Here is a 57,671-nt window from a genome sequence, read left to right on the forward strand (position 1 = left end):
GACATCCTGCTCGGCCACCCGCGCGTGGCAGGCCAGTGCCGCGGTCACAACGGTTTTTCCCACCCCGGTCCCGGTGCCGGTGACGACCAGCACGCTCATCGGGGGTGCGCCGCCAATACCGAGGTCAAGACGTCGCGCGCGGTGTCCATCTCATCGTCGGTCAACGATGCCCGCGCGGTCAGTCGCAGCCGCGAGGTGCCGGCAGGAACCGTCGGCGGCCGGAAACAACCGACCCGCACCCCGGCCTCCAGGCATGCGCTCGCCGCGGCCACCGCGATCTCCGGGTCGCCGAGAATGACTGATACGACGGCAGATTCGGGATTGTCGGGGACGTCGCACATCTCGGCCAACTCCCGGGCACGGTCGATCACCGCCGTGGCCCGCTGCGGTTCGGCGGTCAGCACGGTGAGCGCGGCCAGTGCGGCGCCGACCGGCGCCGGAGCCAGCCCGGTGTCGAAGATCATCGTGCGCGCGGCGTCGATGAGGTGGTCGCGCACCGCGGCGGGGCCGAGCACCGCGCCGCCCTGGCTGCCCAGCGACTTCGACATCGTGGTCGTCATGATCACGTCGGGCGCCCCGGCCAATCCGGCCTCGTGGATCAGGCCCCGCCCGCCGGTGCCGCGGACCCCGAGACCATGGGCCTCGTCGACCAGCAGCAGCGCCGCGTGCTTGCGGCAGACCTCGTGCAGCCTGCGCAGCGGCGCCAGCCCGCCGTCGGTGCTGAACACCGATTCGGTGATGACCAGCGCCCGCTCCTCGTCGCGCCCGGCCAGCGCGGCCGCGACCGCGTCGACATCAAGGTGCGGCGCGACGACGACCCGCGCCCGCGACAGCCGGCAGGCGTCGACCAGCGAGGCGTGCGACAGCGCGTCGGACACGATCAGCGAACCGGGGCCGGACAGCGCCACGGTGGCGCCGATGTTGGCGGTGTAGCCCGAGGAGAACACCAGCGCGGCCTCGGCGCCGGCGAAATCGGCCAGCGCCCTCTCGAATTCTTCGTGCAGTTCGGTGTTTCCGGTGACCAGCCGCGAGCCGGTCGAGCCCGCACCCCAGGTGCGCAACGCAGCGACCCCACCGTCGATGACGGCGGGATGCTGGGACAGGCCCAGATAATCGTTGGAGGCCAGGTCCAGTTCGGTGGCCACCGCGGGCCGGGTGCGCAGCGATCGACGCAGGCCGGCGTTCCGGCGCTGCTGCTCGACGGTGTCGAGCCAGGCCAGTGGGGACAGACCGACGCGGGTCACAGGCACTCCTCCGACGCTACTTGAACACCGTTCAGGTTAGAGCACGGGCCACGGCGACCATCGCCGAGGTGATCTGATCCACCTCGGCCGGCGTGCAGATGAACGGCGGCATCGCGTAGATCAGGTTGCGGAAGGGCCGCAGCCAGACGCCGTTGTCCAGGGCGACCGGGGTGGCGACGGTCAGGTCGACCGGCTGCCGCGTCTCGATCACTCCGATCGCACCGAGCACCCGGACATCGGCCACCGACGACAGCGCGCGGGCCGGCTCGAGCCCTTCGGCCAGCCCGGCGCCGATCTCGGCCACCCGGCCGCGCCAGTCCTGCGCGAGCAACAGTTCGACCGCGGCCACCGACACCGCGCATGCCAGCGCATTGGCCATGAACGTGGGCCCGTGCATCAACGCACCGGCCTCGCTACCACTGATCGTCCGGGCAATCTCCAGCGTGCACAGGGTGGCCGCCAGCGTGACGTAACCGCCGGTCAACGCCTTGCCGACGCACATGATGTCCGGACTGACCCCGGCGTGGTCGGCGGCGAACAGCTCCCCGGTGCGCCCGAACCCGGTGGCGATCTCGTCGAAGATCAGCAGCACTCCGGCGCGGTCGCACAGCGCGCGCAGGTCGCTCAGGTAGCGCGGGTCGTGGAATCGCATCCCGCCCGCGCCCTGCACGACCGGCTCGACGATCACCGCGGCGAGTGAATCGGCATGCTCGAGCAACTGCTCCGCGAACGCCGCGACGTAGGCCGGGTCGTAGTCCCCCGGCACCGGGGGCGCGAACACCTGCGGGGACAGCACGTCGCTCCACAGCGAATGCATGCCGCCGTCCGGGTCGCAGACGCTCATCGGGGTGAAGGTGTCGCCGTGATATCCGCCACGCCACGTCATCAACTTGGACTTGCCGAAGCGGCCCGCGCTGCGCCAATACTGCAGCGCCATCTTGACTGCGACCTCCACGGCCACCGAGCCGGAGTCGGAGAAGAACACGGTTTCCAGCCCGGCCGGTGTGATGTCGACCAGCAGCTGCGCGAGACGCGCGGCGGGCTCGTGGGTCAACCCGCCGAACATGACGTGATTCATCGTCGACAACTGGCGGCTCAGGGCCGCGTCGAGCACCGGGTGGCCGTGACCGTGCACCGCCGTCCACCAGGACGCCATCGCATCGAGCACCCTGATCTCGGTGTCGTCGCGAACCAGGGTGAGCCACGCCCCCTGGGCGCGGGTGGCCACCACCGGCGCCATCGCCTCGGCGCCGATCGTGCTGTACGGGTGCCAGATATGCGCGGCGTCGATCTCACTGATCTGCTGGGGGGTCAACGCCGACACGCTGTGTGAGCCTAGCCGAGGTCGACATCAGCCCCCGAGCGCGTTTGCTCAACGGATTCCGTAGCTCCGACGCGCCCTTCGCTGCGGATGAGAAGACTACCGGGGTTGGGTAGATTGAGCCCCGATCATGTTCACCCTCAGCCCGCCCCGCCCGTCAGCAGTGACGCCGGCGGACTCCCCTCCCGGCGCGGCGATGGGTTCGCGAAAATCGGGCTTCTACCGTCACGATCTGGACGGTCTGCGCGGGTTGGCGATCGCCCTCGTCGCGGTGTTCCACGTGTGGTTCGGGCGCGTCTCGGGCGGGGTGGACGTCTTCCTGGTGCTCTCCGGGTTTTTCTTCGGCGGGTCCCTGTTGCGCACCGCGCTGGATCCCGACTCTTCGCTGTCGCCCTGGCCAGAGATTCGCCGACTTGTCCGCAGGCTGCTGCCTGCACTGGTTGTGGTGCTTGCCGCGGGCGCCGTGTTGACCGTCCTCATCCAGCCTCAGACCCGCTGGGAAACCTTTGCTGACCAGAGTCTGTCCAGCCTGGCGTACTACCAGAACTGGGAGCTCTCGGCGACCGAGTCCAACTACCTACGGGCCGGCGAAGCGGTCAGCCCGCTGCAGCACATCTGGTCGATGTCCGTTCAGGGCCAGTTCTACCTGTCGTTCCTTGTCCTTATTTTCGCGTTCGCCTATTTGCTGAGGCGCCCACTGGGCAGGCGATTGCGCCCGATGTTCGTTGCTTTGCTGGCCGGCCTCACCGTCGCGTCATTCAGCTTTGCCGTCGTGCTACACGTCAACGACCAGACGGCCGCGTACTACAACAGCTTCGCGCGCGCCTGGGAGCTGCTCCTGGGCGTCCTGGTGGGTGCGATGGTGCCGTACATCCGCTGGCCGATGTGGCTGCGCACGGTGGCGGCCACAGTCGGGCTGGCCGCGATCGTGTCGTGCGGTGCGTTGATCGACGGGGTCCGCGAGTTCCCCGGCCCGTGGGCGCTGGTGCCGGTCGGCGCGACGGTGCTGATGATTCTCGCGGCGGCGAACCGCCAGTCCCGGCCGTCGACCAGTGCCCGCCTGCCGCTACCCAACCGGCTGTTGTCGGCCGCCCCGCTGATGACCCTGGGCGCGATGGCCTACTCGCTGTATCTGTGGCACTGGCCGCTGTTGATCTTCTGGCTCGCCTACACCGACGGCAGCCGGGCCGGCTTCGTCGACGGCGCGGTCATCCTCGCGATCTCCGGCGTGCTGGCCTACCTCACCATGCGATTCGTCGAGGAGCCGCTGCGGTTCCGGCGCGGCGACGCGGCGCAGGTGACGCCACAGCCCACGATTCCGTGGCGCACCCGCCTGCGCCGGCCCACGATCGCGCTGGGCACCACCGTGGGGCTCCTCGGGGTGGCGCTGACGGCGACGTCGTTCACGTGGCGCGAGCACGTCATCGTGCAGCGCTCGCACGGCAAGGAACTGGTGACGCTTTCTTCCACGGGTTACCCGGGAGCGCGGGCCCTGACCGAAAACGCCCGGGTGCCGAAGCTGCCGATGCGGCCCACCGTGCTCGAGGCCAAGAACGACCTCCCCGAATCCACCAACGACGGCTGCATCAGTGACTTCGACAATGTCGGGATCATCAACTGCACTTACGGCGACCTGTCGGCGACCCGGACCATCGCGCTGGCGGGCGGATCGCATGCCGAGCACTGGATCACCGCCCTGGACGCGCTGGCCAAGATGCACCACTTCAAGATCGTCACGTACCTGAAGATGGGCTGCCCGCTGACCACCGAGCAGGAACCGCTGGTCATGGGCGACAACCGGCCATACCCGAACTGCCACGAGTGGAACGAACGGGTGATGGCCAAACTGATCAGTGACCGCCCGAGCTTCGTGTTCACCACATCGACCCGGCCGTGGAACATCAAACCCGGCGACGTGATGCCGGCGACCTACATCGGGATCTGGAAGACCTTGTCGGACAACAACATTCCGATCCTGGCAATGCGTGACACCCCGTGGCTGGTGCGTAACGGCGAACCGTTCTTCCCGACCGATTGCCTGGCCAAGGGCGGCGACGCGGAATCATGCGGGATCAAGCGCTCCGAGGTGCTCTCCGACCGCAATCAGACCCTGGATTTCCTGGCGCAGTTCCCGCAGATGCGGATCCTCGACCTCAGCGACGCGGTGTGCCGTCCGGACGTGTGCCGCGCCGTCGAGGGAAATGTCCTGATCTACCACGATTCTCATCACATCTCCGCGACGTATATGCGCACGTTGATCCCTGAGCTGGGCAGGCAACTGGGGGCTGCCACCCGGTGGTGGTGACAACTTGCGCATCACGCGCGCCACGTCGATAAGGTCTAACGATGGCATCGAGCGAACCCGCGCTGGTCACCAGGTGGCCGGGTACCCCGTACCCGCTCGGAGCCACCTATGACGGCGCCGGCACGAATTTTTCGGTGTTCTCCGAGGTCGCCGACTCCGTCGAACTCTGCCTGATCGCCAAAGACGGCACCGAGACCCGCATCAACCTCGACGAGGTCGACGGATTCGTCTGGCACACCTACCTGCCCACGGTCACTCCGGGACAGCGCTACGGCTTCCGGGTGCACGGTCCGTGGGATCCGGCGGCCGGCCACCGGTGCGATCCCAGCAAGCTTCTCCTCGACCCGTACGGCAAGTCGTTCCACGGCGACTTCGAATTCGGCCAGGCGCTGTACTCCTATGACCTCGACGCCGAGGACCTGGCGTCCGGCGGCACCCCGCCGATGGTCGACTCGTTGGGCCACACCATGACCAGCGTGGTGATCAACCCGTTCTTCCAGTGGGGCTCCGACCATCCGCCGCGCACGCCGTACCACGAGACGATCATCTACGAGGCGCACGTCAAGGGGATGACCCAAACCCATCCCGGGATCCCCGACGAGCTTCGCGGCACCTATGCCGGGCTGGGCCACCCGGCGGTCATCGACCATCTCAAGAGCCTGAACGTGACGGCGATCGAGTTGATGCCGGTGCACCAGTTCATGCACGACCACCGTCTGCTGGACCTGGGACTGCGAAACTATTGGGGCTACAACACTTTCGGGTTCTTCGCGCCGCACTACCAATACTCGTCGACGCAGCACGCCGGTGGCGCGGTGGCCGAATTCAAGACCATGGTCCGCTCGTTCCACGAGGCCGGGATCGAGGTGATCCTCGATGTGGTCTACAACCACACCGCCGAGGGCAACCATCTGGGCCCGACGATCAACTTCCGCGGTATCGACAATGCCGCCTACTACCGGCTGCTCGACGACGACAAACGGTTCTACAAGGATTTCACCGGCACCGGCAACAGCCTCAACGCCCGGCATCCGCACACGCTGCAGCTGATCATGGACTCGCTGCGGTACTGGGTGCTGGAGATGCACGTCGACGGATTCCGCTTCGACCTGGCCTCGACACTGGCGCGGGAGTTCTACGACGTCGACCGATTGAGCGCGTTCTTCGACCTGGTGCAACAGGATCCGGTGATCAGCCAGGTCAAGCTCATCGCCGAGCCGTGGGATGTCGGCGAGGGCGGCTATCAGGTCGGCAACTTCCCAGGTCTGTGGACCGAGTGGAACGGCAAGTACCGCGACACCGTCCGCGACTACTGGCGCGGCGAGCCGGCGACCCTTGGCGAGTTCGCCTCCCGGCTGACCGGCTCGTCGGACCTCTATGAGGCGACCGGCCGGCGGCCCAGCGCGAGCATCAACTTCGTCACCTGTCACGACGGCTTCACCCTCGCCGACCTGGTGTCCTACAACGAGAAGCACAACGAGGCCAACGGCGAGGACAACCGGGACGGCGAAAGCCACAACCGGTCGTGGAACTGCGGTGTGGAGGGTCCGACCGACGATCCGGCGATCATGGCGCTGCGCCATCAGCAGATGCGCAACATCCTGGCCACCCTGATTTTGTCGCAGGGCACCCCGATGATCGCCCACGGCGATGAGATCGGCCGCACCCAGCAGGGCAACAACAATGTCTACTGCCAGGACTCACCGCTGTCGTGGATGGACTGGACGTTCAAGGAAACCAACGCCGAGCTGCTGGAGTTCACCACCCGGGCGACCGCACTGCGCAAGGCGCACCCGGTCTTTCGGCGGCGCCGGTTCTTCGACGGCGAACCGCTGCGCACCGGCGATCAGGTGCGCGACATCGCCTGGCTCACCACCGCCGGCCAGGAGATGTCCCATGACGACTGGAACTCCGGCTTCAAGTTCGTGGGTGTCTTCCTCAACGGCGATGCGATCCCGGAGCCGAATTCCCGCGGCGAGCGGGTGGTCGACGATTCGTTCCTGCTGTGTTTCAACGCTCACAAGAAGCCGATCGAGTTCACCGTTCCCGAGGGCGAATACGCGCAGGAGTGGAGCGCAGTTCTGGACACCTCGGAGGCCACCGGCGCCACCGATGCTGTCGTGAAAGCGGGCGAAACGATAAGTGTTCCATCTCGCTCGGTATTGGTGCTTCAAAAGACTGCCTAGCGGGAACAGGCTCAGCTATGGCTTACCCGGTGCTGTCCACCTACCGTCTGCAACTGCGCGGCGCTTCGGCGGGCGACCCGTTCACCTTCGCCGACGCCGAGAAACTCATCTCCTATCTCGACGATCTCGGCGTCTCCCACCTCTACCTCTCCCCCATCCTGACCGCGGCGCCGGGTTCCACCCATGGCTACGACGTCACGGATCCGACCACGGTGTCCGAGGAACTGGGTGGCGCCGACGGCCTGGCGCGCCTTGCCAAGGCGGCCAAGGCGCGCGGCCTCGGTCTGGTCGTCGACATCGTCCCCAATCACGTCGGGGTCGATCAGCCGCAGCGCAACCCCTGGTGGTGGGACGTTCTGCAGCACGGCAGGCAGTCGCCGTACGCGACATACTTCGACATCGACTGGTCCGTCGACCCGGAGGGGCGAATCCTGTTGCCGGTCTTGGGATCTGACAGCGACGTCGCAGATCTGACGGTCGACGGTGACCTGTTGCGACTCGGCGACCTCGCGTTCCCCATCGCGCCCGGAACCGGCGACGGATCGGGCCCCGAGGTGCACGATCAGCAGCACTACAAGCTGATCGGGTGGCGCAACGGGGTGTGCGGCTATCGCCGATTTTTCTCGATCACCTCACTGGCGGGTCTGCGTCAGGAAGACCGGGAGGTCTTCGACAGCTCGCACGCCGAAGTGGCCCGCTGGTTCAGCGAGGGCCTGGTCGACGGGGTGCGCATCGACCATCCCGACGGCCTGACCGATCCGACCGGATACCTGGGGTGGTTGCGCGAGCTGACCGGCCCGCAGGCGTGGATCGTGATCGAGAAGATCCTCGGCGTGGACGAGGCACTGGACCCGACGCTGCCGATCGACGGCACCACGGGCTATGACGTACTGCGCGAGGTGGGCGGCATCTTCGTCGACCCCACCGGCGCCGAGGCACTGACCGAACTGGTCGATGCGGAAGGTTTCGACTACGCTGCCGCCCCGGAGATGTTGCGCGAGTTGAAAATTCGGGCCGCCACCGACACATTGTCGAGCGAACTGGCTCGCCTGCGCCGCGCGATCGTGGCGGCCGTCGGCGCCGATCATCCGCAGTTGCCCGATGCGGTGGCGGCGCTGCTGACCGAAGTCGGTGTGTACCGGTCGGATTACCTCACCTTGTCGGCGGTGCTGTCCACCGCCTTCGCACACACGGTGGCCGCCCGGCCCGAGCTGGCCGTCCCGCTGCAGCTGGTGTCGGCCGCGCTGGCCAGTGACTCCAGCGAGCCTGGCGCACGGCTGCAGCAGCTGTGCGGCGCGATGACGGCGAAGTCGGTGGAGGATTGCTACTTCTACCGCGACGCCCGGCTGGTGTCGCTGAACGAGGTCGGCGGCGAGCCACACCGATTCGGCGTCAGTGCCGCCGAATTCCATCGCAGCTCCGCGGTCCGGGGCCGCCTGTGGCCGAAGTCGATGACCACGCTGTCCACCCATGACACCAAGCGCGGCGAGGATGTGCGGGCGCGCATCGGCGTGCTGTCGCAGGTGCCGTCGCTGTGGGCCGAGTTCGTTGGCAGCTGGCAGACCACCACCCCCGCGCCGGACGCCGCGACCGGATTGTTCCTGTTGCAGAACATCTTCGGCGTATGGCCTGCCGACGGACAGGTCACCGACGAGCTGCGCGAGCGCCTGCACGCCTACACCGAGAAGGCCATCCGGGAAGCCATGTGGCACACGTCGTGGAATGACCCGGACACCGAGTTCGAGGACGCGGTGCACGCCTGGGTCGACGCGATCCTGGACGGCCCGGTTGCCACCGAACTCACCGGAGTGGTGGTGCAACTCGAACCGCATGCCCACAGCGACGCGCTCGGCCAGAAGCTGCTGGCGCTCACCGTCCCCGGCATCCCGGACGTCTATCAGGGCACCGAGGTGTGGGAGGACAGCCTCGTCGACCCGGACAATCGCAGGCCGGTCGACTATCCGGAGCGTCGCGTGGAGCTGGACCGGCTGTCGCACAGCAAGATTCGGGTGGTACGAGCGGCATTGCATGCCCGCCGCGACCATCCCGAGGCGTTCCTGTCCGGTGACTACCGTCCCGTGCTCGCCGAGGGTACGGCCGCACCTCACATCGTCGCGTTCCAGCGCGGCGTCGACGTGCTGGTCGCCGTCAGCCGCTGGACCGTGCGGCTACACCACGACGGCTGGGGCGACACGACCCTGCCGTTACCGGACGGCACGTGGACCGACCGTCTGACCGGCAACCGGTGGACCGGTCCGACTCGGGCCGATGACTTGTTCGCCGAGCTGCCCGTCGTCCTCTTGGAGAGATCTCATGCCTGAATTCGCCGTGTGGGCACCGCTGCCCAAGCAGGTGCGCCTCGACGTCGACGGGCAGCTCCATGACATGACCGTCGACGACGGCGGCTGGTGGCGCGCCGACGTCGACGCCGCCCCGGACGCCCGCTACGGCTTCGTCCTCGACGACGACCCGACGGTGCTGCCGGATCCGCGCTCCGCCCGCCAGCCCGACGGGGTGCACCAGCGATCCCAACTCTGGAACCCCTCCTCCGCGCAGTGGTCGGATGCGCAGTGGGCCGGCCGCTCCATCGAGGGGGCGGTGATCTACGAGCTGCACACCGGAACATTCACCCCGGAAGGCACGTTCGACGCCGCCATCGGGAAGCTGGATCATCTGGTGGACCTCGGCGTCGACTTCGTCCAGCTGATGCCCGTCAACGCCTTCAGCGGCGACCACGGGTGGGGCTACGACGGTGTGTTGTGGTACGCGGTGCACGAACCCTACGGCGGCCCAGACGGTTTGGTGCGCCTGATCGACGCCGCGCATGCTCGCGGACTCGGCGTCCTGATCGACGCGGTGTTCAACCACCTGGGCCCGTCCGGCAACTACCTGCCCAAGTACGGGCCGTACCTGTCGTCGGTGAGTAACCCATGGGGTGAAGGCGTCAACCTGACCGGACCCGACGCCGACGAGGTGCGCCGCTACATTCTGGACTGCGCGCTGCGCTGGATGCGCGACTTCCACGCCGACGGCCTGCGGCTCGACGCGGTGCACGCGCTGGTCGACAACACCGCGATCCACATCCTCGAAGAGATGACCGCGGAGACCGACGCGCTGTCAGCCGTTGCGGGCCGGCCGCTGTCGCTGATCGCCGAGAGCGACCTCAACGATCCGCGGCTGATCACGCCCCGCGATCGCGGCGGATACGGTCTGACCGCGCAGTGGGACGACGACATCCATCACGCCATCCACACCGCGGTGTCCGGCGAACGGCAGGGCTACTACGCCGATTTCGGCTCCATGTCGGCACTTGCCAGCACGCTGCAGAACGGCTACTTCCACGCCGGCACCTACTCGTCGTTCCGGCACCGCAGACACGGCAGGCCGCTGGACAAGAAGCTGATCCCGGCCACCCGGCTCACGGCCTACACCTGCACCCACGATCAGGTGGGCAACCGCGCGACCGGCGATCGGCCGTCACAGAACCTCGACTACGGCCAGCTCGCCATCAAGGCCGCGCTCGCACTCGGATCGCCCTACACCGCAATGCTTTTCATGGGCGAGGAATGGGCGGCGTCGACCCCGTTCCAGTTCTTCAGCTCGCACCCCGAGCCCGAGCTGGCCAAGGCGACGGCGGAGGGCCGCAAGGCGGAGTTCGCCGACCACGGCTGGGACGCCGACGACATCCCGGACCCGCAGGACCCGCAGACGTTTTTGCGTTCGAAGCTGAACTGGGACGAGGTCGACGAGGGCAGGCACGCCGAGCTGCTGGACTTCTACCGCGGCCTGATCGCGTTGCGCCGCACCGACCCCGACATGGCCGACGCGTGGCTGCAGCATCTGGTGGTCGATTTCGACGAGGACGAACGCTGGATCGTGATGCGGCGCGGGCACATTGCAATCGCCTGCAACCTCGGCGAGCAGTCGGTCAGCGTGCCAGTCGTCGGCGACATGGTGTTGGGGTGGGGTGAGCCCACGGTGGGCGCGCACAGCACCGAGTTGCCCGGCCACTCGGTGGCGGTGACGCGCTCCGGCTAGGTCAGGTACCGGTAGGCCGGCGAGCCGGGTTCCAGCGGCTCGACGTGCAGGCCGGAGGCATCCATCCGGGCCCGCAGCCCGTCCAGCCCGGCGGCCGAGCCGAGTTCGATACCCACCAGCGCCTCACCGGTTTCGCGGTTGTTGCGCTTGACGTACTCGAACAGGGTGATGTCGTCGTTCGGTCCGAGGATCTCGTCGAGGAACCGGCGCAGCGCGCCCGGCTCCTGAGGGAAGTCGACCAGGAAGTAGTGCTTGAGCCCCAGGTGCACCAGCGACCGTTCGAGCACCTCGCCGTAGCGGGATACGTCGTTGTTGCCGCCGGAGATCAGGCACACCACCGTCGACCCCGGCTGCACGCCGGCCTCCAGCAGCCCGGCCACCGACAGCGCCCCGGCGGGCTCGGCGATGATGCCCTCGTTCTGGTACAGGTCGAGCATCGCCGTGCAGACCGCACCCTCGTCGACCGTGGTCACCGACACCATGTCGCCCGCCGCGGCCAGCGCCTGATACGGCAGCGCACCGATCTGCTTGACCGCCGCGCCGTCGACGAACTGGTCGACGTGGTCCAGTTCAACCGGGCCGCCGGCGGCCAGGGCCGCGATCATCGAGGCCGCGCCCGCGGGTTCGACGCCGAGTACCGCGGTGTTGGATGTCCGCTCGGCCAGGTAGGTGGTGATTCCCGCGATGCAGCCGCCGCCGCCGATCGGGACGACCACCAGGTCCGGTTCGGTCTCGAGCTGGGCAAGGATCTCCACGGCGATCGTGCCCTGGCCGGCCATCGTGCGCAGATCGTCGAACGGCGGGACCAGGGTGGCGCCGGTGCGGGCGACATCGTCGAGAGCCGCCTGCGCCGCCATGTCGTAGGTCGCCCCGCCGACGATCAGGTCGATGAACTCCCCACCGTGATAACGGATGCGGTCGCGCTTCTGCTTCGGGGTCTTGGCAGGCACGTAGACCCGCCCGTGTACGCCCATCGACCGGCAGGCCAACGCGAAGCCCTGCGCGTGATTACCGGCCGACGAGCACACCACCCCGGCGGCGATTTCGGCGTCGGAAAGCTGTTTGAGCAGGTTGTAGGCACCGCGGACCTTGTAGGACCGCACGCTCTGCAGATCCTCTCGTTTGAGGTAGACCTCGGCGCCGGTGGCCTGCGAGAGCCGGTCGCTGTACTGCAGCGGGCTCTGGCTGACCACGTCGGAAATTCGCTGACCGGCCTCATCGATGTCTGCCGCTGAGAGAGGGGGGGTCAGCGGCGTCCTTCGAGAATCCTGAGTCAGTTCAGCGGACACCGATCAATGGTGCCACCACCAGGGCCGAATGCGGGAATCGGGGTGAGCGCGAACCGGCGGGCCAACAGCGCCACGAGTTCCGGGTGGGCGCCCAGCGGATCGGTCACTCCGTGCGCACCGCAACCGGCCAGCCGGGTGTGGAACACCCCCGGTGCCAGCAGGTAGGAGGCGATGAACACTCGCCGCCCGGCCGCTCGGATCCGGCCCACCAGGTCGGCGACCGTCGGGGCGCCGGTGGCAACGAATCCGAGGTGCACCTCACCCACCAGCTCGCCCAGCAGGGCCGCGGCCCGCACCAGTTCGCGCCGGGCCGCCGGATCGGAGGACCCCGCGGCCGCCATCACAACTGCGTCACCGGGTGTCCAGCCCACCTGGAGCAGCCTGCTGCGCATGATCGCGGCCAGCACCGGGTCGGGTCCCAGCGCCGCGGTGATGGTGACGCACGCGTGTCCGCTCTCCGCGATCCGCGCCGGCAGGTCGGTGTTGACGTGGTAGCCCGACGCCAGGAACGCCGGCACCACGATCGCAGGCCTGGTCGACTCGGCCAGCAGCTCGCGGGGATTGGGACCGAGGACATCGACGAACGCGGTACGCACCGGGCCCACGTGCTCGGCGACGGCCGACGCGATCTCGGTGACGGTGGCCAGCCCCTGCGGACTTCGGGTGCCGTGGGCGACCAGGATCAGCTCGGGTGTCACCTCGCCTCCACGTCCACGGCGAGCCGGTAGCCGCGTTTCACCACGGTCTGGACCACCCGCGGGGCGGCCAGCGCCGAACGCAGCCGCGCCATCGCGGTCTCCACCGCGTGGGTGTCGCCGCCACCGCCGGGCAGTTCGGCGAGCAACTCCTCGCGGGACACCACCAGACCGGGTGCCACCAGCAGCCGCCGTAACAGCGCCATCCCGGCCGGCGGCAGCACCTTGAGCTGGCCGTCCACCTCGACGCTGGCGCTACGCACGCTGATTCGGTGCCCTCCTGCACTGTATTGCTGTGCCAGGCATGGCAATTCATCGGTGATGAGCCGCGCCAGCGCGCCGAGGCGATAGCGCTGCGGGGAGCGCGGCTCGATACCCAGCCGGGCCAGTGGGGTCGCGGTCACCGGACCGACACAGAACACCGCGACGTTGTTGCGCAGCGCGGTGATCAGACAGTCCAGTGCGCCAATGGCTTTCGCGCGCTCCAGCAGAGACGCGACGGCGGGCGCGCTGGTGAAACTCACCGCGTCGACGTCGGAATTGACGATCATTCCGATCAGCTGGTCGATGCGCCGGGTGTCGTCGGGCTGTTCCCAGCGATACACCGGCACCTTCACCACCTGGGCGCCGGCCCGGGTCAGCGCATCGCAGATGTCGGTGTCGGGCTCCCATTCGCTTGCCGCGCCGTGCAACTGCACCGCGATCCGCAGCTGGTCCACCCCTTCGGAGAGAAGCCGCTCCAGCACCTCGACCGACGACTCCGACTCCGGGCTCCACTCTTCACACAGTCCGGCCTGCCGCACGGCGCCGCGCGCCTTGGGCCCGCGGGCCAGGATGCGCGTCGATCCCAGTGCGGCGAGCAGACCGTCGTGAACGTCCCAGCCGTGGGCGGCCTCGACCCAGCCCCGGAAGCCGATCCCGGTGGTCACGACGACCAGATCGGGCGGTTCGGCGATGAGATGCTCGGTCACCCGGTGCAATTCGACGTCGTCGACCAGCGGCACGATCCGGATCGTCGGGGCATGCACCACCGCGGCACCGCGCCGCTCCAGCAGCGTGATGAACTCTTCGGCCCGGCGCGCGGCGGTCACCCCGACGGTGAAACCGGCCAGCGGGTCAGCGACTTCTGATCTCGACGAATCCATCGACCACCCTGACGTCGTAGACCGGCAGTGCGTATGACTCGTCGTCGAGGCAGCGACCGTCGACCAGGGAGAACACCTGCTTGAGCAGCGGTGAGGCCACCGTCGGCTCACCGCGCCGGTCCCCGACCAGGCCACGCGACATGACCGCGGCACGGCCGAACGGGTCGATGTTGCCGACCGCGGCCAGCGTGCCGTCGGCCAGCAAGAACAATGCCGCCTGCTCACCGCCGGGCAGCAACACCGCGACGCCGCGCCCGGCCAGCAGCGCGCTACGCGGGCAGGCGGGCGTCCACACATCGAGGTCGAGCCCCAGGCGGGTATCTGCAAGAACTGTCATCGTGTCAAGCCTCCAAGACCTTGATAGAGGGGTCGTGTTTCGCCGCTGTTACGCGCGGCTTTCCGCCGCGTTGACGCTGCCGGGCATACCGAGCAGCAACGGCACCTTGCGCGGGCCGCTCTCGTCGAACGCGACCGTCGGGTCCGCCTCGTCGGGGGCGTTGACGAACGACACGAAGCGAGCCAGTTTTTCCTGGTCGTTCAACACGCCCGCCCATTCGTCGGAGTAGCCATCAACGTGGCGCCCCATCGCGTCGTCGAGGTCCGCGGCGATCCCCAACGAATCCGCACACACCACGTCCCGGATGTGATCGAGCCCGCCGTCGATGGTCTCCTGCCACACCGCGGTGCGCTGCAATCGGTCTGCGGTACGGATGTAGAACATCAGGTATCGGTCGATGTAACGGACCAGGGAATCGGAATCGAGGTCACCGGCCAGTAGCTGCGCGTGCTTGGGGTTGGCGCCGCCATTGCCACCGACATAGAGGTTCCACCCCTTCTCGGTGGCGATCACCCCGACGTCCTTGCCGCGGGCCTCAGCGCATTCGCGTTGGCAGCCCGACACCCCCATCTTGATCTTGTGCGGCGAACGCAGCCCCCGATACCGCAATTCGAGCGCCACGGCCATCGCGACCGAGTCCTGAACGCCGTAGCGGCACCAGGACGACCCGACGCAGCTCTTCACCGTGCGCAGCGATTTGCCGTACGCGTGACCGGATTCCATCCCCGCGTCGACCAACCGCTTCCAGATCTGCGGCAGCTGCTCGACGCGGGCACCGAACAGGTCGATGCGCTGCCCGCCGGTGATCTTGGTGTACAGGCCGAAATCCTGTGCCACCTGGGCGATCACCATCAGCTGCTCGGGTGTGACCTCACCGCCGGGCAGCCGCGGCACCACCGAATACGTACCGTTGCGCTGAATATTGGCCAGGAAATGGTCGTTGGTGTCCTGCAATGCGGCCGTCTCGTCGTCGAGGATGTGATCCGACGACGTGGACGCCAGGATCGACGCGACCACCGGCTTGCAGATGTCACAGCCGGTACCGGTCCCATACCCGGCGATCAGCGCCGAGAAGGTTCGGATACCGGTCGATGCGACGATCTGGAACAGCTCCGCGCGGGACTGCGCGAAGTGCTCGCACAGCGCCTTCGACATCGCCACACCCTGCGATTCGAGGAGCCGCTTGAGCATCGGAATACAACTGCCGCAGGACGTTCCGGCGGCGGTCGCGCATTTGATCGCCGGCACGTCATGGGCGCCGTCCGCGATGGCGCCGCAGATGCTGTGTTTGGACACCGCGTTGCACGAGCAGATCTGCGCGTCGTCGGGCAGCGCGCCGACCCCGACCTCGGCTCCGGCCGGCGAGATCAACGTCGCCGGGTCGGCCGGAAGCGGACGGCCCACCAACGGCCGCAGCGTTGAGTAGGCGCTCGCGTCGCCGACCAGGATGCCACCCAGCAGGGTCGACACATCATCGGAGACAACGAGTTTGGCGTAGGTCTGGTTGACGGCGTCGTTGAGGACGACCTCCAGCGCGCCCGGTGTGCTGGCATGCGCGTCACCGAAGCTCGCGACGTCGACGCCGAGCAGCTTGAGCTTGGTGGACAGATCGGCACCCGGGAACTCGGCGGTACCGCCGACCAGCCGGTCGGCCACCACCTCGGCCATCGTATAGCCGGGCGCGACCAGGCCGTAACAGCGGCCGTCGACCGCGGCCACCTCACCGATGGCGTACACCCGGGGATCGCCGGTGGCGCAACTGATGTCGGTCAGCACTCCGCCACGCTCGGCGATCGGCAGACCACAGTCCCGGGCCAACTCGTCACGTGGGCGCACGCCGGCAGAGAAGACCAGCACCGCGGCGTCGAGCTGTTCGCCGTTGGACAGTGACACCGTGATGCCGTCACCGGTGTCGACGATGTCGGTGGACGCCACGTCGGTGTGCACGACGATGCCGAGGTCGGTGATCAGCCGGTTCAGCAGCGCCCCGCCACCGTCGTCGACCTGAATGGGCATCAGCCGCGGGGACCGTTCCAGCACATGCGGAGTCAGCCCCAGCATGCGCAGCGCGTTGGCCGCTTCCAGCCCGAGCAGGCCGCCGCCGACGACGATGCCGGTTGCTCCGGGCCGGGTCGCCGATGCGGCCGTGCGGATCGCATCGAGGTCTTCGAGCGTCCGGTAGACGAAGCACCGGTCCAGATCGCTGCCGGGGATGGGCGGCACGAAGGGATACGAGCCGGTGGCCAACACCACCGCGTCGTAGCCGATGCGCTCCCCCGTCGAGGTGACGACCTCGCGGGCGTCCCGGTCGATCGCAGCGGCCGGTTGACCGACCCGCAGGTCGACCAATGTGTCTCCGGCATAGTCATTTCCGGACAGCGCCAGGCTGGCACGGTCCCAGCCGTCGATGTAGGAGGACAACCCGACCCGGTCGTAGGCCGCGGTCGGCTCCTCACAGAGCACCACCACCTGCCAGCTTCCGTCGCGATCGCGGTCCCGCAGTGCCTCGACGAACCGGTGGCCGACCATGCCGTGCCCGATGACCACGACGGTCCGGCCGGGGGCGGTCATGCGGCGGCGGCGGCGCTGCTGACCGCGGGGGTGTCGGTTTCGAGGACGCCGGCCGTCTTTGGCCTCCGCACGTAGGCCGCCCAGGTGATCGCGGCGCACAGGATGTAGAAGCCGAGGAACACCCAGAAGGCCATGGTGGCGGATTTCGCCGGGGACAGGTAGGACGCCCGCAGAGCGATGTTGACTCCGACCCCTCCGAGACCTCCGATCGCGCCGGCGATCCCGATCAGCGCACCCGACATCCGCAGTGACCACGCGCTGCGTTCCGGTGCACCGAGCTGGTTCATGCCACGGGACTTGGCCTCGAAGATCGACGGGATCATCTTGTAGACCGAGCCGTTTCCCATGCCGGACAGGATGAACAGCGCGATGAATCCCGCGATGAACGCGGCCATCGTGGCACCGGTCGCGGGTCCCGGGGCCGCGTCGTCGATCTCACCGGCGGCGACCAACCAGCCGGCGGCCGCGATCATGGCGTAGAACGTGTAGAGCGTGACCTTGCCACCGCCGAAGCGATCCGACAACCAGCCGCCCAGTGGGCGCGACAGGGAGCCGAGAACCGGTCCGATGAAAGCGATCTGGGCAGCGTGCAGGGAGGCCTGCGCGGTCATCGCCGGGGTGACGGGGCCGCCGTGCGCCAGTCCGGCCAGGAAGTTGATCTGCAGCACCTGGCCGAACGCGAAGCCGAATCCGATGAACGATCCGAATGTGCCGATGTAGAGCAGTGAGATCAGCCACGAATCACGATGCGCCAGAACATCTATCAGCGATCGGGCGTCGCTGCGTTGGTTGGTCAGGTTGTTCATGAAGAACGATGCGCCGACCGCCGCCGCCGCGATCAACACCAGGTAGGTGGCGCAGACCAGATGTGGCGATCGATTGCCGACGGTCGCGATGACCAGCAGCCCGACGAGCTGGATGACGGCAACACCGATGTTGCCACCGCCGGCGTTGAGGCCGAGCGCCCAGCCCTTGTATCGCTGTGGGTAGAAGGCGTTGATGTTCGTCATCGAGGAGGCGAAGTTGCCGCCACCCAACCCGGCGAAGGCGGCCACCACCAGGAACGCGGTGTACGACGTACCCGGGTGCGCCATGAAATACAGCGTCAGCGCCGTCGGGATCAGCAGCGCCAGGGCCGAGAAGATCGTCCAGTTACGACCCCCGAAGTGGGCGGTGGCGAACGTATAGGGGATCCGCAGGACCGCACCCACCAGTGTGGGCACCGCCACCAGGAAAAACTTGCCTGCCGCATCGATGTGGTAGACGTTCTGCGGCATGAACAACACCATCACCGACCAGATCGACCACACCGAGAATCCGACATGTTCGGCGAAGATCGACCAAATCAGGTTGCGGCGTGCGATTTTCGAGCCGCCATCATTCCAGGCCTCGACGTCTTCGGCGTCCCAGTCGTCGATGTCGTAGCCACTGCGAGTGGAGGAATTCTGCATGCCCTCACGGTAGGAATTCTTTGTTGCGCCTTCGCACCTGCGCGGTGATCCGGATGTCACAACTCGCTCACTTTCCCGGCGGCGCCGCGGTGAGGTCAGTACACGTCGCGCAGATAGCGCTTGGTGGCGACGAGTTCGCGCTTGTAATCGTGGGCTGCTTCGGCATCCAGGCGGCCGTGGGTGGCGATGATCGTGCTCAGCGCCGCGTCCACGCCGGTGGCCATGCCGTTGGCGTCACCGCACACGTACAGATGCGCCCCGTCCTGTAGCCAACCCCACAGCAGCGCCCCGTTGTCAATCATCCTGTTCTGCACGTAGATTCGGTTGGCCTGGTCACGCGAGAACGCGAGGTCGAGCCTGCTGAGAAAACCGTCGGAGACCATCTCGGTGAGATCGTCACGGTAATAGAAGTTCTCGGCCCGGTGCTGATCGCCGAAGAACAACCAGTTGCGCCCGGTGTGGCCGAGCGCCCGGCGCTCCTGCAGGAACCCGCGGAACGGCGCGATGCCGGTGCCGGCACCGATCATCACGATCGGGGCGCACCGGTCCTGCGGCGGGCGGAAATGCGGTGAGCGCTGCAGGAAGATCGGAGTGGCCGTGTCAGCCGCCCGGTCGGCAAGGTAGGTCGAACACACTCCCCCGCGCCGAGCGCCGTCCGGTCCGGCGTAGCGCACCACCGACACGGTCAGTTGCACCTCGTGCGGGCTGATGAGCGGGCTCGACGAGATCGAGTAGAACCGCGGCGTCAACCGCACCAGCGCGTCCTGCCACTGCCGCGCGTCAGCCCGCGTTCCGAACGCGCGGATGGCGTCGATTCCGTTGCGTCCCAAGCGCCATGACTCCAGGTCGGCCAATGCCGACCGGAGGTGCTTGACCACCGCCTTGTCGGTGGCGGTGTCGGAGAGGAATGTCACCAGGTTCGGCGTCAGCCGGCAGATGTCGTAGCTGGTGGTCAGCGCCTCGCGCAGTGAGCACTGCGCCCCGTCGACCTCGACGATGTCGTCACCGGACAAGCCGGTGACGGACAGCCATTCCGCCACGTCGTTGGCATCGTTGACGGGCAGCACTCCCAGTGAGTCGCCCACCGAGTAGCCGACGTCGTGCTCGGAGATGTCGAAGCTGAATTCCCGGACCTCTTTGGCCGCCGAACGGGGCGTGAGCCGGAGATTGCGGCTGAGCTTCGCATGGATGGGATTGGCCCGGGTGAACCGCTTCGGCGCGGATACTGTCGGGATGTACTGCACCGCAGCAGGATTGACGAGCGTGACGATGCGCCGGATCCAGGCGTCGACGGTGTCGTCGTCGTGGATCTCGGTCTCGCAGCGGGCGAGAAGTCGGCGGCCACCGAGTTCGGCCAGCCGGGCGTCCAGCGCACGAGCGTGTCCGCAGAACTGGGCGTAGGAGCGGTCGCCGATGCCCAGGACGGCGAATTCCAGCCCGTCCAAGTCGGGCACTTCCGGTGCGCCGAGTCGGTCCCAGAAGTCTGCACCGTTGTCCGGCGGGCCGCCGTCACCGTACGTGCTCGTCACGACGAATACCTTCCGGACGCCGGCCAGCCGTCCCGGGTCGACGTCGGCCATGGCCGCCAGTTCGGCGTCAATGCCCTGTGCCGCACACTCATCCACCAGCCGGGTGGCGAGGTCCTCGGCGTTGCCGGTCTGCGAGGCCCATAGCACCACCGGTCCGGTGCCCGCCAGGTGCGTTCGGTCAGGCTGCGCCTGAACCGGGGGCGCACCAACAGGCTGCAGGCGTACCGCGCACACCTTCAGTTCCGGCTGCAACGACTGCGGATCGACAGCATCGGTGGTCACTGCGTTGACCGTGACGTCGTCGCCGTGTTCGTCGTTCCAGTGGAACGGCGCGAAGCAGTTTCCCGGCCGGACCCGGTCGGTGACGACGGCGGGCAGTACCGCACGGCCCCGCCTCGACGACACCTCCACAGGTTGGCCGTCGAGAATGTCGAGAGCGGCGGCGTCGGCGGGATGGACCTCGACGAAGGGGCCGCTGTCGAGACGGGTGAGCCTGTCCACCCGCCCGGTCTTGGTCATGGTGTGCCACTGGTGCGGCAGCCGGCCGGTGTTGAGCAGCAACGGGAATGCCTCGTCGGGGCATTCGTGCGGTTCGAGGTGCGGCCGGGTGTGGAAGACGGCGCGGCCGGTCGGGGTTGGGAAGGTCAGCACCCTGTCGGCGCGGTAGCGGATCGGGTGCCGGTCGTCGGTGTCGCCCGGCGGGCTCGGCCATTGCACCGGCGTTTCCCGCAGCCGCTGATAGCTGACGCCCCGGATGTCATAGCCGGTCTGGGGATTGGCGAAGCCGCGGATCTCGTCGAAGATCTGTTCACTGGACTGGTAGCCGAAGTGCGCACCGAATCCCATCGCCGCGGCGACCTGGCAGATCAGTTTCCAGTCGGGTCTGGCCTGGCCCGCCGGCGAGACGCATTGCCGGACAAGACTGAGAGTGCGTTCGGAGTTGACCATCACGGCGTCGGATTCGGCCCACAGCGCCGCGGGCAACACCACGTCGGCGTAGCGGTTGGTCGCGGTGTCGGCGTAGGCATCCTGGGTGACGACGAGTTCGGCGGCCCGCAGACCGTCGATCACGGCGGCGCGGTTGGGGACGCTGGCCACCGGGTTGGTGCAGATGATCCAGCAGGCCTTGATGTCACCGGCGGCCATCCGCTCGAACATGTCGATGGTCCCGCGGTTCACCTCGGCGCGGATCGTCGCGGGGTCGAGACCCCACATCGCCTCGACGAATGACCTGTCCTCGGCGGAGGCCACCGAGCGCTGACCGGGCAATCCCGGCCCCATGTAGCCCATTTCGCGGCCGCCCATCGCGTTGGGCTGACCGGTCAGTGACAGCGGACCGCTGCCGGGGCGGCAGATCGCGCCGGTGGCCAGATGCAGGTTGCAGATCGCGTTGGTGTTCGCTGTTCCGTGGGTGCTCTGGTTGAGCCCCATGGTCCACAGTGACATCCACTCACCGGCTTGAGCGATCATCGTTGCCGCACAGTGGATGTCGGCTTCGGACAGGCCGGTGAGGTCGGCAACCCTGTTCGGCGGATAGTCGGCCAGGAATTCGGGCATCGCCGCCCAGCCCTCGGTGTGTGCGGCGATGAAATCCCGGTCGATGGCGCCGGATTCCACCAGCAGGTGTAGCAACCCGTTGAGCAAGGCGAGGTCGGTGCCGGGCCGGATCTGAAGGAACAGGTCGGCCTTGTCCGCGGTGGCCGTGCGCCGCGGGTCGACCACGATCAGCTTGGCCCCGGCCCGCAGACGATCGGCCATCCGGAGGAACAGAATCGGATGGCAGTCGGCCATATTGGCGCCGATGACGAAAAACAGATCGGCACAGTCGATGTCGGTGTAGGAGCCGGGCGGCCCGTCGGCTCCGAGCGATTGCTTGTAGCCGGTCGCGGCACTGGCCATGCACAAGCGCGAGTTGGACTCGATGTTGACCGTGCGGATGAAGCCCTTGGCCAGTTTGGTGGCGAGATACTGTGCCTCGAGCGACATCTGACCGGAAACATAGAGGGCGATCGAGTCCGGGCCGTGGCGCGCCACGATGTCCGCCAGTCGGGCGCCGACGGTTGCGACGGCATCATCGACGGAGGCGGCTTCGAATTCCTCACCACGGGCGGGCCGGATCAGGGCACTCATCGCGCGGCCGTCCGTGCTTCCCATCAATTCGGCGTGCGTGGCGCCTTTCGTGCACAGGCGACCCGAGTTGGTGGGGTGAAGCCGGTCACCGACAACACTGGCGATGACCGGACCTCCTGGACCGGGTGTGGTGCGCACCTCGATGCCACATCCGACGCCGCAATATGAGCAGGCAGTACGGATGTGGTCGGCGCAGCCTCTCCCGGAATCCACGGCGCAACAGTGCCGGGCGGACATTACGGGCGGCGCCGAGGCGCGTTATCGCGACGATAAACCGCGCTCACATCGTCGGCGACGCTGGTGTGAGAACTCGCCCGGCGATGTAACACTTGTCAACATGGCAACCGCCTCCTACCACCACGGGAACCTGCGACAGGCTCTGCTCGACCACGGCGTCGAACTGGCCCGGGCGGGTGGGCCGGACGCCGTGATACTGCGCGACGTCCAGCGCCTGGCCGGGGTGAGCAACTCGGCCGCCTATCGGCACTACGCCGATCGACGGGCGCTGCTGGCGGCAGTGAAAGCGACCGTGATGGCTCGGCTCGGTGCAGCGATGGTCGAGGCGATCGACCACGTCGCCGACGACGGTCCGGCCACCGACCGCGCGCTGGCCCGGTTCCGCGCCACCGGAGAGGCGTACATCGACTTCGCCGTGACCGAGCCGGGGCTGTTTCGCACCGCGTTCGCCCCGGACGGCACCGAACCCAGCGAAGAGACGGTGCCGCCCGGGCTACATCCGTTCCAGATCCTGCGCGGCTGCGTCGACGACCTGGTGGCCGCGGGCATGCTCGCGTCGACCCGACGGGACGGATTCGACGAGGCAGCGTGGGCGGCGGTCCACGGTGCTGCGACGTTGTTCCTGGACGGCCCGCTCGGCATGGCGGGAACCGCGCGCCAACACCTGATCACCGAACGCCTGCTCGACGCAATCGGCGACAGCCTGCGCTAGCCAATGTTGACAGCGTTAACTTCAACTGGCATGCTCCGAGATGTTATCGCCGTCAACATAAAGGGGCGCGCCCGTGGCCATCGACACTTCGACCTCCGCGGCCCTGACCGACGCCCCGCGTCGAGCCCGGCCGGTGGCGATCCTCGCCGTCGTGCTGGTCGCCGCCTTGGCCATCAACGTCGAGACAACCATCGTCAATGTTGCTCTGCCAACGCTGAATTCGGCCCTCGGCGCCTCCACCCGGGCGCTGCAATGGATCGTCGACGCCTACAACCTGGCCTTCGCGGCGCTGGTTCTGGCCGGCGGAACCATCGGTGACCGGTTCGGCAGGCGGGGCACCCTGATCGCCGGCCTGACCCTGTTCGCCGCGGGCAGCATCGGCGCCGCCCTGTGCACGTCGACCGGACCGCTGATCGGCATGCGGCTGGTCATGGGCGTGGCCTCGGCGCTGATCTACCCGACGACGCTGGCCATCATCACCGACACCTTCCGCGATCCCCGGCACCGAGCGGCGGCGATCGGGATCTGGGGTGCGGTGACGGGACTGGGCGTTGCCGTCGGGCCGATCCTGGGCGGCGCCCTGCTCGAGGTGTTCTGGTGGGGCAGCTTGTTTCTCGCGCTGGCACCGATCGCGGTGGCCGCCGCACTGGCCGCCCCGATCGTCATCCCGGCCTCCGCGCCCGGCAGGCAGCATCGGCTGGATCGCGGCGGGCTCGTGCTGTCGGTCGTCATGCTCGGCGCTGTGGTCTACACGATCATCGAGGCGCCCGACCGCGGGTGGACCAGCGCGCCCACGCTGGCAGGATTCGCCGTCGCGCTGATCGCCGCGGTGGGCTTCGCATGGTGGGAACGCCGCCAATCCGATCCCCTGATCGACATCAGCCTGTTCGCCAATCTGCGATTCAGTGCCGCCAGCGGCGCGGTGACCGTCGCCTTCTTCGCCCTGTTCGGTTTCATCTTCCTGATCACCCAGTTCATGCAGCTGGTGCAGGGCAACAGCCCGCTGGAAACCGGCGTCCGCATCCTTCCCGTCGCCCTGTCCATCGCCGTCGGCTCGATCCTCGGCACCCGGTTGGCGGTGACGCGGATCGGCACCAAACTCGTTGTCTTCGTAGGCCTTCTACTGCTGGCGGCCGCATTCGGGTGGATTGCCGCGAGCGACCTCGCAATCACCTACCCGACGATGGCCGTTCAGATGGTGCTCCTGGGCGGCGGGCTGGGGTTGACCACCGCACCGGCCACCGACTCGATCATGGGGGTGGTGCGGCCCGAACAGGCCGGCGCGGGGTCGGCGGTCAACGACGCCACCCGCCAGATCGGCGGCACCCTCGGGGTCGCGGTCATCGGCAGCATCTTCTCCACCCTCTACATCCGGCACCTGGCCGACAGCCCGACGGTGAGCGCATTGCCGCCGGCCGCGCAGTCGACCGCGCGTGAGGGGTTGGCCCAGGGGCTCGCGGTCGCGGGCCAGGCGCCGGCGCCGTTCGCCGGCGCAGTACGGGGCGCAGTTGACACTGCGTTCCTCGCCGGCCTGCAGGCCGGGTGTCTCACCGCCGCCGGGGTCTGCCTGGCCGGAGCGGTATTCGTGCTGGCAGTGCTGCCGGCGCACCCGAAAACAACGGTTGCCGAATCTTAGGTTTCGGGTGACCGAAAACGCGGTATAGTCGAGCCATGACGAGCATTGATGTGGTGCAGATCGCGGGCGTTCCGTGGCCGCGCTACAAGCTCGTCGCGCTGGTGCTCGGCCTGATCGTCTTTGCCGTCGTCGGGGTCGTCACGATGACCGCTGCCCCCGCCGTGCTGCTGGCCGCCGGCACCTCGACCGCGGTGTGGCTGGTGTTCGGGCTGCGCCGCAGGCGCTAACGCTCCAGGACCCGTTTCAGAGTCGCCAGGTCGGCCGACACCGCAGCCGCATCGGCGGCGTAGTCGTCGTCCGACATCTCCGGCCTGCGCCGCAACGTGAACACCACCTCGCACCACTGGTCGCCGGCGGGCACCACGCGCAACGGATTGAACACCGGCTCACCCGACGGCAGATTCACCACATGGTCGAGCACGCCGAGATCGTTGGCCGGGGTGAACTCGATCGTGATCTCCCCCATCGGTGACTGCGCAACCCAGGTGTCGCCGACCCGGGTCAGCTCGCTCGTCGCGAGCCCGGCTGCCCACTGCGGCAGGTGAGCCGGATCGGACGCGTAGCGGTAGACGTCGAGCGCCGACCTGTTGATCCAGGCGCTGATGTGCCGGGACTCGTTCGCGGTGTCATCGGTCATGGTTTTCCCTCGTTGCAGTGAATCCCGCACGTGCAGGTGTCGATCGACGGACAGGTGCAGGCCATCGCCCACTCGATGATGCCGCGAGCCCGGGCCAGCGTCGCCAGTTGCGCGTCGATATCGGCCAGCTTCGCCTCGGCCAGTGCGCGGCTGGCCGGTCGCCCGGGCGCCTCGTCCTGCAGCAACACCGCGATCTCGTCGAGGCTGAACCCGGCGGCCTTGCACAGCCCGATGACCTCGAGCCTGGTCAGCACCGTGCCGTCGTAGCGGCGCTGCCCGCCGGCACGCGACGGCACGGGCAGCAGCCCGATCCTCTCGTAGTAGCGCAGCGTGGTCGCCGCGACGTCGGTGCGGCGAGCGACGTCGCCGATCGTGAGCGCAGTGGTCATGGGCACCTTCCCCGACTGCTTGACTTGGAGCCAACTCTAAGTCCTTTACTGGCTGCCATGGATATCTTGCGCGCCAGCCGCTACGCCCGGTTGCGGACCTACCGCCGGGACGGCAGCGGAGTCGACACCCCCATCTGGTTCCACCTCGACGGCTCCACCCTGGTGTTCCGCACCAAGGTGGGACCCAAGACCACGCGGATCGTCAACGACCCGCGGGTGCAGCTGCGCGTGTGCGACTACAAGGGCCGCGTGCCCGACTCCGCTCCCGCGTACGACGGGCGCGCGAGCCTGCTGTCGGGCGCCGAGGCCGAACAGGCCAACCGGCAGCTGCACGCGCGCTACGGCTGGCAGTACAACCTCGTCCCGCTATTACCGCTGCCCGGCGTCAACAACGTCGACGCCGGTCTGCCGTGGCGGGAGAAGTGGCAGCGGGTCCGCACCCGAACGGTGTGGCCGGGCAGCGCGATCGTGCGGGTGGAACTGGCCGGCTAACAGTCGAGTAGCGCCTGCAGGATGCCCCGCAGCTCGGCAAGGCGTCGCGCGCCGAGTACCTGCTCCCAATGTTCCTCGGCAGCTTGGGCATTGGCGCGCATGATGCGCAGGGCCTCGACTCCGCGAGGCGTCAACGCGATCAGCAGCGTCCGCGCATCGGCGTCATCGCGAGATCGCACGACGTACCCGTGCGCTTCCAGAGCTCTGATGGCCTGCGCGACCGCTTGCCGGCTGACGTGAAGCCGATCGGCCAGGGCCGAGGCATGGAGCGCGCCCTGGGCCAGCGGCACCAGTGCCACCGCCTGCGCCGGTCGCAAGCCATCGAGTCCCGCGGCACCGAACGCCGCGCGCAGCCGCGGTCCGCCACTGGCGGCCAGCATCTGCACCAGGGCCGGCACGGTGGGCCGCCACGACGACTCGGGCACGGGTCGCGTTGTCACGACGAACCAGTGTGCCATCGCACCGCATTTTGACAAGCATCTTGTCAATTCTCCCGCCGGACGCGAAGATGGGTCACGTGCCGACCCGAACCGCCCGAATGGTGACGATCGGCGTGATCGCCGCCGTCGTCCTGGTGGCGGGAGGCTGCCTCGGCGACGGTCGGGCGACCGGCACCCCTGTCGGCTCGCCGCGAGACTTCCCTGTCGGTCAATCCACCCACTCGCTAGCCGTCAACGGCCTGACCCGCTCATTTCACATCTACCGACCAGACGGGCTATCCGGGCCGGCGCCCTTGGTGGTGATGCTGCACGGCGGATACGGCGACGGGGCACAAGCCGAACGCGCCTACCACTGGGATGCCGAGGCCGACGCCGGGCACTTCCTGGTCGCCTATCCCGACGGGCTCAACCGCGCCTGGAACGCCGGCTCGTGCTGCGGCCGGGCGGCCCGAACCGGCGTCGACGACGTGACATTCCTCAACACCATGGTGGACGCGATCGAACAGCAGATCCCCATCGACACCACCCGGGTATACGCGACCGGCATGTCGAATGGAGCCATGATGGCGCTCCGGTTGGCTTGCCAGAGCGATCTTTTCGCCGCGATCGCACCGGTTGCCGGCACCTTGTTGGCCGACTGCTCCGATCCGTCACCGACATCGGTTCTGCAGATCCACGGCACCGCGGACGACCGCGTACCGTACGGCGGGGGCCCCGGCAAGGCCCGCACCGCCTCAGGTGCCCCCACCGTCGATGGACCTTCCGTCGAATCGGTCAACGCCGACTGGCGAACGATCGACGGGTGCGCGCCGCCGGTGTCGTCGCAGAGCGAGGGCGTCACGACTCAGCGCGCCGACTGCCCCGAAGGACGGACGGTGGAATTGATCACTGTCGCCGGCGCCGGTCATCAGTGGCCAGGCGGGATCGCCAATCCCGTGGTGGACGAGATCGCCGGCCTACCGCCGCCGTCGACAGCTTTGGACGCGACTGACACGATCTGGCAGTTCTTCCGACAACACCCGCGATAGCGGCACCCGCTCCGCTGAGCGGCATCCGCACTGCGCGATTAGAGTAGGGCACGATTCCAGCGAAGGCGGTGCGCGATGTGGGTTCCGGCGAGGACACCGGGGTGCTGAAGCGCGACGTCGGTGCCGAGATCGACGTGACAATCACTGCGCCAACGACTTTGGAGTTCCAGATCGCGGTCGCCCCGGTTCCCGGGGCACGCCTCACTGAATCGCTGGAATACCGCGTCAACGGAAAACTCATCAGCCCTGACGAGATCATCGGCGACCACGGCACCCGCATTCACCGCTTCGATGCCGGGGAGGGTTCGGTGACCGCCTCCTATCGGGCCACCATCGAGGGCCGGACCGATCCGCCACCCGTGCGCGATATCGACCTCTCGACCTACCTGCGGCCGAGTCGCTACGCCGAAGCCGACAAGTTCTTCGGCTACGCCGCCACCGAATTCGGCCAGTACGCGAACTCCGTCACGGTGCTGGAGAAGGTGTCGTCGTGGGTGGGGACACGGCTGGATTACGTTCCTGGATCCAGTGATCCGACCGACGGCGCCGCGGACACCCTGCTCGCGGGCGCCGGTGTCTGCCGCGATTACGCACATCTGGTGATCGCACTGCTGCGCGCGGTGAACGTCCCGGCGCGTTTGGTCGCGGTCTATGCGCCGGGCTGTGACCCGATGGACTTTCACGCCGTCGCCGAGGCGTTCGTCGACGGCGCCTGGCAGGTCGTCGACGCGACATGCCTGGCGCCACGCCAATCGATGGTGCGGATCTCCACCGGCCGCGACGCCGCAGACACCGCGTTTCTGGACAACCACAACGGCGCGATCACGCTCAACAGCATGGAGGTCACCGCGGTCGTCGACGGCATGTTGCCGCTCGACTCGGTGCACGAACTGGTGGCCTTGAACTGATCGGTGGGCCTAGCCCCCGAGGCAGCCCGGCCCCAGCAGTGCCTTGAGATCGCCCATCAGCGCCGACGACGGCGTCACCCGCAGCGACTGGTCGAGTTCCAGCGTGGTGATCCGGTCGCCACTGATCAACCGCAGGTGCACCTGTGCGGTACCCGGGTGGCGAGCCAGTACCTGCTTGAGTGCGCTGACCTTGTCCATCGTGCACTGCCTGGTGGGCAGGCTCACCGCAAGGGGCCGATTCGCCTGTGCGCCCGAGAAGTCCGGTACCACAAGCTCGTTGGCGATCAACGAGATCCGGTCATCCTGGATGCGCACCTTGCCGCCGACGAGCACCACCGCGTCGTCGGCGATCTCGGCGCCGAACAGCGAGTAGGTCTGCGGGAAGAACATCACCTCGATGCCACCGGTGAGATCCTCCAACTGCGCTGAGGCCCAGGGCATTCCGTTCTTGTTGACCCGTCGGTTGACACCGGCCAGAATGCCGCCGACCCGAACCTGCGTGTCGTTGGCGACGTCGCCGCCGAGGATGGCCGGGATCTGAGTATCGACCTGGGCGTTCAGCAGGTGCGCCACCCCGTTGAGCGGATGCCCGGAAACGTACAGCCCGAGCATCTCCCGCTCGAGGGCCAGTTTGTGCTTGTCGTCCCACTCCTCGTCGGGCACGCGGATGGTGAACGCCGAGTCGCCGCTGTCGGCGCCGTCACCGTCTCCCCCACCGAACAGATCGAACTGTCCGATCGCTTCCGCTTTCTTGGTGCCCAGCACCGAGTCGACGGCATCGGTGTGCACCAGGAACAAGCCCTTGCGCGGATGCTTCAGCGAATCGAAAGCCCCTGCCTTGATCAGGGATTCGGTGACCTTCTTGTTGCAGGCCGCGATGTCGATCTTGTTCAGGTAGTCGGAGAAGTCGGTGAACTTACCCTTGGCGGCCCTGGTCGCGATCAGCGAGCTGACAACGTTGGCGCCGACGTTGCGGATCGCGCCGAGCCCGAACCGGATGTCGTCCTCCACCGAGGCGAAGTTCTGCACCGACTCGTTGACGTCGGGCGGCAGGACCGTGATACCCAGCCGGCGGCAGTCGGCGAGGTAGACCGCCGCCTTGTCCTTGTCGTCACCGACGGAGGTGAGCAGCCCGGCCATGTACTCGGCCGGGAAATTGGCCTTGAGGTAGGCGGTCCAGTAGGACACCAATCCATAGCCGGCGGCATGCGATTTGTTGAACGCGTACCCGGCGAATGGAAGGATGGTGTCCCACAGCGCTTTCACCGCCTTCTCGGAGAACCCGTTGGCGGTCATCCCCTCCTTGAAGCCCTGATACTCCGCCTCGAGCACCTCGAGCTTCTTCTTGCCCATGGCCTTTCGCAGAGCATCGGCCTTACCCATCGAGTAGGAGGCGACCTTCTGCGCGATGAACATGATCTGCTCTTGGTAGACGATCAGACCGTACGTCTCGGACAGGATCTCCTTGAGCGGCTCTTCGAGCTCCGGGTGGATCGGCTTGATCGCCTGCCGGTTGTTCTTGCGGTCGGCGTAGTCGTTGTGGGCGTTCATGCCCATCGGGCCGGGGCGATACAGCGCCAGCACGGCGACGATGTCGTTGAACTCGGTGGGCTGCATACGCCGCAGCAGGTCCCGCATCGGCCCACCGTCGAGCTGGAACACCCCCAGGGTGTCACCCTTGCCCAACAGTTCGTAGGCTTTGGGATCGTCCAGCGGAAGCGATTCCAGGTCCACGTCGATACCGCGGTTGGCTTTGATGTTCTCGATGCAGTCGCCGATGATCGTCAGGTTCCGCAGGCCGAGGAAGTCCATCTTCAGCAGGCCGATGGCCTCACACGACGGGTAGTCCCAGCCGGTGATGATCGCGCCGTCCTGCGGACGCTTCCACAGCGGGATCGCCTCGATCAGCGGCTGCGAGCTCATGATCACCGCGCACGCGTGCACCCCGGCGTTGCGGACCAGACCCTCCAGGCCACGCGCCGTCTCGTAGATGGTGCGCACGTCGGGATCGGTGTCGATCAGAGCCCGGACCTCGGCGGCCTCCTTGTACCGCTCGTGGTTCGGGTCGGTGATCCCCGCCACCGAGATGTCCTTGGCCATGATCGGCGGCGGCAGCGCCTTGGTGATCCGGTCGGCGATCGCGAAGCCCGGCTGGCCGTAGTGGACCCGGGCCGAATCCTTCAGCGCCGCCTTGGTTTTGATGGTGCCGAACGTGATGACCTGAGCGACCCGGTCACTACCCCACTTCTCGGCGGCGTAGCGCACCATCTCACCGCGGCGACGATCGTCGAAGTCGATATCGATATCGGGTGCCGACGGGCGCTCCGGGTTGAGGAATCGCTCGAACAGCAGCCCGTGCGGGATCGGGTCGATATTGGTGATGCCCAACGCGTAGGCCACCAGCGAACCGGCCGCCGAACCACGGCCCGGCCCGACCCGGATGTCGATCGACTTCGCGTAGTTGATCAGGTCGGCCACGATCAGGAAGTACGACGGGAAACCCTTGCCACAGATGACGTCGATCTCGTAGCTGGCCCGCTCGGTGTACTCCGGCGGCACCGCGTCCGGAAAACGCCGCCGCAGACCGGCCGCGACCTCGTGACGCAACCAGCTGCCCTGGTCATGGCCGTCCGGCACCGGGAAGATCGGCATCCGGTCGGTGGGCGCCCAGACGTCGGCGTAGGACTGCACCCGCTCGGCGATCAGCAGCGTCGAATCGCAGGCCTCGGGAACCTCCGCGTCCCACAGCGCGCGCATCTCCGCCGCCGACTTGAGGAAGTAACCGTCGCCGTCGAACTTGAACCGGTTGGGGTCCGACAGCGTCTTGCCGGTCTGGATGCACAGCAGCGCCTCGTGGTTGTGCGACGCGTCGCGGGTGACGTAGTGGCAGTCGTTGGTCGCCAAGGCCGGGATCCCGAGCTTGCGGCCGACGTCCAGCAGGCCCTCGCGGACCCGGCGCTCGATCGAGAGCCCGTGGTCCATCAGCTCCAGGAAGTAGTTCTCCGGCCCGAAGATCTCCCGCCACTTGGCGGCGGCCTCCAGCGCCTCCTTCTCGTGGCCCAGCCGCAGCCGGGTCTGCACCTCACCCGACGGGCAACCGGTGGTGGCGATGATCCCCGCAGCGTGCTCGGCGATGATCTCGGCATCCATCCGGGACCACTTGCCGAGCTGACCCTCGAACGAGGCGAGCGTCGACAGCTTGAACAGATTGCGCAGGCCGGTGGCGTTCTCGGCGACCATCGTCATGTGCGTGTAGGAGCCGCTGCCCGACACGTCGTCACTCTTCTGGCCGGGATCGCCCCACAGGATGCGGCGGGTATCAAATCGGGAAGCGGGCGCAATGTAGGCCTCGACACCGATGATCGGCTTGATGCCGACCTTGGTGGCGGCGTTGTAGAACTCGCTGGCCCCGAACATGTTTCCGTGGTCGGTCATGCCGATGGCGGGCATCTCGAGGCGCAGCGCCTCGGCGAGCATGGGGGTGATCTTCGCCGCACCGTCGAGCATCGAGTACTCGGTGTGGTTGTGCAGGTGCACAAAAGAGCCGGCTGACGTTCCAGTACCCATAGGCCCGTCAGTCTAGGGCCGCGGACCGACAGCCTTCGGCGTGTCGCGTACGTGTCTGGCGGCTCGTGTCGATTCGCTTCGCGCGGGCCCGTCACTCCTGATAGGCAGAACCCTATGTTCGCGTCCAAGCCCCCGCTGCGCAGTGTGGGCAGCGACCCCGACTACCGCTTCACACTGGCCAACGAGCGGACCTTCCTGGCCTGGTTGCGGACCGGTCTGGCACTACTGGCCGGAGCGGTGGCGCTGGCCAGCCTGGTCCACGATTTCGGGCCGCGTCCGTTCCGGATCGTCATCACGGGGCTGCTGCTCGTGCTGTCGCTGGTGGTCACCGCGGGCGCCTACGTCCGGTGGGATCGCGCCGAGCGGGCCATGCGGGAGAAGCGGCCGCTACCGACCGATCCGCTGCCCCGGATCATCGTCTCCGGCGCGGCGATCATCATCGTGGCCGCAGCCGTGCTGGTCTACCTCGCCGAGTTCGGCCGGTGACCGAGAACCCGGACGTCACGGCGGTGGCCGAGCGCACGGCGCTGGCGTGGCAGCGCACCTCCATCGGCGTGCTGGCGATCGGCGCCCTGCTGGTGCGCTGGAGCGTGGTCGAACGGTTCGCGCTGTGGCCGGGCATCGTGCTCACCACGGCAGCCGCGCTCGTCAGCCTGGTCCTGGTCCGGCGGCGCTACCAACGGGTCCGCGCCGCGGTGCTGGCCGGGCAGACCCCGCTCTCGCGCTACCTCATCCCCGGCGCCACCGCGGTCATGCTGGTGCTCGTCGCCGGTGTGGGCGCGGCAATGCTGGTGGAGTACAGCCGCCTCTAGGCCTCGTCTTTGAGCATGCGGGCTATCTCGCGGGCCTGTTCCTCGGTCACGTCACCGGAGAGCTGCAACACCTCGCCGTCGATCCGCTCGGTGATGGTCGGTGCCCACACCACGAGATCGGCGCGGACGAAGGCGATCCGTTGGTGGATGTGGGACGAGGTGAAATCGGCGAATGCCCGCGCCGAATCCGGGGTCATGGTTACCTGCACCATCTGTTTGGCGGTCAAGGGATTCAGGAACGAGTCGACGTCGGTGAGCTGAATCGTCAGCACTTGAGGTCCGAGTTCGTACACCGCAGACTTGAGGACGTCGCAAATGCGCAGCGGCGCCTCGGGCGGCGTCGGCGGCGGCGGGTCGCAGTCCCCATCTCGAACAACGTATGTGCCGTTCACCGGCCGCAACGACAGTGGCTTGATCGTCAGAGCCGGCGGCGTTGCGGTTGTAGTCAGTGTCGCGCTTTCCACTTGCTTCTGCTTTTGCAGGATCCCCGGGGCCAGCAGCACCCCGAGGACCGGCAAGACGATCACCGCCGAGGAAAGCGCAGCGACCAGCGTGATCAGGAGCCGCCGGTTTCGGCGGGGACTGTCAGACATGCGCTCCTCGATCTGAATTTGCGGCCTCACATGGGGACCGGCGCACCGAAGCCTAGGACAACACCGATTGGAATCGCCGCGAGCAGAATAGCGCTCGTAACGACACGATCAGCGTGGACCGGGTAAGCCGTCGGGGATTACATCGGATGAGTACAGGGTCGATCCACGTGAGCCAAGGCGCGACGGTCGTCGATCGGGGCTTCCAGGCAAGGACAATCTCGGCCACGACGCGATCTACGGCGCGGTCAAATCCCAGCCCCCCGGGTTCACGTTCGACGGACGTGCCGCGGCTCGCGCGCGAATTCGTCTTCCCTCTCCGGGCGGTCAAGCACCACCCGGGTGACTTCCCTTGATTACCAACTGAAGTGCCGCGACCTCGTAATGGCGATCGACGACAAACAGTCACTGATCCGCACCAATCAGGTGACCGGCACCGCCGTCATAACGTTGATCAGCGATTTCGGCCGGGCCACCGGGAAGTCATCGCCCAGCGGAGCGTCCACGAGGCACGGCGGCGGCGTTCGGTTCACCGGTGACGTCCCGCCAGCCAGTACCGGGTCGCCGAATTATGCCCGCGCACACACGGCTGGCGCACCGGGTCGGCGAGTAAGTTCTGTACCAGGAGAACGCGGCACCGCACAGCCAACCCCGCTGCTCGTACCGTGGACATCCCCGTCCGACGCCGCCCAGCCGATGAGATAGCGGCCGAGCTTCAGTCGCCGCCCGATGCGCTGTCCCCGCCCATCCCGCCAATCTTGGCGCGACCGGGACGCCCGCAGTGTTGCCTCTCGGGGAATATCACCGGGACAACGACTTCGGTGCAGTTACATCGGGACGGGCGCACCGAAGCCGGGGATGATCCCGATCGGGATCACTGCAAGCAGGATCGCACCGACAGCGAACACGATCAGGGTGCGGCGGGTCGGCGGTTCATCGATTTCGGGCTGGTTGCGGGTGTACAGCAGAAAGACCACCCCGAGGTCGAAGGCGATGATCACCCACCACCGGACCCAGTCCACCCCGGTCGCGAACACCGGCACAATCATCACCATCCCGATGAGCATGGCCAGCGGCCTGCCCCGCAGGATCGAGGTGAACCGGCGTACCGGAACACCGGCGACGTGGCTGATCGCCAGCGTGGCGACGGCCAGCGTGGCCAGCCCATAGACCGTCGAGCCGGCCAGCGCCACCACACCGATGCTGCCGACGAAGCGCATGCCTTCGCTGAAGGTCATGTCGAACAACGGCAGGAAAGCCCGGCAGAACCAATCGTGGTAGTCGACGTAATAGTGGAAGCCGCTCAGCAGCTGGCCGATGGTCGGTTTGCCGGCCAGTGGATGGTTCATCGGCCCGTGCTGCACCAGCTGACACAGCTGCGGGGACACCTTCTGCCTGCCGAATGCGGCCAACGCCAGGGCGACCATCACGGGCGGCCCGAGCGCGGCCACCACACTGGTCCAGAACGCCTTGGCGTCCAGATGCCGCGCCAGCACCGTCAGCGCCGACAGCACGCCGAGCCCGAACAGGAACGGCGTCGCCTCATGGATCAACGTCAACACGCCAAGCGTCACACCAAAGACCGCACTGGCGATTACGGTCGCACGAGTGGTGGCGAACCTGGTCAGCACGACGGCGAACAAGGCCAGCCCGGCGCCACCCAGCAGATCGGTGCGTGCCGAGAACAACGCGAACGCGAACCCGAACGGCAACACAGGGATCAGCAGAGCGATCAGCCGCCGTCGCTGCGACCGACCGGACCTGACGGCAATCGACCAGGCCACCACGGCGAGACCGAGAACGAAGGCCACCGTCGGAATCCAGCGCAACACCGCCAGCCCACCGAAGTAGTGCGCGGCGCCGAACAGGCCCAGCATCTCGCCGGCAAGTCCGCGCCGGATGAAACCCACCGAGTAGTCGATGGCGAAGTAGGAATACCAATAGCCGTCGGGGACCACCGTGATCGCAAGCGTCAAAAGCACTGCCGCCCAGAACAGCAGCAGCACCGTGAACGTGATGAAGAAGCCGCGCCTGCTCCCAGTGTCGACCGCGGTGCTCGGCATCGGCTGAGTATAGGGTCGGTTCGCGTGAGCGAAGACGCGACGGTCGCCTATCTGGGCTTCCACGACAAGGACAATCTCGGCGACGACGCGATCTACGACGCGGTCAAATCCCAGCTGCCCGGGGTCACGTTCAACGACATTCCGCGGCTGGCGCACGAATTCGTCTTCCCGCTCGGCGCTGCCCTGCACCGGGCTCGTACCCCCAGCACGCTGGTGATGGGCGGCGGGACGCTGGTTGGAGTCCGCTACTTCCGCCTGCTGGCCAAGGCGGGCCTCGCGGTGACCAAGAACAACGGCAAGTACGCGATCGGCGTCGGGGTGCAGGACCCGGGCTATTCCGGGCGGGGCAGCGGGTCAGGCAACGACGAGCTCATCAAGTGGAAGCCGATCCTGGTCGATTTCGACTCCGTATCCGTGCGCGGGCCCCGCAGTGTGGAGCTGTTGGCTGAGATCGGTGTGACGGCGCAGATGACCGGCGACCCTGCACTGATCCTGCCGCGCCCCGAAGTGCCGGTCGAGGACGGCCTGATCGGGGTCAACCTCGGCTACGGCGACGACTTGTGGGGACATGACCCGGTCGGAGTCGCTGACCATGTCGCGGCCGCTGTGCGCGAACTCGCAGGCCGGGGCCACCGCTTCGTCGGCATCCTGATGAACCCGAGCGACCGCAAGTGGCTGGAGGTGGCATTCGAGGGCATCCCCGCTGACATCCTGCTACCACCCGACGCCGAGGCCGCAGCACGGGAATTCGCCCACTGCTCGGCCGCCATCGTATGCCGGCTGCATGCCGGAATCCTCGCGGCCCTGTCGGACACCCCGGTGGTTTCCCTTGAGTACCAACCGAAGTGCCGCGACTTCGCGATGTCGATCGACGACGAGCGGTCACTGATCCGCACCGATCAGGTCACCAGCACCGCCGTCGTCGACCGGGTACTGCAATCACTGGCCGACTCACGCGCAATCCGAGCCAACAAACGCGCCGCCGTCGACCGGCTACGCACCCAGCTGAACTCCGAATACAGCGCGCTGCGCCGTCAACTCGGCATCGCGGGCGCCTGACGAGCCCGCCGCAGTGCGTCACCGCTGAACACCAGCAGGGCCAGCCAGATCAGCGCGAAACCCGCCCAGCGGGCCGGCGGCATGGGCTCGTGCGCCACCAGCACACCCCAGGTCATCTGCATGGCCGGATTCAGATACATCAGCAACCCGAGGGTGACCAGGGGCAGGCGCTGGGCCGCGGCGGCGAACAGCAGCAGCGGGATCGCGGTGATCGGCCCCGACAGCATCATCAGCGCCAGGTGGCCGGACCCGTTGCTGGCGAACTGGCCGTGCCCACTGAGCTGCAGCACAACGATGTACGCGATGGCGAACGGCGCGGCGATCGCGGCCTCCACGCCCACGCTGACCCGCGGGTCGGTGGGAACCACCTTCTTGACCACACCGTAGAGGCCGAACGTCGAAGCCAGCCCGAGCGCGATGATCGGCGGCCCACCGACCTCGATGCCGAGCAGGATCACCGCGGCCAGCGCGATCAGCACCGCCACCAGCTGAGCCCGGTTGAGCCGCTCGCGGAAGATCAGCACCCCTAGCAGCACGCTGATCAGTGGATTGATGAAGTAACCGAGCGCGGCATCGACGACATGGCCGTTGCTGACGGCGAAGATGAAGATCACCCAGTTGGCCGACACCAGTGCCGAGGCGCAGAGCAGCAGCAGCCAGGTACGTCCGGTGATAGACCGCAGGTCGGACAGCTTGCGCATGGCGACCACCACACCGGCCATCAGAACCAGCGTCCAGACCACCCGGTGCGCCAGAACCTCCAGTGCTCCAGCCGGTTTCAGCAGCGGGAAGAACGCCGGGAACAAGCCCCAGGACCCGTAGGCACCGATGCCGTAGAGCAGACCGCCGGTCTTGGTGTCCTGTTTGGGGCTCGTCACGACTCGCCGCGCAGCACATCCAATGCGTGCTGCAGATCGGCCGGGTACGGGGCGGTGACCTCGAAGTGCCTGCCGTCGGCGGGATGGGCGAACGCCAGCGAACGCGCGTGCAGCCATTGCCGTTCCAGGCCGAGCCGCTTGGCCAGCACCGGGTCGGCGCCGTAGGTCAGATCACCGGCGCACGGGTGGTGCAGCGCGGCGAAGTGCACCCGGATCTGGTGCGTACGACCGGTTTCCAGGTGAATATCGAGAAGACTTGCGGCCCGGAACATTTCGACGGTGTCGTAGTGGGTGATGCTGTGCCGGCCGGTCTCGGTGACGGCGAACTTCCAGTCGTGGCCGCGGTGCCTGCCGATCGGTGCGTCGATGGTTCCGCTCGACGGATCCGGATGTCCCTGCACCACAGCGTGATAACGCTTGTCGACGGTGCGCTGCTTGAACGCCCGCTTGAGCAGCGTGTAGGCCCGCTCGGACAGCGCGACCACCATGACACCCGAGGTGCCGACGTCGAGCCGGTGCACGATGCCCTGCCGCTCGTGGATGCCCGACGTGCTGATCCGGAATCCGGCCGCGGCGAGACCGCCCAGCACGGTCGGTCCGTGCCAGCCGACGGTGGCGTGGGCGGCCACCCCCGGCGGTTTGTCGACGGCGACGATGTCGGCGTCGGAGTACAGGATCGTCATGCCCTCGATCTCTTCGGGCGTGTTTTCCGGCGGCGGCGCTTCCTCGGGGATCTGCACGTGCAGCCACGCGCCGGCCTCGAGACGGTCGGATTTCCCTGCCCGCGCGCCGTCGAGTTCGACGCCGCCGTCCTCGGCGATCGCCGCCGCGGCGGTCCGGGACAGCCCCAGCAGCCGGGCCAGGCCCGCGTCGACGCGCATGCCGGCCAGCCCCTCCGGAACTGGCATGGACCGTTCGGCCATCAGGCCGTCTCGGCCTTGTCGTCGCTGGCGGCCGGCTCGGACGTGCGGCGACCCGCGGTGTCGAAGTCATAGCCGAACAGCGACAGACCGACCAGCAGGATGGCACCGCCGACCACCGCCGGATCGGCCACGTTGAACACCGGCCACCAGCCGATGGAGAGGAAGTCGACGACGTGCCCGCGCAGCGGGCCGGGCGAGCGGAAGAACCGGTCGACCAGGTTCCCCAGCGCGCCGCCCAGGATCATGCCGAGGCCAACCGCCCACCACGGCGACACCAGCCGCCGGCCCATCCAGAAGATCCCGATCACCACACCGGTGGCGACCAGCGTCAACACCCAGGTGTAGCCGGTGGCCATCGAGAAGGCCGCGCCCGAGTTGCGCACCAGCGTCCAGGTGACGGTGTCACCGATGATCGACACCGGCTGGCCCGGCGTCAGCCACCGCACGGCCAGCACCTTGGTGATCACGTCGAGCGCCAGCACCACACCCGCCACCGACAGCAACAGCCGCAGCCGACGTGGCGCCTTGGCGCTGTCCTTGGATTCGTCGGTCACACCCCCATCATTCCCTAGTCTGTTGGGCATGCCCCGACTCGTCGTCGTTACCACCGGCGGGACGATCGCCACCAGCGCAGACGATGAGGGCGTCCTGCGGCCGGTGCACGGTGGCGCCGAGCTGGTCGCCGGGCACGATGCTCAGGTGATCGACCTGTTCACCCTGGACAGTTCGCAGCTGACGCCGACCGAGTGGCGGCGGATTTCAGACGCCGTCACCGCGGCCGCCGCCGGGGCCGACGGCGTCGTCGTCACGCATGGCACCGATTCGATGGAAGAGACCGCGCTGTGGCTGGAGCTGACCTACGCCGGTGACGCGCCGGTGGTCGTCACCGGGGCCGCCCGGTCGGCCGACGCCCCGGACGCCGACGGACCGGCCAACCTGCGCGACGCCCTCGCGGTGGCGGCCAGCCCGCGCGCCCGCGGGCGGGGTGTGCTGATCTGCTTCGCCGGATGGGTGCGCCCGGCGCTGGGCACCACCAAGGTGGGCGGCCCCGATCTGTTCGGCGGCGCCCCGCCGGCGGGCCGGGTCTGCGGCGAGACAGTCGAATGGACCAGCGATGCGCGGCGGGCCTACCTCGGCGAAGCCGCCGGGGCGGCCCGGGTCGACATCGTGGCTGCCTATCCCGGCGCCGACGGCACCGCGATCGACGCCTTCATCGACGCAGGCGCCGCGGGTCTGGTGATCGAGGCGATGGGGGCAGGCAACGCCGGAGCCCCGATCATCGAGGCGGTGCGCCGGGCCTGTGCCCGCGGCGTGGCCGTGGCGGTCACCACCCGCGTGCCCGGGGGGCCGACGGCGGCGGCCTACGGGCCGGGCCACGACCTGGTGAGCGCCGGAGCTGTGCTGGTTCCGCAGTTGCGGAGCAGCCAGGCCCGGGTGCTGATGATGGCCGCGTTGAGCGCGGGACTACCCGTGGCCGACGTCATCGCCCGCTGGGGCTGAGGCCCGGCTTTCCAGACCGCCGACGTACTCCGCCCAGTCCAGGCTGTCGACCGGGTTGGCTTTGACCAGGTCCGCTTCGTCGATGGCGAACGTCCGCATCACCCCGGGCCCGCTGCCGCGCGTTTCGAAGCGAACGCTGACCACGCCGTGGCCGGCGCCCTGTACCCAGCCGTGGCCGAGCTCGGGATGACCGACGTCGTCACCGATGCGCCAGCCCCCGGCTTCCGGCACCGGCACCGCCATTGGCGCGTGGGTGTCCGGCGCCTCGGCGACCTCGGCCTCCACCTGCTCGAGATCGGGGAACAGCGACTCCTGGTGGACGTCGGACAGGCCCGAAAAGCCAACGCCCAGAAGACGAATGGGGCCAACCTCCCGGGGATCGAGGAGTAGCCGGTACGCGGTGGCGGTCAGGGTGCCGAGGTTGCCGGTGGCGTACGGCAGTGTTGCCGATCGGGTGAGAGTGCTCATGTCAGACCGCTTGAGCTTGACCGTGACCGTGCGGGCGCCGCGACCGTCGCGCTGCAGCCGCTGGTGGGCGTGCTCGGCGATGGGGGCGATGGCGTCGCGCAGCTGTTCGATGGTGGTGAGGTCGGCCGGGAAGGTCGACTCGGCGCTGATCTGCTTGGCCTCGGCGCGTTCGGCCACCGCGCGGTCGTCGATGCCGCGGGCCAGGCGGTGCAGCGCGGGACCCACGGTGGCTCCGAGGATGCTGGCGGCCTCGGCGTCGGTCAGCGCGGCCAGCTGGCCGATCGTGTCGATGCCCAGCCGGTGCAGCTTGTCCTCGGCGACCGGGCCGATCCCCCACAACCGGCGTACCGGCAAGCCGTCGAGCAGCGTGCGCTCCTCGTCGCGGCGGACCACGCGAAACCCGTCGGGCTTGGCCAGGTCCGAGGCGATCTTGGCGATCTGCTTGCCCGACCCGGCCCCGACCGAGGCCACCAGGCCGGTCTCTTCGCGGACCCGGCGGCGCAGCAGGACGGCGAACTCCTCGACGTCCGCGGCGCTGGCCCCGGCCAGTTCGATCGGCTCACCGAACGCCTCGTCGAACGACAGCTGCTCGAGGACGGGAACCATGGCGCGCACCGTGTCCAGCACCCGTCGACTGGCCACCCCGTAGACCACGCCTCGGGGCGGTAGCACCACCGCTGCGGCGCCGACCATCCGCCGCGCCTGGTGCATGGGCATCGCCGACCGGGCGCCGAACACCCGCGCCTCATAGCTGGCGCCGGCCACCACACCGCGGCCGCCGAGCCCGCCGACCAGGACGGGGCGGCCACGCAGCGTCGGGCGGGTCAGCTGTTCGACCGACGCGAAGAACGCATCCATGTCGAAATGCAAGACCCAGCGCTCCACGACTCCCGATGCTATTGGCTGGGCCGAAAGCAGTAGTCGGCTACTGAATCCGCGCAGTCGAGAGCAGCGCACGATCACTGCCATGGGTACTGGTTATCTCGTCGGTTACGTCGGTGGGCTGGCGGTGGCGCTGGGCGTCGGGGCGGCAGTGATGGTGAGTGCGCCGACGGCGTCCGCCGATACCGCGGCGGGGTCGTTGTCGCACGGCGCTTCGCCGGGCACCGCGAAGTCGGCGCGGGCGCCGCAGCGTGCGAGCGCCGTCGCCTCGAAGAAGTCCGCGCCGAAACGCACCGCCGATGCGCCTGCATCGTCGGTGACTCTTCTGATGGCGGCGTCCGGTGCGGCCGAGTCGAGGCGGAAGGCGACATCCACGACGCCGCCTGCCGACGCGGTCGCCATCGACGACAGCAACAACCTCGTCATCGACAGCGACGGTGTCACCACCCGGATCTCGTTGCAAGACAACGCCACCGGCACCCAGACCGGAACCACTCTCGTACTCACCGGCCGCGTCGCACAGCCCCCGCTGCTAGACGTCGCGCACGGCAGAGCCGTGATCGCGACGAGCTGGGAAGCCTCCAATGAGTACGTGAGCCAGGTCGCGGTGTTCGACACTCAGGCGGGAACCCAGACGGGCACGACACTCGACTTCACCGGCTCTCCCGCCGTGTCACTGGTCGACGACGGCCTCGCCCTGATCCGCACTGTCCGCTATGACGCGACCACCGGCGGTGCCACTGATTTCACGGTTCTCGATACCGCCTCTGGCACTACGGTCGGTGAAGGACTCACCTTGGACGGCGGCCTGTGGAACACACCGGCCATCCGGGTGGGGAACGCTCGCCTGCTGGTCATGTCCGTCAATCAGAACTATTGGGCGGGGACGGCGACGGTCAGCGCAGCGGTGTTGGACACCGCCACCGGCACCCAGGTCGGCCATCCGGTGAGCCTGGAGGGCGCGCCATGGGGTGACCCCATTCTGAGCGAAGACGGTGTCCACGTCCTTCTGACCGCGAGCATCGGCGGGGCAACCCATGCCGCGGTCATCGACACCGCGGCCGGTGAACAGTCCGGAAACACTGTCGACCTCCAGGGCACTGCTGGTTACGTCGTCACCGCCGCCGACGGCATCCACGTCCTGATCACGGCGGACGACGGCTACACCACCCGCATCGCGGTGGTCGACACGACGACCGGCGACCAGGCCGGCGTTCCCCTCGCCATGACCGGCCGACTGGAGCGCCCCCTACTGAGCGCCGACGGCGTGCATGCACTCGTGACCGCGAGAACCGCGGACTCGACCGAGGTAGCGGTGCTCGACACCGTGACCGGCGAACGCACCGGGACCCCTGTCGTCCTCGGCGGCCAGGTGCGGGGTCCGCTGGTCAACAGCGACGGTATCCATGCTCTGTTCGCGTCGAGCACCGGTAACTCCACCGAAGTGATGGTGCTGGACAGCAGAACCGGCGAACAGACCGGTGCGGCCGTCGACGTCGAGGGGACGATGAGCTATGCGCTCGTCGACGCCGACCAGACCCACGTCCTGGTTGTCACGAGCGTCGGCGGCTCCACGCAGTTCACGTCGTTCGACTCCTCGAACGGGCAACGAGTGGGGGCCCCGCTGGGCTTCTCCGGTGCACTCACCGGCTGGCCAGACCCGTCGACGGCCGCCGACGGCACCCATGCCCTGTTCATCCTCGACGACGCCGATGAGACGCATCTGGTGCTGATCGACGTCGCCACAGGTACCCAGACCGGCACGGGCCTCGTGCTGCCGGGCGAGCCGGGGATGCCGATCGTGAGCGACGACGGACACCACACCACGATCTACACCAGGGTCCCCGCCACGCACGCCCACGGGAGCAGCACCCGCGTCGCGGTGATCGACACCTTAACCGGCAACCAGGTGGGCGTCACCACCCGGCTCACCGGAACCCCCGCCGCCCTACCGCAAGTGAGCGCCGACGGGCACCACGTCGGGTTCCGGACATTCGCGGGGGTCAGCGCGAACCTCGACACGTCGACCGGCGCGGCGACCACACATATCGCCGGGGCTCCGTGGGGCTTGGACCTCGAGGCGTTCGCACTCACACCGCTCGGGCGAATTGTGACCGCGATCCAACTGGCGGTGAGCACCGCCTATCTGGTGATGGTGCAGTTCGTTCTCCTGGGCTTCTTCGTGTTGGGCGGGATTCTGTCCCAGACGCCGAGCGCCCAGCCCGCCGCCCCGTCCGGGAATGCCACCGTCGCCGGGTGAGTCTCAGGCCTTGGTGATCGCTACCCGCACCCCGTCGCCGATCTCCACGGCACCATCCGGCTCACCGAAGTCGAAGCTCGTCGCCAAGATCTCGCCGGCGATCAGATCGGTATGCGCCGCAGCCCAATCCGCCCGTTCGGCCGGCACCGACATGACCACCCGAATGCGGTCACTGACGTCCAGGCCGCTGGACTTGCGCAGATCCTGCAGTTCACGGATCCGGTCCTTGGCCCAGCCCTCGGCCTCCAACTCCGGGGTGACGGCGCCGTCCAGCACCACCAGGCCGGCACCGTCGGGCAGCGCAGCCGTCCACTCCGGATCAGCGGCCACCAGCTTGGCCGTGAACTCCTCCGGAAGCAGCACGGCCGGGCCCGCGGTGAGCGTCCCGTCGGCGTTGAGCACATAGTCGCCAGCCTTGACGGCCTTGATCGCCGCCTGGACGTCCTTGCCGATACGCGGGCCTGCGGCGCGGGCGTTGACCGCCAGCTCGAACCGGCCGTAGGCGGGCACATCGTCGGTGAGCTCGACGGCCTTGACGTTCAGCTCGTCGGCGATCAGGTCCGCGAACGGTTCGAGGCTCTGCGGATTATCCACCGCCACAGTCAGTTTCGGCAGCGGGAGCCGCACTCGAAGCTTTTTGGCCTTGCGCAACGAGGACGCCGTCGAGCAGACGTCGCGCACCTGGTCCATGGCAGCCACCAACGCCGGGTCAGCCGGGACCACGGCCGCCTGCGGCCAGTCGGTCAGATGCACCGAGCGCTCGCCGGTCAGACCGCGCCAGATCACCTCGGTGGCCATCGGCAGTAGCGGGGCCGCCAGCCGTGTGGTCACCTCCAGCACGGTGTGCAGAGTGTCGATGGCGTCGGCATCCTCTTCCCAGAAGCGCGAACGCGACCGGCGCACATACCAGTTCGTCAATGCTTCAGTGAACTGGCGCAGCTGCTCGCAGGCACCCGAGATGTCGCAGACGTCCATGGAGTCGGTCAGCTGGTCACGCAACTCGCCGAGCTTGGCCAAGATGTAGCGGTCCAGCACGTGGGTCGAATTCGTACGCCAGGTACCGACTTTCGGCGCGTACAGGGTCAGGAAGCTGTAGGCGTTCCACAGCGGGAGCAGCACCTGGCGGACACCTTCGCGGATACCCTGCTCGGTGACGATCAGGTTGCCGCCCCGCAGGATCGGCGAGGCCATCAGGAACCAGCGCATCGCATCGGAGCCGTCGCGATCGAACACCTCGTTGACGTCGGGATAGTTGCGCAGCGACTTGCTCATCTTCGCGCCGTCGTTGCCGAGCACGATCCCATGGGACACACAGGTTTTGAAAGCAGGCCGGTCGAACAGCGCGGTGGCCAGCACGTGCAGGGTGTAGAACCAGCCGCGGGTCTGCCCGATGTACTCCACGATGAAGTCACCGGGGAAATGAGCTTCTTCCCCTCCCGCCGCCCCACCCAGGAACCAGCCCTCGTTCTCGAACGGATAGTGCACCTGCGCGTACGGCATCGACCCGGAGTCGAACCACACGTCGAAGACGTCCTCGATGCGGCGCATCGTCGCGGTGCCGGACGGGTCGTCGGGATTGGGCCGCGTCAACTCGTCGATGTACGGCCGGTGCAGATTGTCCGGGCGCACCCCGAAGTCGCGTTCGAGTTCGTCCAGGCTGCCGTAGACGTCGATCCGCGGGTGCGCCGGGTCGTCGGAGACCCACACGGGAATCGGTGTGCCCCAGTACCGGTTTCGCGAGATCGACCAGTCCCTGGCGCCGGACAGCCATTTGCCGAACTGGCCGTCCTTGACGTGATCGGGATACCAGGTGATCTGCTGGTTGAGTTCGACCATCCGGTCCCGGAATTCGGTGACCTTGACGAACCACGACGACACCGCGCGGTAGATCAGCGGGTTGCGGCACCGCCAGCAGTGTGGATACGAGTGGTCGTAGGTTTCCTGGCGGATCAGCACCGGGGCGTTGACCGCGGCGGATCCGGTGCCGTTCTTCAGGTCCCGGATGATCTGCGGGTTGGCGTCGAACACGTGCTGGCCCTGATAGTCGGGCACGCTGGCGTCGAAGCGGCCCTTGGAGTCCACCGGTGTCACCGGCACGATGCCGACGGTGTCGGTGGTGGCTTTGTCGTCCTCGCCGTACGCGGGCGCCATGTGCACCACACCGGTGCCGTCCTCGGTGGTGACGAAGTCACCGCGAAGCACCTGAAAAGCGTTGGCGGAGTTCAGGAAATACGGGAACGGCGGCAGGTAGTGCAGCCCGAGGAGTTGTTCACCGGTGACGGTGGCGAGCACCTCGGGCTCCTCCCCCAGCTCGCGGGCGTAGGCGGCGAGCCGGGCCTGAGCGAGCACCAGACTCCGGCCGTCGACCTGCACCACCACGTAGGTGACGTCGGGATTGACCGCGACGGCCTGGTTCGACGGCAGCGTCCAGGGCGTGGTGGTCCAGATCAGCAGGTAGGCGCCGTCCAGATCGGAGCCGGCCTGATTGATCCGGAACCCGACGGTGATCGCCGGGTCCTGCCTGCTCTGGTAGACGTCGTCGTCCATGCGCAGCTCGTGCGACGACAGCGGGGTCTCGTCGTTCCAGCAGTACGGCAGCACCCGCACGCCCTCGTAGGCCAGCCCCTTGTCCCACAACTGCTTGAACGCCCAGATGACCGACTCCATGAACGACAGGTCCAGGGTCTTGTAGTCGTTGTCGAAGTCGACCCAGCGCGCCTGACGGGTGACGTAGTCGCGCCACTCGCTGGTGTACTTGAGCACCGAGGCGCGGCAGGCGTCGTTGAACTTCCCGATGCCCATCTCTTCGATCTGGGCTTTGTCGGTGATGCCGAGCTGACGCTGCACCTCGAGTTCGGCGGGCAGCCCGTGGGTGTCCCAGCCGAACCGGCGCTCCACTTTGTACCCGCGCATCGTGCGGTAGCGCGGCACGATGTCTTTGACGTAGCCGGTCAGGAGATGGCCGTAGTGCGGCAGGCCGTTGGCGAACGGCGGACCGTCGTAGAAGACGTATTCCTCGGCGCCGTCGCGCTGGGCGATGCTGGCCCGGAAGGTGTCGTCGGACGCCCAGTAGTCGAGGACATCGAGTTCGAGGGCAGGGAAGCTGGGTGAACCACCAGCCGGCTTCGGGTAGCCATTCTCGGTCACGGGTGCGTTCGTCTCCTGTGCCAGGTGTCTGGACACGGGGACGACGACGCGCGGAGTGCGCGAGCGCCGCGGTACCACCCCGCTTACGCACGTCGACGTGCGTCGCTCTTGACAGGCTGTGACGGGCCCACCCGTTCGGTTCTACTCGGTCGTTTCCGCGCCGCGGCGCGGGCCTTTCTTCCGAAGGCTCCCCGGTGATGGCCGGATCGGTGCCGTTGGCGAAGATTCTAGCCGTTGGACGGCGCGGTAGACCTCAGGTGGCCTCGGACGTCACGCTGATCAGGCCCAGCCGAAACTGGTTGGCCAGTTCTTCGACCGTGCAGTGGTCCAGCCGGCGCGAGTCGTACCACCAGTCCATCTGCACCTCGCCGTCGTTGCGGTAGGCGAGAACGCCCAGGGCGGGGCCGTCGGCGAGTTGCAGCGGCCCGAGCGACGGCTCCGGCGGCAGCCCCAGGAATGAGAACGCGACGTCGGACGGCGACGTGCTGAGCCGGGCTGGCGTCAGCGCGTCGCGAACCTCGGCCAGCAGGTCGTTGGCGTCCATGCCTCGTTCATCGGCGCAGCACAGACGAACGGGCTGCACTGCGGTCAAGCCACTGACCGTCACGAAGCCGACCCCGATGGTTCGGGCGATCGCCCGGCCCAGAGCGGCCAGCAGCACTACCTCGATTCCGACCCGGGCTGCCTCAACGGCTCCGTCCAGTTCGGCGGTCAATTCGTGGGACAGGGGCGCCGACAATCGAACCAAATCTTCTGGTCGAGGGCGGCCGGGAATCTCATCATCGACTACCCGCACATTGCTAGACGGGTAGGTCACGGGAGCAACCATGGGATCACAGTAGCGGGCGTGTCCCATAAATGGGAGGCTTATCCCAGAAGTGTGACGACGATGTCAATTAAGTTATCAATTTGTCGTATGCAGTCAGCGGTACCCAATACCGGGAGTTCGGGTTATTGTGAGGCGTGCCCAGGACCGACGAGAACGGACGCCAGCTCAAAACCCTGCTCGACTATCTCCTCGATGGGGACATCGAGGCCCGCGACATCTACGACGCGCTGGGCACCTCCAGCAGCACTTATTACCGGCGGGTGAAGGAACACGACTACCCGAACGCCGAGGAACTGCGCCTCGTCGCCTCTCGATTCGGGCTCAGTTATCCCGATTTGCAAGTGCGATTTGGACTTATGAGTCGCGAAGAAGTCCAACAATATATCGAATCTTCTCCATTTACGTTGGCGACAATTAATACTGTCATTGCGGCGCGTAATCCCGCGAAATTCTCAGAATTGAAGCCTCGACTCGACGCTCCTCCGCTGTAGTATTTGCTGAAGTTATTCGGGGACGTAAGGCGACGAAGGCATGGGTCTTGGGGCACTGATCACGATCACGCTTGCATGCGTGGCGTGGAGCCTGTGGATCAGGCGACTCACGTGGTCCTGCCGCTGGGAAGTGGCGGCCACCTTGAACATCGCACTGCAGGGTGCGGCTGTCTTCCTGATGTCCCCGTTTGCATCTGAAACGATCGGTCAGCTGTTGCACTCGCTGACCGGAGTGTGGAATCTCGAGGACTACATCGGCCACGACTGCTACGTCGTGGCCGCCTCTGCGATCGTCTACAACGCGCTGGGCCGACTGCAGGACGACAAAGCGACGCAGGCGGCATTCAAGCAATATGTCGAGCGGCCGGCGACGCTGTGCATTCCCTTGCTTTTGGCAACCTTTTCGTTGGGCAACGGCGCAAGAATTTATCGCTCCGACTTCTTCACGGTGCCGACCGACTTCTGGCTCTCGGCGTACTGGCTGGTCCTCTGCGGAACGCTGATCTATCTGCTCGGCTACAGCGCGCGGGCGCTGTTCGTCCTGCGCCAGGATTCACGGTCTCGTCGCATCGCCAACATCTATCTGGTGTCGTCGGCCAGCGGCATCCTGGCCTGCACGATCCGCATCGTCACCGCCTACGTCCCCGCGCTGCAGGAGATCGAAGGCGGCACGCTGGTCTGGTTCTTCGCCTGCTTCTGCGGCGCCGGCTTCGCGTTGACGTCGGCACATTCGTGGCGCATCAAGACTCGATGGTTCACCCACACGCCCAGCTGATGGCACGCCCGCATCCCGCGGGCCCGATAATGGTGATCGATGAAATTCGCGGTGACAATCCACGGGACCCGTGGTGATGTCGAACCCTGTGCGGCGGTAGGACTCGAGTTGCAGCGCCGCGGCCACGACGTCCACCTGGCGGTGCCCCCGAACCTCGTCGCATTCACCCGTTCTGCGGGCCTGCCTGCCATCCCCTACGGGCCCGACTCGCAACAGCAGCTGCAGGGCGACGTCTTCGAGCGGCCCGATGCCCTGACCGCCGCGGGGCCCGCGGACTGGGTGCGGCTGGGTAACCCGCTGAACGCGCTGCGCAAGGCCAGAGCCGCGGCCACCCGGGGCTGGGACGAGATGGCCGACACGTTGCTCGGCATGACCGAGGGCGCCGATCTGATCGTCAGCGGGACGGCCTATCAGGAGATCGCCGCCAACGTCGCGGAGTTCCGCGGCCTTCCGCTGGCCGAGGTGCACTACTTCCCCGTTCGGGCCACCACGCAGGTCCTGCCCGTGCGGCTACCTGCGCGGATGACCCGGGGCGCGTACGCGGCAGGCGAATGGATGCACTGGCAGCTGCTGAGACCCGCCGAGACCCGGCAGCGCCGCACCCTGGGCCTGCCGGCGACCAGGACCCGACCGGTCGGCCGGATCGTCAACGCGGGCAGCTTGGAGATCCAGGCCTACGACCCGGTGTTTTTTCCCGGGCTGCCCGGCGAGTGGGGCGACCGACGACCGCTCATCGGGTCCCTGACACTGCAAATGCCCACCGAGGTCGACGACGAGGTCAGCTCCTGGACCACCGCGGGCACGCCGCCCGTCTACTTCGGCTTCGGCAGCATGCCGCTGGACTCCCCCGCCGAGGCGGTACGGCTGATCAGCGACGTATGCGACGAACTCGGCGAGCGCGCGCTGATCTGCGCCGGATTCTCCGACTTCGACACCGCCGGCACGGCGCCGCACGTAAAGATCGTGCCCTCGGTGAACCATGCCGCGGTGTTCCCGGCCTGCCGCGCGGTGGTCCATCACGGGGGCGCCGGCACCACCGCGGCGGGCATTCGCGCCGGAGTCCCCACCCTGGTGCTGTGGGTAGCGGCCGAACAACCGCTCTGGGGCAAACAGGTCGCACGGCTCGGCATCGGCGCGACCCGGCGGTTCGCGGCGTCCACGCGCGGTTCGCTACTATCCGACCTGCGAGCGGTGCTGGCTCCGGAAATGGCACAGAAGGCTCGTTTGCTCGCCGAGCGGATGAGCACGCCGTCAGAGAGCGTCGCGACGGCGGCCGACCTTCTGGAAAAGGCAGCCCGCAACCGCCACGCGGGGTGACGCCCGCTCTGCCCGCCACACTCCGGCAAGGTAGATTCGGCGTTGTGTGGACAACCGTGGTGCTGCTCGGCCTCGCGGTCAGCATCGAGCCCGCACGTATTGCTCTGATCGCACTGCTGCTGACCCGGCCCCGTCCTGCGCGGCACCTGACGGTCTTCCTGTGCACCGGCCTGGCGATGAGCCTGAGCGTGGGCTTCACGGTGCTGTTCATCTTCCATCACAGCTTCCTGGGCAAGGCCGATCTCAACCCGGCCCTCATCCAGATCGGCATCGGCGCTGTCGCCGTGCTCCTCGGCGTCCTGCTGATTTCGAAAATCCCCTTGCGCCAGTTCTCCCGCAAGGAGATGGCCGAGGTACCGGCCGGGGGCGCCAACGAGACCGTCCTGGAGGTCGAAGAAGAACTGGCGCCGGGCCGGTTCAAACGACTGACCACCAAGGTGCGCGCCTTCATGCAGGGGGAATCGTCCTGGTTCTCCGGGTCCATCGGCGCCGCCCTGGCGATGCCCAGCGTCGACTACATGGCCCTGCTGGCGCTGATCATCGCGTCGAAGACCCCACCGGCCGAGCAGGCCGCGGCCCTGGTCACCTTCCTGCTGCTGGCCAGTTGGGCAGCGGTCATCCCGCTGCTCAGCTTCATGGTGGCACCGGCCAAGACCCGAGTGTGGGTGCAGCGCTTCAACGACTGGATACGCACCCGTACCCGCCGGCACGCCGGCATCTTCGTCGCGGTGGTCGGCGTGATCCTGATCGGGGTCGGCCTGCACGGCCTGTGATGCCGCAAGTCACTCGATGACCGCGTTGAGCCCGAATTCGGTCAGTGTCTGCTCCACCAAGCCCCGCAGTCGCTGCTTGGTATTCTCGGCGCCGATCTCGTAGGCCTCGATCGAGATCACGACCTTGCCGTTGATCCGCGCGGACACCACGACAAGCTGACCGTGCGAACGTTCGATCTCGCGCCGCGTCACGTTCTGGTCGAGGGCCCTCAGGACGACCTTCTCCGCGGTTGTGCCGTCGACCTGAGCGATCTGCGGAGGCAGATCCCCGAGGTTCGAGCAGGACACCGGGAGGTCCTCGGAGTAGGAGAACAACAGCTCGGCCACTCCCTTGACGGCGACCTGAGGAAGCCATGGCATCAACGGGAAGAGTTGCATCGCCGGGTCGGTCTGTTCCTTGGCCAGCTGCCGTGACTCACGCACGACGGCACGCGACTCGGCGAGGTCGACGGTCACCTTCTCAGGGTCGACGGTGGCGTTGGCGAAGGCCATTGCCAGTGCACGGTCGTCCTCGAGGCTCTCGCGCAGGTTGATCGCGATCACCAGCGACACCGCGCCGTCGGACTTACGGCGCCGGCCCATCCGCTCGGCGACCTTCGCAGTGACGCCGACGAGCAGCGAATAGCTGTTGCCGCCAAGGCTTTCCGCACGGGCATCCCACTCGGCGAGGTCGACGAACGCGGCCACCGAGGGCACGTGGACGATCTCGTCCAGGCCGGATTGATCGACGCGCCTGCGGCGGGACTGGATCACGTCGCGCCGCTTGCTCCACAGCAGCTTCGCGCCGATGGCCAGCGCCCGACGCGTCTCGGGCAGGTCCCGCAGTGCCTGGCGTGCGTCGGCGGTCAGCGCCTGGCGCCGGGGCCGCGAGCCGGGGCGGCCATACCCGCCGTTGCGGACATTGCCGGTGACGGCCTCGAAGATCGCCAGCCCGGCGGCGGTGCCATCGCCGATCACATGCGACGCCACGATGCTGACAGCGGTGGCGCCGTCGGTCAGCGCCTGGACCACCAGGTACCACGTGGGTCCGTGTTCGGGGTCGATCGGGAGCGTCGCGAGCTCGTCGGCCCAGTCCATGAGTTCGTCACGCGGACGCGGCGTCTCGTTGAACTGGATCTCCGACGGCGCCTCGCGGGGTTGGACCCACCGCGGCCTGCCGAACGGCAGCGGCGAGCGCTCGATCCGCCTGCCGCCCAGCGAGTCGGCGATGTTGCGGTGGAATCGTCGCAGCCCCTCGACGTCGATGGGATGTTCGTACACCCACACGGCTTGCATGAGCTGCCCGCGCCCGGTGGCACGCATCAGCTCGAAGGCCGTCTGATCGAAGAACTCGAGCCGATGTTCTTGCGACTCAGCACTCACTGCGCAACCTCACTCGACGATGCCGGACAGTTCGAACTCTGCCAGGGTCTGGGCGATCACCTCACGCAGGCGGTGACGTGAGTTGTCGGCGCCCGGCTGGTAACTCATCACGGGAACGATGACCATACCGCCGACACGCGCCGACGCCACTGTCATCAGCCCGCGCCGCCGTTCGAGGACGTCGAGGGTGAGGTTGCGGTCGACGCCGCCGAAGTAGAAGCGCTCGCACGGTGTCCCGTCGAGTTGCAGCAGATCGTCGGGGACGTCCCCCATGTTCGAACAGGACACCGGCACGTCGGCGGAGAAGTTGAAGGCCATGTCGGCCATCCGGCCCATCGCCCGCTTGGGCAGGAACGGGATCAGCGGGAGCAGCTCGACCATCTCGTCGGGCTTCTCGCGCGCGGTGATCAAACCCTTCTTGATCGCCGAACGTGCGCCGGACAGATCCTTGGCGACCGGGCCCGGGTCGAATGTCACGTTGGCGATCGTCACGACATTGCCGCCGGTGTCACCGGGGCTGTCGCGCTCGCTGACCGGAATCATCAGCGTCGCCGCACCGTCACTGGCTCGGGTTCGGCCCAGGTTCTGCGCCAGCTTGCCGGCCAATCCGGCTACCAGTGAAAAATGGTTCCCACCAAGGTCGTTCGCGCGCCGGTCCCAGAGTTCTTTGTCGATGACGGCGGTCGTGAACGCAATCATGACCGGCTGCCCAGCACCATGAGCGGGCGCCGACACCGGCTCGCTCGGGCGCACCAGCTCGTCCTTGCGACGGGTTGCGACTTTGGCCGCCTTGACCAGGGTCCGCCCGATCTCCGGCAGGTCGGATCCGAGCTGGCGAAGATCCTCCAACACCGCGCGTGAGCGGGTGCGGGAATTCCGCGGCGGATAACCGAGATCCTTGCCGGCGCCGTGGACCGCGGCGATGACCGACGCCACGACGCCGCCGCCGTCGACGACGGTGTGCGACACGACCAGGCTCACCGCGGTGTTCCCGTCGGTGAACGACTGGACGCCAATCCGCCAGGCCGGCGAATATTCGGGGTCGAGCGGCAGCTCCACCTGCTCATGCGCCCAGTCCCACAGCTCCTCACGGGGCCGCGGCTGCTCGGCGATCTCCAACGGCGCCTGCGGCCCGGCCACCGACACCCACCGGTGCCGGCCGAACGGCAGCGGTGAGGTCTCGACCAACCGGCCGACGAGCCCGCGGCCGAAGTTCTGGTGAAATCGCCGAACACCGTCGAGGTCGACGGGATGCTCGTAGATCCAGATGAGCTGCATGACGGCCTCTTGGCCGGCGCCACGCAGCGCCAACAACAACGCCTGATCGGCGTACGGCACTACGTTGTCAGGTTTGGGCTTCCCCACCGGGTCAGACCGTCGCGATGGACACGCGAGACGACGAGACCAGCTCGGAACGGCCGTCGGCCACCCGGAGATAAATGCACTTCATCAGCTCGACGAACTCGGCGACCGATTCGCGGGCGATCGGGTTGTCCGGGTAGGCGACGGTGATGATCGTGCCCTCGGTACGACGGTTCACCCACATGCCGACCTGATTGGCCGCGCCCAGATCGGTGTAGATGTGCCCGTTCTGGGCGTACCACTGCGACATGATGACCGGGTTCAGCGGCGGCAGACCCACATCGAGGTAGGACAGCATCGGGACGCCGGGACCAGCAGGCCGGATGCGCGGTGTGTCCTCGGTGTCAGCGAGCTCATAGACCCGCTCGATCGGCACGTTGGCCAGCGGCATCCCGGAGTCGAAGGACTCCTGGGCGGCCCGGGCGACCTCGGCGAAATTGCGTGCGGCGACCGGCACCGACAGCGGAACAACGCCGGTGAACCAGCCCGTGGTCATGAACTCCGCGGGCGTGCTGCGGGTGGTGGTCGGGGTGATGACGTAGTAGTCGTCGTCGCCGGTCAGCTGCCGGTGGGCGAGCGCCGCGGCGGCGAACACACCGCCGATGAACCGGGCGCCGGCCGCGGTGCAGGCCGACTCGAAGCGGTCCGACTCGTGCTCGTCCATGAGCTGCACGGTGAGCAGGTCACCGCTGCAGTGCACCGACGGATCGCCCAGCGGCAGCGGGAACGTCGGCATGGTGCCGCCGTTGCTCTCCAGGAAGTCCAGCCAGCCACGGACATCGGGCGAATCCATGGTCAGCTGCTCGGTGTACTCGTGCTGACGCGCGCAGTAGTCCTGGTAGCTGCCGGCATCGGGCAGGCGCAGCGGTGCTCCGCCGCCGGCCAGGGCCTCGTAGTTCATGTGCATTTCCACGAACAGCGCCATCATCAGCATCGCGTCGGCGTGCAGGTGGTCGACGCTGACGTAGAACGTGAAGTGATCGTCCCGCTGGATCACGCCGAACCGGAAGCAGTCCCACTCCAGCGGGCTCGGGGTGTCGAGCACGTGCTTCTTCCACTGCGCGGAATTCATGTCGCCGTGCTTGGTGGCCACGAACTGGATGTCGTTCGGGTTCTCCACGGTGTGCCGGACCAGCCGGTCGGTGCCGCTGTCATCGGCGACGAACTCGAACCAGCTGTGGAACGTGTCATGCCGGCGCAGGTAGGCGTTGATGACGAAGGTCATCGCGCGCACGTCGCACTTGCCCGGCATGTTCCACGCCGGGATCAGCAGCCGCGCCATCTCCAGGCCGTTGGCCGTGTGATTGCGGTAGCTCCGAATGTGCTGACCCTGCTGGTAGCTCGCAGGCACATCGCTGACCGGCGCGTCCTGAACCTTCTTCACGCACGCCGGTGACGGGCTCCACGACACGACCTTGCCTGGCGCGTCCACCCAGTCATGGATTGCGGTAAGTGCAACCACCCTAAATTCCCCTTCGACCCAGTTAGCGGGATGCAGCTGACGTGATGACGCCGGCCAGTGTTTCGCACAGGCTCTCGGCCAACGACCGGACAGTCGTTATGTCCATCGATCGGACACGTATTCCCGTTTCAGTTTCAATACGAGTTCTCAGTTCCAGGTTGCCCAGCGAGTCCAGACCGTATTCGGAAATCGGCCGGTCAGGATCAATCGAGCGACGCAAAATCAGGCTGAGCTGCTCGGATACCAGACGACGCACCCGAGTCGGCCATTCCTCGACCGGCAGCTCGTGCAACTCCGCCCGGAACGTGCTGGTGTCCGCAGGACGGTCGCCGCTGGCCTTGAAGGCCTCGGCGAACGGGCTGCGGGCGGCCAGATCGGTCAGCCACGGCGTCCCGATCATCGGCGCGTACCCGCTGTAGGCGCGGTCGTGGCGCAGCAGCGCCTCGAAAGCGCGAGCACCCTCGTCGGGGCTGATCATCGTGGTGTCGCCGGAGGCGGCCAGGTGCTTGCCCGCACCGATCTGGTCCCACGCCGCCCACGCGATCGCCGTGGCAGGCAGCCCCTGCGAACGACGCCAGTGGGTGAACCCGTCGAGCCAGCTGTTGGCCGCGGCGTACGCGCCCTGTCCCGGCGAGCCCATCAGGGCAGCCGCCGAGGAGAACGAGCAGAACCAGTCCAGCGGCTGTGCCGTGGTGGCCCGATGCAGGTGCCAGGCACCGTAGACCTTCGGAGCCCAGTCCCGGTCGATCAGCTCGTCGGTGATGTTGGGCAGGATGGCGTCCTCGACGACGGCGGCCGCGTGCAGCACACCACGCACCGCCATGCCGGTCGCGGTGGCCACCGTCACCAAGCGGTCGACCGTCTCCGACAGCGCGATGTCGCCGCTGACGACCTCGACCTGCGTTCCGGCGGCCCGCATGCGCTCGATCTCGACGAGCGCCTCCGGCTTCGGCTCCGACCGCGAGTTCAGCACGATCCGGCCGCAGCCGGCGTCGGCCATCTTCGAGGCCAGGAACAAACCAAGCCCGCCGAGGCCGCCGGTGATGATGTACGAGCCGTCGCGGCGGAACACCTTGGCCTGCTCCGGCGGCACCACCACACTGCTGTGGCCCACCTTCGGCACCGACAGCAGCAGCTTGCCGGTGTGCTCGGCCGCACCCATCACGCGGATGGCGGTGGCGGCGTCGGCCAGCGGGTAGTGCGTGGTCTCCGGCTGCGGCAGCACACCTTCTGCGGTCATCCGGTAGACGGTGTTCAGCAGCTCGCGGATCTGCGCAGGATGCGTGGTGGCCATCAGCGCCAGGTCGACGCCGTAGAAGGACAGGTTCTTGCGGAACGGGAACAGCCCGAGGCGGGTGTCACCGTAGATGTCCTTCTTGCCGATCTCAACGAACCGTCCGCCGAAGGCCAGCAGGTCGACGCCGGCCCGCTGGGAGGCACCGGTCAGCGAGTTCAGCACGATGTCCACGCCGTAGCCGTCGGTGTCCCGGCGGATCTCCTCACCGAAGGCGGCGCTGCGTGAGTCGTAGACATTGGTGATGCCCATGCCGCGCAGGATGTCGCGGCGCTCCTCGGTGCCGGCGGTGGCGAAGATGTCCGCGCCGAAGTGGCGGGCGATCGCGATCGCGGCCTGACCCACACCGCCGGTCGCGGAGTGGATCAGCACCTTGTCGCCGGCCTTGATCTTGGCCAGGTCGACCAGGCTGTACCAGGCGGTGGCCGAGGCGGTGGACACCGCCGCGGCCTGATCGTCGCGCAGTCCGGACGGCAGCGTGACGGCCACGTCGGCGTCGCAGGTCACGAAGGTGCCCCAGCAGCCGTTGGGCGACATACCGCCCACGTGATCGCCGACCCGGTGCGAGGTGACGTCGGGACCGACCGCGGTGACCACACCCGCGAAGTCGATACCCAGCTGCGGGTGCAGACCCTCGAAACTCGGGTAACGGCCGAAGGCCAGCAGCACGTCGGCGAAGTTCAGACTGGACGCGGTGACCGCGACCTCGATCTGGCCCGGTCCCGGCGGGATCCGGTCGAACGCTGCCAGCTCCAGGGTCTGCATGTCACCCGGGACGCGGATCTCCAGGCGCATGCCGTCGCGGGAGTGGTCGACGACGGTGGTGTAACGCTCGTCCGGCTGCAGGGGGCTCGGGAACAGGTGCGCGGAGTACCACTCGCCGGCGCGGAAGGCGGTCTCGTCCTCCTCCGAACCGGTGAGCAGTGCGCGGGCGACCAGCTTGGCGTCGACGTCGTCGTCGACGTCGATCTGGCTGGGCCGCAGCTGCGGGTATTCGGCGCCGATCACGCGCAGCAGACCCCGCAGGCCGGCTTGCTCGAGGTTGGGCCGGTCGTCGGCCAGCACCGTCTGGGCGTTACGGGTGACGACATGCAACCGCGGCGGCTCGCCTGCGGTGTCGGCGAGCTCGCGGGCGAT

The 57,671-nt window shown here is 67.6% G+C and carries 45 protein-coding genes (2 of these 45 only partly in view); 19 read left to right on the forward strand and 26 right to left on the reverse strand.

Annotated features, from left to right (window positions below):
• The 3 genes in view from bioD to CRM90_RS14745 are tightly spaced (at most 31 nt apart) and all read right to left on the reverse strand, a layout consistent with a single transcriptional unit that may run on beyond the window.
• Nucleotides 1–99, reverse strand: partial view of a dethiobiotin synthase gene (gene bioD / locus CRM90_RS14735; RefSeq protein WP_102807686.1) — the 5' end (the start) only. 579 nt of this gene lie to the left of the window's left edge; 99 of the gene's 678 nt are visible here — the first part of the coding sequence; it begins with the start codon at nt 97–99; its stop codon lies beyond the left edge, outside the window.
• Complete coding sequence (locus CRM90_RS14740) at nt 96–1,244, reverse strand: 8-amino-7-oxononanoate synthase (RefSeq protein ID WP_102807687.1); 1,149 nt, start codon at nt 1,242–1,244, stop codon at nt 96–98. Before CRM90_RS14740 ends, bioD begins: the two co-directional genes overlap by 4 nt.
• A 31-nt stretch (nt 1,245–1,275) precedes the next feature.
• Complete coding sequence (locus CRM90_RS14745) at nt 1,276–2,568, reverse strand: adenosylmethionine--8-amino-7-oxononanoate transaminase (RefSeq protein ID WP_102807688.1); 1,293 nt, start codon at nt 2,566–2,568, stop codon at nt 1,276–1,278.
• Between the two features lie 127 nt (nt 2,569–2,695).
• On the opposite strand from CRM90_RS14745, the gene sucT reads away from it, so the two are divergent.
• The 4 genes from sucT to treZ are packed head-to-tail and all read left to right on the forward strand — an operon-like array spanning nt 2,696 to nt 11,094.
• The gene (gene sucT, locus CRM90_RS14750) at nt 2,696–4,870 is read left to right on the forward strand and encodes an acetyltransferase SucT (RefSeq protein WP_102807689.1); all 2,175 of its coding nucleotides are present in this window, start codon (nt 2,696–2,698) and stop codon (nt 4,868–4,870) included.
• 41 nt (nt 4,871–4,911) lie between these two features.
• The gene (gene glgX, locus CRM90_RS14755) at nt 4,912–7,056 is read left to right on the forward strand and encodes a glycogen debranching protein GlgX (protein WP_102807690.1); all 2,145 of its coding nucleotides are present in this window, start codon (nt 4,912–4,914) and stop codon (nt 7,054–7,056) included.
• A 17-nt stretch (nt 7,057–7,073) separates the two neighbouring features.
• Entirely contained in the window at nt 7,074–9,377 is a 2,304-nt protein-coding gene (gene treY / locus CRM90_RS14760; protein ID WP_102807691.1) for a malto-oligosyltrehalose synthase, read from the forward strand.
• On the forward strand, nt 9,370–11,094 hold the full coding sequence (gene treZ / locus CRM90_RS14765; protein ID WP_102807692.1) for a malto-oligosyltrehalose trehalohydrolase: 1,725 nt from the start codon (nt 9,370–9,372) through the stop codon (nt 11,092–11,094). The genes treY and treZ overlap by 8 nt, the downstream gene beginning before the upstream one ends.
• On the opposite strand, the gene ilvA is transcribed toward treZ, so the two are convergent.
• From ilvA to CRM90_RS14800, 7 genes are all read right to left on the reverse strand, one after another.
• Complete coding sequence (gene ilvA / locus CRM90_RS14770) at nt 11,091–12,383, reverse strand: threonine ammonia-lyase IlvA (RefSeq protein ID WP_102807693.1); 1,293 nt, start codon at nt 12,381–12,383, stop codon at nt 11,091–11,093. The two genes, treZ and ilvA, sit on opposite strands and share 4 nt — an antisense overlap.
• Nucleotides 12,368–13,081 (reverse strand): sirohydrochlorin chelatase, encoded by a 714-nt coding sequence (locus tag CRM90_RS14775; protein ID WP_102807694.1) that lies wholly within the window; start codon nt 13,079–13,081, stop codon nt 12,368–12,370. Before CRM90_RS14775 ends, ilvA begins: the two co-directional genes overlap by 16 nt.
• Complete coding sequence (locus CRM90_RS14780; protein ID WP_102807695.1) at nt 13,078–14,223, reverse strand: uroporphyrinogen-III synthase; 1,146 nt, start codon at nt 14,221–14,223, stop codon at nt 13,078–13,080. Before CRM90_RS14780 ends, CRM90_RS14775 begins: the two co-directional genes overlap by 4 nt.
• Entirely contained in the window at nt 14,195–14,560 is a 366-nt protein-coding gene (gene nirD, locus CRM90_RS14785; RefSeq protein WP_102807696.1) for a nitrite reductase small subunit NirD, read from the reverse strand. Before nirD ends, CRM90_RS14780 begins: the two co-directional genes overlap by 29 nt.
• Before the next feature lie 48 nt (nt 14,561–14,608).
• Nucleotides 14,609–17,131, reverse strand: a complete 2,523-nt coding sequence (gene nirB / locus CRM90_RS14790; RefSeq protein ID WP_102807697.1) for a nitrite reductase large subunit NirB — start codon at nt 17,129–17,131, stop codon at nt 14,609–14,611.
• Nucleotides 17,128–18,582, reverse strand: coding sequence for a nitrate/nitrite transporter (locus CRM90_RS14795; protein ID WP_102807698.1), 1,455 nt, complete (start codon nt 18,580–18,582; stop codon nt 17,128–17,130). Before CRM90_RS14795 ends, nirB begins: the two co-directional genes overlap by 4 nt.
• Nucleotides 18,583–18,677: 95 nt before the next feature.
• Complete coding sequence (locus tag CRM90_RS14800) at nt 18,678–22,454, reverse strand: bifunctional nitrate reductase/sulfite reductase flavoprotein subunit alpha (protein WP_233209327.1); 3,777 nt, start codon at nt 22,452–22,454, stop codon at nt 18,678–18,680.
• 124 nt (nt 22,455–22,578) lie between these two features.
• Here CRM90_RS14800 and CRM90_RS30250 point away from each other — a divergent pair, with 124 nt between their 5' ends.
• The 3 genes from CRM90_RS30250 (at nt 22,579) to CRM90_RS14820 (ending at nt 25,053) form a co-directional block, all read left to right on the forward strand.
• Nucleotides 22,579–23,190: a TetR/AcrR family transcriptional regulator gene (locus CRM90_RS30250; protein WP_158249020.1), complete on the forward strand. Its 612-nt coding sequence runs from the start codon at nt 22,579–22,581 to the stop codon at nt 23,188–23,190.
• Between the two features lie 73 nt (nt 23,191–23,263).
• Nucleotides 23,264–24,826, forward strand: a complete 1,563-nt coding sequence (locus tag CRM90_RS14815) for an MFS transporter (protein WP_102807700.1) — start codon at nt 23,264–23,266, stop codon at nt 24,824–24,826.
• Between the two features lie 35 nt (nt 24,827–24,861).
• Entirely contained in the window at nt 24,862–25,053 is a 192-nt protein-coding gene (locus CRM90_RS14820) for a hypothetical protein (protein WP_102807701.1), read from the forward strand.
• Here the strand turns inward: CRM90_RS14820 and CRM90_RS14825 are convergent.
• The gene (locus CRM90_RS14825; RefSeq protein ID WP_102807702.1) at nt 25,050–25,463 is read right to left on the reverse strand and encodes an SRPBCC family protein; all 414 of its coding nucleotides are present in this window, start codon (nt 25,461–25,463) and stop codon (nt 25,050–25,052) included. The genes CRM90_RS14820 and CRM90_RS14825 overlap by 4 nt on opposite strands.
• Complete coding sequence (locus tag CRM90_RS14830) at nt 25,460–25,852, reverse strand: MerR family transcriptional regulator (protein WP_102807703.1); 393 nt, start codon at nt 25,850–25,852, stop codon at nt 25,460–25,462. Before CRM90_RS14830 ends, CRM90_RS14825 begins: the two co-directional genes overlap by 4 nt.
• 57 nt (nt 25,853–25,909) lie before the next feature.
• Between CRM90_RS14830 and CRM90_RS14835 the strand changes: the two genes are divergently transcribed.
• Complete coding sequence (locus CRM90_RS14835; RefSeq protein WP_102807704.1) at nt 25,910–26,344, forward strand: PPOX class F420-dependent oxidoreductase; 435 nt, start codon at nt 25,910–25,912, stop codon at nt 26,342–26,344.
• On the opposite strand, the gene CRM90_RS14840 is transcribed toward CRM90_RS14835, so the two are convergent.
• Nucleotides 26,341–26,724, reverse strand: coding sequence for a MarR family winged helix-turn-helix transcriptional regulator (locus tag CRM90_RS14840; RefSeq protein WP_502693276.1), 384 nt, complete (start codon nt 26,722–26,724; stop codon nt 26,341–26,343). The genes CRM90_RS14835 and CRM90_RS14840 overlap by 4 nt on opposite strands.
• Before the next feature lie 128 nt (nt 26,725–26,852).
• Here CRM90_RS14840 and CRM90_RS14845 point away from each other — a divergent pair, with 128 nt between their 5' ends.
• Nucleotides 26,853–27,812 (forward strand): extracellular catalytic domain type 1 short-chain-length polyhydroxyalkanoate depolymerase, encoded by a 960-nt coding sequence (locus CRM90_RS14845; protein WP_102807706.1) that lies wholly within the window; start codon nt 26,853–26,855, stop codon nt 27,810–27,812.
• Between the two features lie 104 nt (nt 27,813–27,916).
• On the forward strand, nt 27,917–28,720 hold the full coding sequence (locus CRM90_RS14850) for a transglutaminase-like domain-containing protein (RefSeq protein ID WP_102807764.1): 804 nt from the start codon (nt 27,917–27,919) through the stop codon (nt 28,718–28,720).
• Between the two features lie 9 nt (nt 28,721–28,729).
• On the opposite strand, the gene dnaE is transcribed toward CRM90_RS14850, so the two are convergent.
• Complete coding sequence (gene dnaE / locus CRM90_RS14855; RefSeq protein WP_102807707.1) at nt 28,730–32,287, reverse strand: DNA polymerase III subunit alpha; 3,558 nt, start codon at nt 32,285–32,287, stop codon at nt 28,730–28,732.
• Between the two features lie 114 nt (nt 32,288–32,401).
• Between dnaE and CRM90_RS14860 the strand changes: the two genes are divergently transcribed.
• Nucleotides 32,402–32,773, forward strand: coding sequence for a YidH family protein (locus tag CRM90_RS14860; protein ID WP_036337766.1), 372 nt, complete (start codon nt 32,402–32,404; stop codon nt 32,771–32,773).
• Nucleotides 32,770–33,099: a DUF202 domain-containing protein gene (locus CRM90_RS14865; protein ID WP_102807708.1), complete on the forward strand. Its 330-nt coding sequence runs from the start codon at nt 32,770–32,772 to the stop codon at nt 33,097–33,099. Before CRM90_RS14860 ends, CRM90_RS14865 begins: the two co-directional genes overlap by 4 nt.
• Here CRM90_RS14865 and CRM90_RS14870 read toward each other — a convergent pair.
• Nucleotides 33,096–33,692 carry a SecDF P1 head subdomain-containing protein gene (locus CRM90_RS14870; RefSeq protein WP_142391376.1) on the reverse strand — a complete coding sequence of 199 codons (597 nt, stop codon included), beginning with the start codon at nt 33,690–33,692 and terminating at the stop codon, nt 33,096–33,098. The two genes, CRM90_RS14865 and CRM90_RS14870, sit on opposite strands and share 4 nt — an antisense overlap.
• 824 nt (nt 33,693–34,516) lie before the next feature.
• Nucleotides 34,517–35,752: an Rv1490 family membrane protein gene (locus tag CRM90_RS14875; protein WP_102807710.1), complete on the reverse strand. Its 1,236-nt coding sequence runs from the start codon at nt 35,750–35,752 to the stop codon at nt 34,517–34,519.
• A gap of 24 nt (nt 35,753–35,776) precedes the next feature.
• Here CRM90_RS14875 and CRM90_RS14880 point away from each other — a divergent pair, with 24 nt between their 5' ends.
• The gene (locus CRM90_RS14880) at nt 35,777–36,811 is read left to right on the forward strand and encodes a polysaccharide pyruvyl transferase family protein (RefSeq protein WP_102807711.1); all 1,035 of its coding nucleotides are present in this window, start codon (nt 35,777–35,779) and stop codon (nt 36,809–36,811) included.
• On the opposite strand, the gene rarD is transcribed toward CRM90_RS14880, so the two are convergent.
• The 3 genes from rarD to lspA are packed head-to-tail and all read right to left on the reverse strand — an operon-like array spanning nt 36,787 to nt 39,196.
• Nucleotides 36,787–37,689, reverse strand: a complete 903-nt coding sequence (gene rarD, locus CRM90_RS14885) for an EamA family transporter RarD (RefSeq protein ID WP_102807712.1) — start codon at nt 37,687–37,689, stop codon at nt 36,787–36,789. The genes CRM90_RS14880 and rarD overlap by 25 nt on opposite strands.
• Nucleotides 37,686–38,612, reverse strand: coding sequence for an RluA family pseudouridine synthase (locus tag CRM90_RS14890; protein ID WP_047330386.1), 927 nt, complete (start codon nt 38,610–38,612; stop codon nt 37,686–37,688). Before CRM90_RS14890 ends, rarD begins: the two co-directional genes overlap by 4 nt.
• On the reverse strand, nt 38,612–39,196 hold the full coding sequence (lspA, locus tag CRM90_RS14895) for a signal peptidase II (protein WP_233209328.1): 585 nt from the start codon (nt 39,194–39,196) through the stop codon (nt 38,612–38,614). Before lspA ends, CRM90_RS14890 begins: the two co-directional genes overlap by 1 nt.
• Between lspA and CRM90_RS14900 the strand changes: the two genes are divergently transcribed.
• A complete protein-coding gene (locus CRM90_RS14900; protein ID WP_102807714.1) occupies nt 39,195–40,112 on the forward strand; it encodes an asparaginase in 918 nt (305 codons plus the stop codon). The two genes, lspA and CRM90_RS14900, sit on opposite strands and share 2 nt — an antisense overlap.
• Here CRM90_RS14900 and CRM90_RS14905 read toward each other — a convergent pair.
• Complete coding sequence (locus tag CRM90_RS14905; RefSeq protein WP_233209335.1) at nt 40,077–41,438, reverse strand: DNA polymerase IV; 1,362 nt, start codon at nt 41,436–41,438, stop codon at nt 40,077–40,079. The two genes, CRM90_RS14900 and CRM90_RS14905, sit on opposite strands and share 36 nt — an antisense overlap.
• Before the next feature lie 109 nt (nt 41,439–41,547).
• Here CRM90_RS14905 and CRM90_RS14910 point away from each other — a divergent pair, with 109 nt between their 5' ends.
• On the forward strand, nt 41,548–43,722 hold the full coding sequence (locus CRM90_RS14910) for a hypothetical protein (RefSeq protein WP_102807715.1): 2,175 nt from the start codon (nt 41,548–41,550) through the stop codon (nt 43,720–43,722).
• 3 nt (nt 43,723–43,725) lie between these two features.
• On the opposite strand, the gene ileS is transcribed toward CRM90_RS14910, so the two are convergent.
• Both ileS and CRM90_RS14920 read right to left on the reverse strand, forming a co-directional pair.
• Nucleotides 43,726–46,869, reverse strand: coding sequence for an isoleucine--tRNA ligase (gene ileS, locus CRM90_RS14915; RefSeq protein ID WP_102807766.1), 3,144 nt, complete (start codon nt 46,867–46,869; stop codon nt 43,726–43,728).
• A gap of 253 nt (nt 46,870–47,122) precedes the next feature.
• Complete coding sequence (locus CRM90_RS14920; RefSeq protein WP_142391378.1) at nt 47,123–47,698, reverse strand: hypothetical protein; 576 nt, start codon at nt 47,696–47,698, stop codon at nt 47,123–47,125.
• Nucleotides 47,699–47,832: 134 nt separating this feature from the next.
• Here CRM90_RS14920 and CRM90_RS14925 point away from each other — a divergent pair, with 134 nt between their 5' ends.
• Genes CRM90_RS14925 through CRM90_RS14940 form a run of 4 tightly spaced genes read left to right on the forward strand, consistent with a single transcriptional unit; the run spans nt 47,833 to nt 51,054 of the window.
• Nucleotides 47,833–48,189, forward strand: a complete 357-nt coding sequence (locus tag CRM90_RS14925; RefSeq protein ID WP_102807717.1) for a transcriptional regulator — start codon at nt 47,833–47,835, stop codon at nt 48,187–48,189.
• A gap of 40 nt (nt 48,190–48,229) precedes the next feature.
• On the forward strand, nt 48,230–48,964 hold the full coding sequence (locus tag CRM90_RS14930) for a hypothetical protein (protein WP_102807718.1): 735 nt from the start codon (nt 48,230–48,232) through the stop codon (nt 48,962–48,964).
• A 39-nt stretch (nt 48,965–49,003) separates the two neighbouring features.
• Nucleotides 49,004–50,281 (forward strand): glycosyltransferase, encoded by a 1,278-nt coding sequence (locus tag CRM90_RS14935; RefSeq protein ID WP_102807719.1) that lies wholly within the window; start codon nt 49,004–49,006, stop codon nt 50,279–50,281.
• Nucleotides 50,282–50,325: 44 nt separating this feature from the next.
• Nucleotides 50,326–51,054, forward strand: coding sequence for a GAP family protein (locus CRM90_RS14940; protein ID WP_199189903.1), 729 nt, complete (start codon nt 50,326–50,328; stop codon nt 51,052–51,054).
• A 9-nt stretch (nt 51,055–51,063) separates the two neighbouring features.
• Here CRM90_RS14940 and CRM90_RS14945 read toward each other — a convergent pair whose 3' ends face one another.
• The 4 genes in view from CRM90_RS14945 to pks2 are tightly spaced (at most 22 nt apart) and all read right to left on the reverse strand, a layout consistent with a single transcriptional unit that may run on beyond the window.
• Nucleotides 51,064–52,416: a hypothetical protein gene (locus tag CRM90_RS14945; RefSeq protein WP_102807720.1), complete on the reverse strand. Its 1,353-nt coding sequence runs from the start codon at nt 52,414–52,416 to the stop codon at nt 51,064–51,066.
• 9 nt (nt 52,417–52,425) lie between these two features.
• Nucleotides 52,426–53,781, reverse strand: coding sequence for a hypothetical protein (locus tag CRM90_RS14950; protein WP_102807721.1), 1,356 nt, complete (start codon nt 53,779–53,781; stop codon nt 52,426–52,428).
• Nucleotides 53,782–53,785: 4 nt separating this feature from the next.
• Nucleotides 53,786–55,240 (reverse strand): condensation domain-containing protein, encoded by a 1,455-nt coding sequence (locus tag CRM90_RS14955; protein ID WP_102807722.1) that lies wholly within the window; start codon nt 55,238–55,240, stop codon nt 53,786–53,788.
• 22 nt (nt 55,241–55,262) lie between these two features.
• On the reverse strand, nt 55,263–57,671 hold the 3' end of the coding sequence (pks2, locus tag CRM90_RS14960; protein WP_102807723.1) for a sulfolipid-1 biosynthesis phthioceranic/hydroxyphthioceranic acid synthase. Its footprint extends 3,879 nt past the window's final position; only the last 2,409 of its 6,288 coding nucleotides appear in the window; the start codon falls outside the window, past its right edge; it ends in the stop codon at nt 55,263–55,265.

The sequence above is a fragment of the Mycobacterium sp. ENV421 genome (assembly GCF_002887815.1).
Taxonomy (GTDB): Bacteria; Actinomycetota; Actinomycetes; order Mycobacteriales; family Mycobacteriaceae; genus Mycobacterium.

What these genes read in the sequence shown, in the direction of transcription:
- sucT (WP_102807689.1), top strand. Translation starts at nt 2,696, where the DNA reads ATGTTCACCCTCAGCCCGCCCCGCCCGTCAGCAGTGACGCCGGCGGAC.
- glgX (WP_102807690.1), top strand. Translation starts at nt 4,912, where the DNA reads ATGGCATCGAGCGAACCCGCGCTGGTCACCAGGTGGCCGGGTACCCCG.
- treY (WP_102807691.1), top strand. Translation starts at nt 7,074, where the DNA reads ATGGCTTACCCGGTGCTGTCCACCTACCGTCTGCAACTGCGCGGCGCT.
- treZ (WP_102807692.1), top strand. Translation starts at nt 9,370, where the DNA reads ATGCCTGAATTCGCCGTGTGGGCACCGCTGCCCAAGCAGGTGCGCCTC.
- CRM90_RS14780 (WP_102807695.1), bottom strand. Translation starts at nt 14,223, where the DNA reads ATGGATTCGTCGAGATCAGAAGTCGCTGACCCGCTGGCCGGTTTCACC.
- nirD (WP_102807696.1), bottom strand. Translation starts at nt 14,560, where the DNA reads ATGACAGTTCTTGCAGATACCCGCCTGGGGCTCGACCTCGATGTGTGG.
- nirB (WP_102807697.1), bottom strand. Translation starts at nt 17,131, where the DNA reads ATGACCGCCCCCGGCCGGACCGTCGTGGTCATCGGGCACGGCATGGTC.
- CRM90_RS14795 (WP_102807698.1), bottom strand. Translation starts at nt 18,582, where the DNA reads ATGCAGAATTCCTCCACTCGCAGTGGCTACGACATCGACGACTGGGAC.
- CRM90_RS30250 (WP_158249020.1), top strand. Translation starts at nt 22,579, where the DNA reads ATGGCAACCGCCTCCTACCACCACGGGAACCTGCGACAGGCTCTGCTC.
- CRM90_RS14820 (WP_102807701.1), top strand. Translation starts at nt 24,862, where the DNA reads ATGACGAGCATTGATGTGGTGCAGATCGCGGGCGTTCCGTGGCCGCGC.
- CRM90_RS14825 (WP_102807702.1), bottom strand. Translation starts at nt 25,463, where the DNA reads ATGACCGATGACACCGCGAACGAGTCCCGGCACATCAGCGCCTGGATC.
- CRM90_RS14830 (WP_102807703.1), bottom strand. Translation starts at nt 25,852, where the DNA reads ATGACCACTGCGCTCACGATCGGCGACGTCGCTCGCCGCACCGACGTC.
- CRM90_RS14835 (WP_102807704.1), top strand. Translation starts at nt 25,910, where the DNA reads ATGGATATCTTGCGCGCCAGCCGCTACGCCCGGTTGCGGACCTACCGC.
- CRM90_RS14840 (WP_502693276.1), bottom strand. Translation starts at nt 26,724, where the DNA reads ATGCTGGCCGCCAGTGGCGGACCGCGGCTGCGCGCGGCGTTCGGTGCC.
- CRM90_RS14845 (WP_102807706.1), top strand. Translation starts at nt 26,853, where the DNA reads ATGGGTCACGTGCCGACCCGAACCGCCCGAATGGTGACGATCGGCGTG.
- dnaE (WP_102807707.1), bottom strand. Translation starts at nt 32,287, where the DNA reads ATGGGTACTGGAACGTCAGCCGGCTCTTTTGTGCACCTGCACAACCAC.
- CRM90_RS14860 (WP_036337766.1), top strand. Translation starts at nt 32,402, where the DNA reads ATGTTCGCGTCCAAGCCCCCGCTGCGCAGTGTGGGCAGCGACCCCGAC.
- CRM90_RS14870 (WP_142391376.1), bottom strand. Translation starts at nt 33,692, where the DNA reads ATGTCTGACAGTCCCCGCCGAAACCGGCGGCTCCTGATCACGCTGGTC.
- CRM90_RS14875 (WP_102807710.1), bottom strand. Translation starts at nt 35,752, where the DNA reads ATGCCGAGCACCGCGGTCGACACTGGGAGCAGGCGCGGCTTCTTCATC.
- CRM90_RS14890 (WP_047330386.1), bottom strand. Translation starts at nt 38,612, where the DNA reads ATGGCCGAACGGTCCATGCCAGTTCCGGAGGGGCTGGCCGGCATGCGC.
- CRM90_RS14900 (WP_102807714.1), top strand. Translation starts at nt 39,195, where the DNA reads ATGCCCCGACTCGTCGTCGTTACCACCGGCGGGACGATCGCCACCAGC.
- lspA (WP_233209328.1), bottom strand. Translation starts at nt 39,196, where the DNA reads ATGCCCAACAGACTAGGGAATGATGGGGGTGTGACCGACGAATCCAAG.
- CRM90_RS14905 (WP_233209335.1), bottom strand. Translation starts at nt 41,438, where the DNA reads ATGGATGCGTTCTTCGCGTCGGTCGAACAGCTGACCCGCCCGACGCTG.
- CRM90_RS14910 (WP_102807715.1), top strand. Translation starts at nt 41,548, where the DNA reads ATGGGTACTGGTTATCTCGTCGGTTACGTCGGTGGGCTGGCGGTGGCG.
- CRM90_RS14920 (WP_142391378.1), bottom strand. Translation starts at nt 47,698, where the DNA reads ATGGTTGCTCCCGTGACCTACCCGTCTAGCAATGTGCGGGTAGTCGAT.
- CRM90_RS14930 (WP_102807718.1), top strand. Translation starts at nt 48,230, where the DNA reads ATGGGTCTTGGGGCACTGATCACGATCACGCTTGCATGCGTGGCGTGG.
- CRM90_RS14935 (WP_102807719.1), top strand. Translation starts at nt 49,004, where the DNA reads ATGAAATTCGCGGTGACAATCCACGGGACCCGTGGTGATGTCGAACCC.